45 protein-coding genes, 1 tRNA gene and 1 pseudogene (1 of these 47 running past the window's edge) are annotated in these 44,564 nt (G+C 65.3%); 23 read left to right on the top strand and 24 right to left on the bottom strand.

From position 1 onward, the window contains the following. Nucleotides 1–1,144 carry the 5' portion of an Asp-tRNA(Asn)/Glu-tRNA(Gln) amidotransferase subunit GatB gene (gene gatB / locus ACM9HJ_RS14545; RefSeq protein WP_416572457.1) on the bottom strand. It extends 311 nt beyond the left edge of the window, so 1,144 of the gene's 1,455 nt are visible here — the first part of the coding sequence; the start codon lies at nucleotides 1,142–1,144; the stop codon falls past the left edge of the window. A gap of 93 nt (nucleotides 1,145–1,237) precedes the next feature. Further along, a complete protein-coding gene (locus ACM9HJ_RS14550; RefSeq protein WP_416572458.1) occupies nucleotides 1,238–2,152 on the bottom strand; it encodes an SMP-30/gluconolactonase/LRE family protein in 915 nt (304 codons plus the stop codon). A gap of 223 nt (nucleotides 2,153–2,375) precedes the next feature. Between ACM9HJ_RS14550 and hisG the strand changes: the two genes are divergently transcribed. The 11 genes from hisG to ACM9HJ_RS14605 all read left to right on the top strand — a co-directional run bounded on the left by hisG (nucleotide 2,376) and on the right by ACM9HJ_RS14605 (nucleotide 9,753). Next, nucleotides 2,376–3,047: an ATP phosphoribosyltransferase gene (hisG, locus tag ACM9HJ_RS14555; RefSeq protein ID WP_416572508.1), complete on the top strand. Its 672-nt coding sequence runs from the start codon at nucleotides 2,376–2,378 to the stop codon at nucleotides 3,045–3,047. Then, nucleotides 3,037–4,326: a histidinol dehydrogenase gene (gene hisD, locus ACM9HJ_RS14560; RefSeq protein WP_416572459.1), complete on the top strand. Its 1,290-nt coding sequence runs from the start codon at nucleotides 3,037–3,039 to the stop codon at nucleotides 4,324–4,326. Before hisG ends, hisD begins: the two co-directional genes overlap by 11 nt. A gap of 67 nt (nucleotides 4,327–4,393) precedes the next feature. Next, complete coding sequence (locus ACM9HJ_RS14565; RefSeq protein ID WP_416572460.1) at nucleotides 4,394–4,876, top strand: UPF0262 family protein; 483 nt, start codon at nucleotides 4,394–4,396, stop codon at nucleotides 4,874–4,876. Between the two features lie 13 nt (nucleotides 4,877–4,889). Further along, entirely contained in the window at nucleotides 4,890–5,330 is a 441-nt protein-coding gene (locus tag ACM9HJ_RS14570) for an arsenate reductase ArsC (protein ID WP_416572461.1), read from the top strand. A 139-nt stretch (nucleotides 5,331–5,469) separates the two neighbouring features. Then, on the top strand, nucleotides 5,470–5,688 hold the full coding sequence (infA, locus tag ACM9HJ_RS14575; RefSeq protein WP_028097283.1) for a translation initiation factor IF-1: 219 nt from the start codon (nucleotides 5,470–5,472) through the stop codon (nucleotides 5,686–5,688). 16 nt (nucleotides 5,689–5,704) lie between these two features. Further along, complete coding sequence (locus ACM9HJ_RS14580) at nucleotides 5,705–6,358, top strand: Maf family protein (protein WP_416572462.1); 654 nt, start codon at nucleotides 5,705–5,707, stop codon at nucleotides 6,356–6,358. Beyond that, nucleotides 6,358–7,509 (top strand): ribonuclease E/G, encoded by a 1,152-nt coding sequence (locus tag ACM9HJ_RS14585; protein WP_416572463.1) that lies wholly within the window; start codon nucleotides 6,358–6,360, stop codon nucleotides 7,507–7,509. The genes ACM9HJ_RS14580 and ACM9HJ_RS14585 overlap by 1 nt, the downstream gene beginning before the upstream one ends. Before the next feature lie 13 nt (nucleotides 7,510–7,522). Then, nucleotides 7,523–7,723, top strand: coding sequence for a DNA gyrase inhibitor YacG (locus tag ACM9HJ_RS14590; RefSeq protein ID WP_416572464.1), 201 nt, complete (start codon nucleotides 7,523–7,525; stop codon nucleotides 7,721–7,723). A gap of 115 nt (nucleotides 7,724–7,838) precedes the next feature. After that, nucleotides 7,839–7,914 (top strand) — tRNA-Phe (locus ACM9HJ_RS14595). A 188-nt stretch (nucleotides 7,915–8,102) separates the two neighbouring features. Beyond that, a complete protein-coding gene (locus tag ACM9HJ_RS14600; RefSeq protein WP_416572465.1) occupies nucleotides 8,103–9,332 on the top strand; it encodes a tetratricopeptide repeat protein in 1,230 nt (409 codons plus the stop codon). Nucleotides 9,333–9,351: 19 nt separating this feature from the next. Further along, a complete protein-coding gene (locus ACM9HJ_RS14605; protein WP_416572466.1) occupies nucleotides 9,352–9,753 on the top strand; it encodes a GFA family protein in 402 nt (133 codons plus the stop codon). Between the two features lie 109 nt (nucleotides 9,754–9,862). Here the strand turns inward: ACM9HJ_RS14605 and ACM9HJ_RS14610 are convergent, their stop codons facing one another. The 3 genes from ACM9HJ_RS14610 to ACM9HJ_RS14620 form a co-directional block, all read right to left on the bottom strand. Continuing rightward, nucleotides 9,863–10,759 (bottom strand): DMT family transporter, encoded by an 897-nt coding sequence (locus ACM9HJ_RS14610; RefSeq protein ID WP_416572467.1) that lies wholly within the window; start codon nucleotides 10,757–10,759, stop codon nucleotides 9,863–9,865. Between the two features lie 100 nt (nucleotides 10,760–10,859). Continuing rightward, nucleotides 10,860–11,222, bottom strand: a complete 363-nt coding sequence (locus tag ACM9HJ_RS14615; protein ID WP_416572468.1) for a VOC family protein — start codon at nucleotides 11,220–11,222, stop codon at nucleotides 10,860–10,862. 18 nt (nucleotides 11,223–11,240) lie between these two features. Further along, on the bottom strand, nucleotides 11,241–12,167 hold the full coding sequence (locus tag ACM9HJ_RS14620) for a threonine ammonia-lyase (RefSeq protein ID WP_416572469.1): 927 nt from the start codon (nucleotides 12,165–12,167) through the stop codon (nucleotides 11,241–11,243). Nucleotides 12,168–12,268: 101 nt separating this feature from the next. Here ACM9HJ_RS14620 and ACM9HJ_RS14625 point away from each other — a divergent pair, with 101 nt between their 5' ends. Next, the gene (locus tag ACM9HJ_RS14625) at nucleotides 12,269–12,739 is read left to right on the top strand and encodes an Lrp/AsnC family transcriptional regulator (RefSeq protein WP_416572470.1); all 471 of its coding nucleotides are present in this window, start codon (nucleotides 12,269–12,271) and stop codon (nucleotides 12,737–12,739) included. On the opposite strand, the gene ACM9HJ_RS14630 is transcribed toward ACM9HJ_RS14625, so the two are convergent. After that, nucleotides 12,740–13,630 (bottom strand): hypothetical protein, encoded by an 891-nt coding sequence (locus ACM9HJ_RS14630; protein ID WP_416572471.1) that lies wholly within the window; start codon nucleotides 13,628–13,630, stop codon nucleotides 12,740–12,742. It abuts the gene before it with no gap. A gap of 177 nt (nucleotides 13,631–13,807) precedes the next feature. On the opposite strand from ACM9HJ_RS14630, the gene ACM9HJ_RS14635 reads away from it, so the two are divergent. Further along, the gene (locus tag ACM9HJ_RS14635; RefSeq protein WP_416572472.1) at nucleotides 13,808–14,506 is read left to right on the top strand and encodes an ArsR/SmtB family transcription factor; all 699 of its coding nucleotides are present in this window, start codon (nucleotides 13,808–13,810) and stop codon (nucleotides 14,504–14,506) included. A gap of 14 nt (nucleotides 14,507–14,520) precedes the next feature. Continuing rightward, nucleotides 14,521–14,823, top strand: a complete 303-nt coding sequence (locus ACM9HJ_RS14640) for an antibiotic biosynthesis monooxygenase family protein (RefSeq protein WP_416572473.1) — start codon at nucleotides 14,521–14,523, stop codon at nucleotides 14,821–14,823. On the opposite strand, the gene ACM9HJ_RS14645 is transcribed toward ACM9HJ_RS14640, so the two are convergent. The 4 genes from ACM9HJ_RS14645 to ACM9HJ_RS14660 all read right to left on the bottom strand — a co-directional run bounded on the left by ACM9HJ_RS14645 (nucleotide 14,808) and on the right by ACM9HJ_RS14660 (nucleotide 18,038). Next, on the bottom strand, nucleotides 14,808–15,245 hold the full coding sequence (locus tag ACM9HJ_RS14645) for a hypothetical protein (protein ID WP_416572474.1): 438 nt from the start codon (nucleotides 15,243–15,245) through the stop codon (nucleotides 14,808–14,810). The genes ACM9HJ_RS14640 and ACM9HJ_RS14645 overlap by 16 nt on opposite strands. Nucleotides 15,246–15,248: 3 nt before the next feature. Further along, nucleotides 15,249–15,584, bottom strand: coding sequence for a DUF883 family protein (locus ACM9HJ_RS14650; RefSeq protein ID WP_416572475.1), 336 nt, complete (start codon nucleotides 15,582–15,584; stop codon nucleotides 15,249–15,251). Nucleotides 15,585–15,674: 90 nt separating this feature from the next. Then, on the bottom strand, nucleotides 15,675–16,865 hold the full coding sequence (locus tag ACM9HJ_RS14655; RefSeq protein WP_416572476.1) for an MFS transporter: 1,191 nt from the start codon (nucleotides 16,863–16,865) through the stop codon (nucleotides 15,675–15,677). A 267-nt stretch (nucleotides 16,866–17,132) separates the two neighbouring features. Continuing rightward, nucleotides 17,133–18,038 carry an AraC family transcriptional regulator gene (locus ACM9HJ_RS14660; protein WP_416572477.1) on the bottom strand — a complete coding sequence of 302 codons (906 nt, stop codon included), beginning with the start codon at nucleotides 18,036–18,038 and terminating at the stop codon, nucleotides 17,133–17,135. 106 nt (nucleotides 18,039–18,144) lie between these two features. Here ACM9HJ_RS14660 and ACM9HJ_RS14665 point away from each other — a divergent pair, with 106 nt between their 5' ends. Continuing rightward, the gene (locus tag ACM9HJ_RS14665) at nucleotides 18,145–19,041 is read left to right on the top strand and encodes an SDR family oxidoreductase (RefSeq protein WP_416572478.1); all 897 of its coding nucleotides are present in this window, start codon (nucleotides 18,145–18,147) and stop codon (nucleotides 19,039–19,041) included. Here the strand turns inward: ACM9HJ_RS14665 and ACM9HJ_RS14670 are convergent. Then, nucleotides 19,026–20,480: an amidohydrolase family protein gene (locus ACM9HJ_RS14670; RefSeq protein WP_416572479.1), complete on the bottom strand. Its 1,455-nt coding sequence runs from the start codon at nucleotides 20,478–20,480 to the stop codon at nucleotides 19,026–19,028. The two genes, ACM9HJ_RS14665 and ACM9HJ_RS14670, sit on opposite strands and share 16 nt — an antisense overlap. 104 nt (nucleotides 20,481–20,584) lie before the next feature. Between ACM9HJ_RS14670 and ACM9HJ_RS14675 the strand changes: the two genes are divergently transcribed. From ACM9HJ_RS14675 to ACM9HJ_RS14695, 5 genes and pseudogenes are all read left to right on the top strand, one after another. Beyond that, the gene (locus ACM9HJ_RS14675; protein ID WP_416572480.1) at nucleotides 20,585–21,457 is read left to right on the top strand and encodes a LysR family transcriptional regulator; all 873 of its coding nucleotides are present in this window, start codon (nucleotides 20,585–20,587) and stop codon (nucleotides 21,455–21,457) included. A gap of 56 nt (nucleotides 21,458–21,513) precedes the next feature. Next, nucleotides 21,514–22,056, top strand: coding sequence for an RrF2 family transcriptional regulator (locus ACM9HJ_RS14680; protein ID WP_416572481.1), 543 nt, complete (start codon nucleotides 21,514–21,516; stop codon nucleotides 22,054–22,056). 125 nt (nucleotides 22,057–22,181) lie between these two features. After that, nucleotides 22,182–23,390: an NAD(P)/FAD-dependent oxidoreductase gene (locus ACM9HJ_RS14685; RefSeq protein ID WP_416572482.1), complete on the top strand. Its 1,209-nt coding sequence runs from the start codon at nucleotides 22,182–22,184 to the stop codon at nucleotides 23,388–23,390. A gap of 148 nt (nucleotides 23,391–23,538) precedes the next feature. Further along, on the top strand, nucleotides 23,539–25,119 hold the full coding sequence (guaA, locus tag ACM9HJ_RS14690) for a glutamine-hydrolyzing GMP synthase (protein WP_416572483.1): 1,581 nt from the start codon (nucleotides 23,539–23,541) through the stop codon (nucleotides 25,117–25,119). Nucleotides 25,120–25,435: 316 nt separating this feature from the next. Next, nucleotides 25,436–26,275 (top strand): annotated as a pseudogene (locus tag ACM9HJ_RS14695) (tyrosine-type recombinase/integrase); the annotation flags it as partial. Nucleotides 26,276–26,325: 50 nt separating this feature from the next. On the opposite strand, the gene ACM9HJ_RS14700 reads toward ACM9HJ_RS14695, so the two are convergent. From ACM9HJ_RS14700 to ACM9HJ_RS14720, 5 genes are all read right to left on the bottom strand, one after another. Next, entirely contained in the window at nucleotides 26,326–27,165 is an 840-nt protein-coding gene (locus ACM9HJ_RS14700) for a DUF3883 domain-containing protein (protein ID WP_416572484.1), read from the bottom strand. Nucleotides 27,166–27,207: 42 nt separating this feature from the next. Further along, nucleotides 27,208–27,633 (bottom strand): type II toxin-antitoxin system VapC family toxin, encoded by a 426-nt coding sequence (locus ACM9HJ_RS14705; protein WP_416572485.1) that lies wholly within the window; start codon nucleotides 27,631–27,633, stop codon nucleotides 27,208–27,210. After that, entirely contained in the window at nucleotides 27,633–27,875 is a 243-nt protein-coding gene (locus ACM9HJ_RS14710) for a type II toxin-antitoxin system Phd/YefM family antitoxin (protein WP_416572486.1), read from the bottom strand. Before ACM9HJ_RS14710 ends, ACM9HJ_RS14705 begins: the two co-directional genes overlap by 1 nt. Before the next feature lie 118 nt (nucleotides 27,876–27,993). Continuing rightward, nucleotides 27,994–28,680, bottom strand: a complete 687-nt coding sequence (locus tag ACM9HJ_RS14715) for a siderophore-interacting protein (protein ID WP_416572487.1) — start codon at nucleotides 28,678–28,680, stop codon at nucleotides 27,994–27,996. A gap of 59 nt (nucleotides 28,681–28,739) precedes the next feature. Beyond that, nucleotides 28,740–29,435, bottom strand: coding sequence for an O-methyltransferase (locus ACM9HJ_RS14720; RefSeq protein ID WP_416572488.1), 696 nt, complete (start codon nucleotides 29,433–29,435; stop codon nucleotides 28,740–28,742). Between the two features lie 147 nt (nucleotides 29,436–29,582). Between ACM9HJ_RS14720 and ACM9HJ_RS14725 the strand changes: the two genes are divergently transcribed. Next, nucleotides 29,583–30,401 carry an AraC family transcriptional regulator gene (locus ACM9HJ_RS14725; RefSeq protein WP_416572489.1) on the top strand — a complete coding sequence of 273 codons (819 nt, stop codon included), beginning with the start codon at nucleotides 29,583–29,585 and terminating at the stop codon, nucleotides 30,399–30,401. A gap of 349 nt (nucleotides 30,402–30,750) precedes the next feature. Here the strand turns inward: ACM9HJ_RS14725 and ACM9HJ_RS14730 are convergent, their stop codons facing one another. From ACM9HJ_RS14730 to ACM9HJ_RS14745, 4 genes are all read right to left on the bottom strand, one after another. Beyond that, entirely contained in the window at nucleotides 30,751–32,874 is a 2,124-nt protein-coding gene (locus tag ACM9HJ_RS14730) for an EAL domain-containing protein (RefSeq protein ID WP_416572490.1), read from the bottom strand. Beyond that, nucleotides 32,871–33,314, bottom strand: a complete 444-nt coding sequence (locus ACM9HJ_RS14735) for a response regulator (RefSeq protein WP_416572491.1) — start codon at nucleotides 33,312–33,314, stop codon at nucleotides 32,871–32,873. The genes ACM9HJ_RS14730 and ACM9HJ_RS14735 overlap by 4 nt, the downstream gene beginning before the upstream one ends. Further along, nucleotides 33,307–34,818, bottom strand: a complete 1,512-nt coding sequence (locus tag ACM9HJ_RS14740) for a sensor histidine kinase (protein ID WP_416572492.1) — start codon at nucleotides 34,816–34,818, stop codon at nucleotides 33,307–33,309. Before ACM9HJ_RS14740 ends, ACM9HJ_RS14735 begins: the two co-directional genes overlap by 8 nt. Before the next feature lie 318 nt (nucleotides 34,819–35,136). Further along, the gene (locus ACM9HJ_RS14745) at nucleotides 35,137–36,486 is read right to left on the bottom strand and encodes a hypothetical protein (RefSeq protein WP_416572493.1); all 1,350 of its coding nucleotides are present in this window, start codon (nucleotides 36,484–36,486) and stop codon (nucleotides 35,137–35,139) included. 522 nt (nucleotides 36,487–37,008) lie between these two features. Here ACM9HJ_RS14745 and ACM9HJ_RS14750 point away from each other — a divergent pair. Continuing rightward, the gene (locus ACM9HJ_RS14750; RefSeq protein WP_416572494.1) at nucleotides 37,009–38,490 is read left to right on the top strand and encodes a methyl-accepting chemotaxis protein; all 1,482 of its coding nucleotides are present in this window, start codon (nucleotides 37,009–37,011) and stop codon (nucleotides 38,488–38,490) included. A 141-nt stretch (nucleotides 38,491–38,631) separates the two neighbouring features. Here ACM9HJ_RS14750 and ACM9HJ_RS14755 read toward each other — a convergent pair whose 3' ends face one another. Both ACM9HJ_RS14755 and ACM9HJ_RS14760 read right to left on the bottom strand, forming a co-directional pair. Then, complete coding sequence (locus tag ACM9HJ_RS14755) at nucleotides 38,632–39,234, bottom strand: NADPH-dependent F420 reductase (RefSeq protein WP_416572495.1); 603 nt, start codon at nucleotides 39,232–39,234, stop codon at nucleotides 38,632–38,634. 29 nt (nucleotides 39,235–39,263) lie between these two features. Further along, nucleotides 39,264–40,016, bottom strand: coding sequence for an SDR family oxidoreductase (locus tag ACM9HJ_RS14760; protein WP_416572496.1), 753 nt, complete (start codon nucleotides 40,014–40,016; stop codon nucleotides 39,264–39,266). Between the two features lie 144 nt (nucleotides 40,017–40,160). On the opposite strand from ACM9HJ_RS14760, the gene ACM9HJ_RS14765 reads away from it, so the two are divergent. Next, entirely contained in the window at nucleotides 40,161–41,096 is a 936-nt protein-coding gene (locus ACM9HJ_RS14765) for a LysR substrate-binding domain-containing protein (protein WP_416572497.1), read from the top strand. A 534-nt stretch (nucleotides 41,097–41,630) separates the two neighbouring features. Here the strand turns inward: ACM9HJ_RS14765 and ACM9HJ_RS14770 are convergent. Together ACM9HJ_RS14770 and ACM9HJ_RS14775 are read right to left on the bottom strand one after the other, a co-directional pair. Then, nucleotides 41,631–43,313 (bottom strand): methyl-accepting chemotaxis protein, encoded by a 1,683-nt coding sequence (locus tag ACM9HJ_RS14770; protein ID WP_416572498.1) that lies wholly within the window; start codon nucleotides 43,311–43,313, stop codon nucleotides 41,631–41,633. Nucleotides 43,314–43,451: 138 nt separating this feature from the next. Next, on the bottom strand, nucleotides 43,452–43,913 hold the full coding sequence (locus tag ACM9HJ_RS14775; protein ID WP_416572499.1) for a cache domain-containing protein: 462 nt from the start codon (nucleotides 43,911–43,913) through the stop codon (nucleotides 43,452–43,454). Between the last annotated feature and the right edge of the window lie 651 nt (nucleotides 43,914–44,564).

The raw sequence follows: 44,564 nt of genomic DNA on the forward strand, positions 1-44,564 counted from the left end.
ACCCACCCAGATCGGCGGTGGAGATCGGCGATTCGGTGATGTCCTTGCCGGTCTTGTTCAAGGCACCCAACAGGTCGCCGATGACCAGATTGGCGGCGGCCTTCGGATCGCGGCCCTTGGCCACTTCCTCATAGAAATCGCCACGCGCCTTTTCCGCCACCAGCACGCCGGCATCGTACACCGGCAGCTTGTACTGCTCCATGAACCGCGCCTTCTTGTCGTCGGGCAGTTCCGGCAGGCTGGCCTTGATCTGATCGACCAGTTCCTGCTCGATCACCAGCGGCAGCAGATCGGGATCGGGGAAATACCGGTAATCATGCGCCTCTTCCTTGCTGCGCATGGAGCGGGTGACGCCCTTGGCCGTGTCCCACAGGCGGGTTTCCTGCACGACCACGCCGCCTTCCTCGATCAGCTCGATCTGGCGCTGGGCCTCATACTCGATCACCGCATGCATGAAGCGCATGGAATTGACGTTCTTGGTCTCCGTGCGCGTGCCCAGCGGGCCGCCCGGACGGCGCACCGACACGTTGATGTCGCAGCGCATGGAGCCTTCATCCATGTTGCCGTCGCAGGTTTCCAGATAGCGGACGATGGTGCGCAGCTTACGCACATAGGCCACCGCCTCTTCCGGGCTGCGCATGTCGGGCTTGGACACGATCTCCATCAGCGCCACGCCGGCCCGGTTCAGATCGACATAGGTCTTGGACGGATGCTGGTCATGCATCGACTTGCCGGCATCCATTTCCAGATGCAGCCGCTCGATCCCGACCTCGCGCGTCACGCCGTCGGCCAGATCCAGGATGATCGTGCCCTCGCCCACGATGGGCTGCTTGAACTGGCTGATCTGATATCCCGAGGGCAGATCGGCATAGAAATAGTTCTTGCGGTCGAAGACGCTGCGCAGGTTGATCTGCGCCTTCAGGCCCAGGCCGGTCTTGACCGCCTGCTGCACGCAGAACTCGTTGATCACGGGCAGCATGCCGGGGAAGCCGGCATCGACGAAGCTGACTTGGCTGTTGGGGGCCGCACCGAAGGCCGTGGCGGCCCCGCTGAACAGCTTGGCATTGGAGATGACCTGGGCATGGACCTCCAGCCCGATCACCACTTCCCATTCACCCGTCTCGCCCTGAATCCGGTAAGCCATCGTCTCTGCACTCTGTGATAACGGAAAGACCAGGGGCTTTTCATGGCCGGATTCGGCCCAAAGGGCAAGGGGCTTGGACGATGTGCCGCCCCCTCAGAACCGCTTCGCCCCCCGCACCGGCAGCATCACGGCATAAAGCCCGCCGGTGGCACACATATAGAGTCTGTTGCCGCGCGCGCCACCGAATTCCAGATTAGCCACCCGTTCCGGGACCAGCACCCTGGCGACCAGCTCTCCATCGGGGTGGTAGCAATGCACCCCGTCCGCCTCTCCCATCCAGAGATGGCCCCCTTCGTCGCAGCGCAGGCCATCGAAGCCCGCCTGTTCCGACACAGCGAACACATCGCCACCCGACAGGGATTTGCCCTCAACAGTGAAGGCCCGCACATGGCAGGGACCGTCGGGCGAATGGGTGCGGCCGGTATCCACGACATAGAGGGTCTGCTCATCGGGGGAAAAACAGATGCCATTGGGCTTCACGAAATCATCGGCCACCATTTCCACCGCCCCCGTGACGGGATCGATGCGGTAGACATTGCTGGCACCGATCTCGCTCTCGGCCTTGTAGCCTTCATAATCGCTGTCGATGCCATAGGTCGGGTCGGTGAACCAGACGGAGCCGTCGGATTTCACCACCACATCATTGGGGCTGTTGAAGCGCTTGCCTTGCCAGCGGTCGGCCAGAACCGTGATCGAGCCATCATGTTCAGTGCGCACTACCCGCCGCCCACCATGTTCACAGGTAACCAGCCGCCCCTGCCGGTCGATGGTATTGCCATTGCTGTAGCCGGACGGCCGACGGAACTCCGCCACCCCGCCCGTCGCCTCGTCATAGCGCAGCATGCGTTCATTGGGGATGTCGGACCAGACCAGCGTGCGGTGGGCGGGGAAATAGGCCGGCCCTTCCGCCCAGCGGCAATCGCCATAAAGCTTTTCCACCTTGGCGCTGCGGCGCAGAACGGCGCGGGCGCGGATGGGATCGTGGATGATGAAATCGGCGTCGGACATGGGCGCTCCGGATCAGGCGGCGAGAGTGTCGCCCCCTTTATACAAGAGGTGTCCGGGAAATTTTCGACCAAATCCACGCCGGCCAAGCTCAGGTCCGAACAGCCCCCGCACCCCGATTGAAGCTTCACGCAACCCGGCCCTTCGCAGCGGCGGGTGGACGGGTGCGCCCGGGCATGCCATGAAAGCGGCCTGTCGCAACCCCACCTGGAGCGTCCAGGACATGATGTCGCCTGCCGCCAATGACCTGCTGGTACTGGCCCTGCCCAAGGGTCGGATTCTGGATGAGGTGAGGCCGCTGCTGCACCATGTGGGGATCGAGCCTGAAGCCGATTTCGACAATCCGAAATCCCGCGCCCTGAAGTTCGACACCAACCTGCCCAACGTGAAGATCATCCGCGTGCGCAGCTTCGATGTCGCCACCTTCGTGGCCTTCGGCGCCGCCCATCTGGGTGTCTGCGGCAGCGACGTGCTGATGGAATTCGATTATCCGGAGATCTACACGCCGCTGGATTTGGGCATCGGCAAGTGCCGGATCGCCGTGGCGGAGCCGGTGGACCTGTCGGAAAAGGACGATCCCTCGCGCTGGTCGCATGTGCGCGTGGCCACCAAATACCCGGACATCACCCGCCGTCATTTCGCCGCACGCGGCGTGCAGGCCGAATGCATCAAGCTGAACGGCGCGATGGAACTGGCCCCCAACCTGGACCTGTGCTCGCGCATCGTCGATCTGGTCTCCACCGGCGTGACGCTGAAGGCCAATGGCCTGGTGGAGATCGAGCATATCGCCGACATCTCCTCCCGCCTCATCGTCAACCGGGCTTCCTTCAAGACGCGCCATGGCGAAATCCAGGGCTGGATCGACCGTTTCAATGAGGCCATCGGCAATGCCGGTTAAATTCTCCACCCGCGACGGCGATTTCGAAGCCCGCTTCCAGGAACTGCTGGGGGCCAAGCGCGAGGTTCAGGAGGACCTGAACAACGCCGTCACCGCCATCCTGAACGATGTGAAGGCACGCGGCGACGCGGCCGTGCTTGAGTACACCAAGCGCTGGGACCGGCTGGACCTGACCGCCGCCGGTATAGCCTTCACCCAGGATGAGATCGACGATGCCGTGGCGCAGTGCGATGCCGCCACGCTGGACGCGCTGAAGCTGGCCGCCGACCGGATCGAGGCGTTCCACCGCAAGCAGTCGATTGAATCCTCCTTCTACACCGACCCGGCCGGTGTGCGGCTGGGTGCCCGCTGGACGCCGGTCGGCGCCGTCGGCCTCTATGTGCCAGGCGGCACCGCGTCGTACCCCTCATCCGTGCTGATGAATGCCATCCCGGCCAAGGTGGCCGGCGTGCCGCGCATCGCCATGGTGGTGCCCACGCCCGACGGGGTGATCAATCCGCTGGTCCTGGCCGCCGCCAAGCTGGCCGGCGTCACCGAGATTTATCGCATCGGCGGGGCGCAGGCGGTCGGCGCGCTCGCCTTCGGCACCGCGACGATCAAGCCGGTGGACAAGATCACCGGCCCCGGCAACGCCTTCGTCGCCGCTGCCAAGCGGCAGGTGTTCGGCACGGTCGGCATCGACATGATCGCCGGCCCGTCGGAGATTCTGGTCGTCGCCGATGGGCAGAACGACCCCGCCTGGATCGCCGCCGACCTGCTGTCCCAGGCTGAGCACGATACCAGCGCGCAGAGCATCCTGATCACCGACGACGCGGCCTTCGCCGATGCCGTATCCGCCGCCGTGGATACGCATCTGGCCAATCTGCCTCGCGCGGAAATCGCCGGCACCTCCTGGCGCGACCATGGCGCCATCATCCTGGTCGATGACCTGAACCAGGCCGTGCCCCTGGTCGATCGCCTGGCGCCGGAGCATCTGGAACTGGCCGTGGCCGATCCCGATGCCCTGGCCGCCAAGGTCCGCAATGCCGGCGCCATCTTCCTGGGCCGCCACACGCCCGAAGCCATCGGCGATTATGTCGCGGGTCCCAACCATGTGCTGCCCACGGCCCGGTCGGCGCGTTTCTCCAGCGGCCTGAACGTGCTGGATTTCATGAAGCGCACCACGCTTGTCGGCTGCACGCCGGAAAGCCTGGCCCGCATCGGTCCCGCCGCCGTGGCCCTGGCCAATTCCGAAGGGCTGGGTGCCCACGCCCTGTCGGTTGCCATCCGGCTCGCGTGATCCGGCTTGCCAAGCGCATGGCTGGGCAGGCAGGTTAATAAAAACTGAACGCCACCACCGGGGAGGGATGATGAACGCGCCGCACCACCGCATCGTCCATGTGGAATTGGTGGAGAAGAACGTCATCCGCCGCAACATGGAGGTGGAGCATGAGCGCGCCGTCGCCCTGTTCGACCTTCTGGACGAGAACCGCTTCGCCCTGGTCGAAACGCCGGATGTTGGCCCCTTCCGCCTGTTCCTGTCGACCGAGGATAACCGTCTGGTCTTCGATGTAAGGCGTGAGGATGACGAGGTGCTGACCCGCATCACCCTGCCGCTGACCCCGTTCCGTACCATCGTGCGGGACTATTTCATGATCTGCGACAGCTATTACAAGGCCATCAAGACGGCGTCGCCCTCCCAGATCGAAGCCATCGACATGGGTCGGCGCGGGCTGCACAACGAGGGATCGGAACTGCTGCGCGAGCGGCTGGCCGGCAAGGCCGAAATGGATCTGAACACGGCCCGGCGCCTGTTCACGCTCATCTGCGTGCTCCATATCCGGAACTGACGGTCGCGGCGAGATGGCAGAGACCAACCCGACCCGGATCTCCAGCGTATTGTTCGCCTGCACCTACAATTCTATCCGCTCCCCCATGGCCGAAGGGCTGCTGAAGAAGCTGATGGGCAAGCAGGTCTATGTCGACAGCGCCGGCGTGCGCGAGGGAGAGATTGACCCCTTCGTGACGACCGTGATGGCCGAACTGGGCGTAGACATGTCGCGCCACAAGGCAAAAACGTTCGAGCAGCTGGAGGATGACAGTTTCGATCTGGTCATCTCCCTGTCGCCGGAGGCACAGCACCGGGCTGTGGAAATGACCCGCACCACGGCCTGCGACGTGGAATTCTGGAACACGTTCGACCCGACCCTGGTGGAGGGCAGCCGCGAGGCACGACTCGATGCCTATCGCCAGGTACGCGACACGCTGATGAAGCGGCTGAAGCAGCGCTTCGGGATGGAGTGAGCCGGACCGGGTGAGTTTCCAGACTGGCCAAGCCATGCCCAGCGCGAACAACGTCCTTGCTTTGCGCTGAAAACACTTGACCCGAACCCCTGCGGCGCTCACCTATGTGCGCGTTTTACCCTCCCGAAATCAGGAAAACATGGCCAAGGAAGATCTGATCGAGTTTTCCGGCACGGTGACTGAACTGCTGCCTAACGCGATGTTCCGCGTGAAACTCGACAACGAACATGAAGTGCTCGCCCATACCTCGGGCAAGATGCGCAAGAACCGCATCCGCGTGCTGGCTGGCGACCGCGTCAATGTCGAAATGACGCCGTACGACCTGACCAAGGGTCGGATCACCTTCCGCTTCAAGTGAGCGGCAGGGCTTGATCATGATTACGCGCGCGGCGGCGACGCCCGAGACATCCGGCATCATCCGTCCGCGCCTGATCCTCGCCTCCGGTTCTCCCCGGCGGCGGGAATTGCTGGCCCAGATCGGGCTGGTGCCGGACGCCATCGATCCGGCCGATATCGACGAGACACCCCACAAGGACGAGTTGCCCAACGCCCATGCCCAGCGCCTGTCGCGGGAAAAGGCCGGGATCGTGGTCGCGCGCCATGCGGGTGCCATCGTGCTCGCTGCCGACACGGTAGTGGGGCTGGGCCGTCGCATCCTGCCCAAGGCCGACGATGCCGACACGGCCCGCCGCTGCCTGGACTTGCTCCAGGGCCGCCGCCACCGCGTCTATACGGGCGTGGCGCTGATCGGCACCGACGGCAAGGCCTGGAGCCGTGTGGTCGAAAGCCAGGTGATCTTCCGCACGCTGTCGCGTGACGAGATCGACCAGTACATCGCCACCGGCGACTGGAAGGGCAAGGCCGGCGGCTATGCCATCCAGGGGCTGGCCAGCCTGTTCGTGCGCCAGCTTTCCGGCAGCTACAGCAATGTCGTGGGCCTGCCCCTGACGGAAGTGGCGGGCGTGCTGCGCGCCGCCGGGATCGACGCGCTGGCGCTGGCCGCCGCCCAAGCCGCGACCGGGGGCTGATGCGCCGGCGGCTGCTGATCGACCGGCGCGGGCCCTTGCAGCGCTGCGCCATGCTGTCCGACGGCGTCCTGACCGACCTTGCCATCGACCATGACGACCGCCCCGTCTGGCAGGGCGCCATCGTCCAGGGCCGCGTAACGCGTGTCATGACCGGCCTGGACGCCGCCTTCGTGGAATTCGGTGACAGCGTACCGGGTTTCCTTTCCGCCTCCGATGTGCGCCCCCTGCGCCGCGACGCGCGCATCGGCCAACTCCTGCGCACAGGACAGATGGTCACGGCCCAGGTGAAGGCCGACGCCCATGACGGCAAGGGGGCGGTCCTTACCATGGACCTGTCCCTGCCCGGCCGTTTCCTCGTCCACAACCCGCACGGCGACGGCATCCATATCTCCAAGCGTCTGGGCAAGGGGCCGGAGGTGACGGCCTTGCGCCAGCGCCTGTCCAGCACCCTGCCCAACCAGGGCGGCTGGATCGTGCGGGCCGAGGCGCTGCATGCCGACCCCGCCCTGGTCCTGGACGAGGCGGAGGGGCTGCTGGCCGACGCGCACCACGCCCGCATGGCGGCAGGCGCCCCCTCCCCCATGACCCTGCTGCCCCCGCCCGACGCCGTGCGCCGCGCCTTCGTGGAACTGCCCCGCGACGGGTTGGCAGAGATCGTGGTGGAGGGGCCGGACATGCTGGCGGCGGTGAAGGCCGCCGCCATGGCCCTGGCGCCCGACCTGCTGCCCTTGATCGCTCCGCATAAGGGCGCACGCCCCCTATTCGACCAGGGGGACTTGGACAGCGCCATCACCGCCCTGGCCGACCGCCGGGTCGATCTGGGCCAGGGCGGCTCCCTGGTCATCGACCGGACGGAAGCCCTGACCGTCATCGACGTGAACGGGGGTGAACGGGGCAACCCGCTGGCCACCAACCTGGATGCCTGCCTGGAGATCGCCCGGCAACTGCGCCTGCGCAATGTCGGTGGCATCGTGGTGGTGGATTTCGTCAACATGGCGCGGGCCGGCGACCGTGAGGCGGTGATCCAGCGCCTGTCATCGGCGGTTTCCGATGACCCCGTGGCCACCCATGTCTATGGCATGTCGCGCCTGGGTTTGGTGGAGGTCACCCGCGCCCGCCGCGGCCCGCCGCTGGCCGACCTGCTGCTGTAAGGAAGTTCCCACGATGAGTGATGACCCGATCGACCTGTCCGCCGCCCGCCGTCCGAAGAAGGCGGCAGGCTGCCCCATCTGCGGCCGCGCACCGGTAATGGATTTCCGTCCCTTCTGTTCCAAGCGCTGCAGCGATGTCGACCTGTCACGCTGGCTGGGAGAGGTTTATCGCGTACCGGTGGAGGATGCGCCGGGCGAGGATGAACCGGGCTGAAAATTTTTGCGATCGCCGCAATTCAATGCTTTACAGCCCCGGATGCCTTGTCTATAAGGCGCTCCACACCGGCAGCGGACACCGAAAACGCTCTGGTGAGTACGAAGTAAGATGTGCCCAGGTAGCTCAGTCGGTAGAGCAGGGGATTGAAAATCCCCGTGTCGGCGGTTCGATTCCGTCCCTGGGCACCACCTTCGACTATAAACCCTTCCATCTATATCTGCACTTCCGCGCTCAAGTCTTTGAACAGACTTGACCATCCGTGCATCGGCACCGTTTTGCCGAAATCGGCAAACCATCACCTTCCAATATTCGGTTGAAACTGATCCCGCGGATGCTGAAAAAGGGCTGTCCGCGATGCGCTTCAGCCGGAGGAAAGATGTCCGCCCGTTTGCCCACCCTGCGCCGGTGCCTGCTGCCCATGGCCGTCCTTGCCGCCCTGCTGGCCATGCCAGCGGCGGCGGAGCTGGCCGTCAGCCGGGAGGTCGGGCTGCCCTTGCAGGCGGCGCGTCAGGCGCTGGACGGCAAGCGTTATGATGTGGCGCTGAAGGAGGTGGACAAGGCCCGTGCCGTCGCCACAATCACGGCGCAGGAGAAATGGGCGGTGGAACAGATGCGCGCCGCCATCTACAAGGCGCAGGGCCGTTTCGATCTGGCCGCCACCGCGTTCGAGGCGGCGATCACCCTGGTGCCATTGTCGGAAGCCGATCAGGCCGGCGCGCTGGAGACGCTGGCGCAGCTCTGGTACCGTTCCGGCGATTATGGCAAGTCCGTCGCCTTCGGGGAAAAGGCGATGGCCGCCGGAAGGCGCAGCGACGGGTTCCGGCACATGGTGGCGGAGGCCTATTATCGCAGCAAGGAGCCGGCCAAGGCCGCCAAGCTACTGCATGCCTGGGCCGACGACCTGCGCAAGGCCGGCCGCAGCCTGTCATCGGAGGCCCAGCAGCTGCTGGCCGCATCGGAGTTCATGTCGGGCAACAATGAAGGCTATATCAAGGCCCTGCGCCAGCAATTGCAGGTGGAGAGCACGCGGGAGAACTGGCAGCGCCTGCTCGACGCCATGGCAAAGGGCAAGCCGGTCCCGGAACGGCTGGACCTGGACTGGGCCCGGCTGAAGCTGGCGGTCAACGCCTATGACAATCCGGACTCGCTGACCGAGATGGCGCAGCGCGCCATGGTGGAGGAATTGCCGGCCGAGGCGGCGGCGGCCCTGGACCAGGGCTGGGCGTCGGGACTGCTGGGCAAGCCGGGCCCCAAGCTGGAACGCCAGCAGCGCCTGCGCGAATACGCCACCACACAGCTTGCCGCGCAGAAACAGGGGCTTGAGGAACGGCAGCGTCAGGTGCTGGCCGGCAAGGATGCCAATACCATCGCCAAGCTGGGCATGGTATATGCCTCCTTGGGGCAGCCGGACCAGGCCATCGCCCTGTTGCAGCAGGCGCTGAAGGGCAAGCTGATATCGCCGGCGGCGGTTCGGCTGCGGCTGGGCATGCTGCAATACCGGGCCGGACAGAACCAGGCGGCCGCACAGACCATGGCGGCATTGCCGGCAGGCAGTGACGAGGCAAGGCTGGGCGGTGTCTGGGGGCTGATCTACCTGCAGCGATGATACTTCCAGGGAGGCGGACATGACGGAACGGATGGCATCATGCGGTTGCGGACAGTTGCGCGTGACCTGCACCGGTGAACCGGTGCGCATTTCCATCTGCCATTGCCTTGAATGCCAGAAGCGCACCGGTAGCGTTTTCGGCACGCAGGCGCGGTTTCCCCGGGCACAGGTGACGATCGAGGGCAGCACGACGCCGTGGGTACGGTTCGGGGACAGCGGCCAGTCGGCCACCTTTCATTTCTGCCCGGTGTGCGGCTCCACGGTTTACTGGGAACCCAGCGCGATGCCGGATTTCATCAGCGTGGCGGTGGGCGCGTTCGCCGATCCGCAATTCCCGCCGCCCTTCGTCTCCGTCTATGAGGAGCGCATGCATCCCTGGGCGCCGGCGGCAAACGATCTGCCGATGGAGCATATGGGTTGAAGCGGTTTTCGCTGAGCGAAAATCGCTCCGGCGGCGACTGCCGCCGCGCCGCACGTGCGGCGTGAAGCCAAGCCGCGGATGCGGCGCCGGCGTTTGAGGAACACAAAAGTCAGGCTTTGCGGCTGCGCCCCGGCATGGTCATGGCCACAACGGCCGCCACCACGCAGACCAGCCCGACCAGGGCCGTGGGCGCCAGGCTTTCGCCCAGGAACAGCATGCCCAGCCCCACGCCGATCGGCACACGCAGATAGGCCTGCGACGTGGTGCCAATCGAACCCAGCGTCTGCATCAGCCGGAAATAGATGGTGAACGCGATGGCCGTGCAGAACACGGACAGGCAGATCAGCGCACCGATGGAATGCAGCGAGGGAGACAGCGTCCAGGGACGATCGACCACCAGACTGACCGGCAGCAATATCACCGCGCCGCAGATCATCGACCCCGCCGCCGGCACGATGGGCGTGAGGCCCTTGAAATTCTTCCCATAGATCGCGGCCCCGGCATAGGAGATGGTGGCAGCGACGATGGCCAGCTGTGCGCCCAGCTGGTCACCCAGGCCGTTCAGCGCCTCCATCCCGATGATCAGGCAGATGCCCAGCAGCCCGGCCGCCACACCGAACATCTTGCGCATCGTCACCGGCTCATGCCGGGTGATCAGGGCCGTCAGCAGGAAGGTGAAGATCGGCGTGGTGGAATTCAGGATGGCGGCCAGGCCGGCATCCGTCTCCTGCTCCCCCCAGGCGACCAGGGTGAAGGGCACGACGCTGTTCATCACCGCCTGGAAGGTGAATTGCCGCCAGACCTTGGGGTCGCGTGGCAGCCGCACCCCCTGCCACGCCATCACTGCCAGCAGGATCGACCCGGCGATCAGGGTGCGCACGGCGATCAGGGTGACGGGCGGAATGGTCTCCACCCCCACCTTGATGAAGGTATAGGACGAGCCCCAAAGCGTGGCCAGCACCAGCAGCAGCGCCAGTTCCTTGATCATCAACGGTCGTTCGCCCATCACCCAGCCCATCCGGCATCCATCGGTGCCCTTTCAATAGCAGAGGCCAAGTCGCCGCGCTTCGGCCGCTACCGAACTATTGGCATGCGTTTGAAAGGTCCTATTCCGGCTTGTGGCAGACGAATTCCACCAGCCGTCCGTCGGGATCGCGCAGGAAACCGGCATAATAGTTGGGATGCACATGCGCCATCAGGCTGGGGGCGCGATCCAGGGCCAGTCCCGCCTGCACCCCCACCGCATAGATGCGGTCCACCATGGCGCGGTCTGGGCTGTTGAAGGCGTAATGCACGTCGCGGGCGGGCACTTCGCCAAGTGCCAGAAAGAAATCCAGGGTTTTGCCGTCACCGAAACCCTTCACCGCCCCATCCACCTCCAGCCGGTAGCCCAGCGGCGCCAGCAGGGTGGCGTAGAAATGCAGGCTGGCCGGCAGGTCGGCGGTCTTCAGTTCGATATGGTCGATCATGCTATCCTCACATTCCCATCAGTTTCGTGTATTGCCGCCACAGAGCGGGATCAGGATGCGGCGCCCGCCCCAGGCGGCGGGATCGGCCAGCAATGCCGCCAACCCGGCGGCACCCGCCGGTTCCACCACCAGCCCCAGATGCTGTTGCAGCAGGTCCATGGCACGGATGATGGCCTGGTCCGGCACCATCACGGCGCCGTCCAGGACGCGGCGCAGACTGTCCACGGCATATTGGATGGGCACGCGTACGGCGATGCCGTCGGCGATGGTGTCCGCCCCTTCCCGCCCCGTGACGGGCCAGCCACGCACGGCATGGGCCATGACCGGTGCACCGGCCGCCGCCACGGCCAGCATGCGGGTATCGGGGGCCGCATGCCTGACCCAGGTCCCCATGCCCGACGCCAGCGCGCCATTGCCCAGCGGCGCCAGCACCAGATCGATATCCGGCACGGCCGCCATCGCCTCCAGCGCGATGGTGCCCGCCCCCTCGGCGATCAGCACCTCCGCCCCGTCCACGACTAGATGATGGCCCTCCCGCTCGGCGAACCGCCCCGCCTCCTCTTTCGCCACGTCGAAATCGGCGCCATGCAGATGCACCTCGGCACCAAGCGCCCGCATGGCGTCGATCTTCTTCGGCACGGCGGTTTCGGCCGCGAAGACGGTCAGGCGGTGTCCATGGGTACGCGCGGCCCAGGCCAGGCCCTGGCCGAAATTGCCCGCCGATCCGCAAACCAGCGGGCGGTCATCGCTGCCCAGCCCGGCCACGAAATTGGCGGTGCCACGGCCCTTGAAGCTGCGGATGGGGTTGGCGGTTTCATCCTTGAACCAGATGCTGGCACCAAACAGCCGGTCCAGGCCGGGGGATTGTCTGATCGGGGAGCCGCGGAACGCCGGATCGATCCGATCAAGGGCGGCCTCTATGCCGCCCGGTGTGGGGTATCGCATGCAGGGATTTTAGCGTCGCCGGGCGCGTGTTTTCGGCGAACTGGGCTGGCTTCACGCTTTTCTCCCGCATTTCATGCTGTCATCCTGCCCGGATCATGCGCATGACCGATCTCGACCCTTTCGATCGCAAATTGCTGGCCCTGGTGCAGAAGGATGCCGACCAGACGGCCGATGTCCTGGCCGAAAAGGTCGGCTTGTCCGCATCGGCCGTGTCACGCCGGTTGAAGCGGCTGAAGGCCGACGGGGTGATCACCGCCACCGTTTCCCTGGTCGATCCAGCCAAGGTCGGACGGCCCACCTTCTTCATCGCCGGGCTGGAGATCGAACGCGAACGGCCGGAGATGCTGGCCCGCCTGCGCCACTGGCTGGCGGGGGAGGATCAGGTGCAGGAGGTGTTCTATGTCACCGGCGGCACGGATTTCATCCTGGTCATCGCCGCCCCGGACGTGGAGGCCTATGACATGCTGATGGGACGGCTGATGGAGGACAACCCCACCGTCCGCCGCTTCACCACCAATGTGGCGCTGGGCATTTCCAAGCGCGGGCTGGCCGTGCCGATCCCGACGGAATGATCAGGCGCGGATATCGATGGACGCCGGCGGCGGTGGCGTGAGGGTCGGAAGCGACACGCCGGGCGGGCCGAACGCGTCGGCCATGGCGCGGTCGCCCTCCTCCATATCCTGGCTGGCCCGTTCCATCTCCGCCTTGGTGCCGGGCGAACCGTCCTTGCGGGCCAGGTTCTTCATCTGCTGATGGATGGCGCGCAACTGGTCCATCATCGTGCGCAGTTCCGCCTCTTCCCGCGCCTCCCCGGCCCGGGCGGAACCGTCGCGGATGATGGCGTCGCGCTGGGCCTGGATATCGGCGTTGGACATGGTGCCGGCGGCTTGCTCCTGCCCAGCCGGCGTCTGTTCATCCGCCACTGCCTCTCCGCCCTGGTTGGCGGTCTGGTTGGCCTGCTGTGCCACGGCCTGGGCTTCGGCACTGGCCGTCGCCGCCTCACCGGAACCGCTGGCGGCCACCTGGGCAGTACCCGTCGCGCTCGTGCTGTCACCGCCACTGGCATCCTTGGCGGCCTGGCCCAATTCCTTGGCCACCGTCGCCGCCTCCTTGGCGATGCGGGCGGCGGCCTTCTTGTCGCCGCTGGCGGCGGCCAGCTGGGCCTGGAGCTTCAGCATTTTCAGCTTCTGCTTGGCCTCCTCCTTCTTGCGGGCTGCGGCTTCCTTGGCATCTTCACCACCGCTGGCCAGCTTCTGGGCCAGACTGTCGGCATCCTTCTTTTGCGCCTCCAGCCGGGCGCGCGTATCGGGATCAATGAAATCCTGGATGCCCGTAGGCTTGGGCGCGGGCCCACTATTGGCAGCATCCTTCTTCAGGTCCTGCCAGATGCCTTGCGCCTTCGATTGCAACTGCCGGGCCGAAACGGCGAAGACGCCGCTGGCCGAACCCAGGACCGACACCATGATCCACCCCATGTCCGCCGCTGGATCGAAGCCCGCCCCTGCCCCAACCCTGCCCCCAACTCTGATAGATCAAATTTTATCCATGCCGGCCCGGTCCCGCAACCATGATTCGGTGCAGGCCGAAGCATCGGGACAGGGCCTGCCCTATGCTAGGCTGCGATGGTTCAGGGAGGGAACATGGTCAGCACCTCGGATTTCGCGGAGATCGCGACGCTTGCCGGTGACCCGGCGCGGGCCTGCATGCTCCACGCGCTGATGGATGGCCGCGCCCTGACGGCGGCGGAACTGGCGCGGGCGGCGGGGATCACGGCACAGACGGCCAGCGGGCATCTGTCGCGGCTGGTGGCGTCCGGCCTGCTGCGCGTGGAGCCGCAGGGGCGGCATCGCTATCACCGGCTGGCATCCCCCGCCGTGGCGCGAATGATGGAAAGCATCATGCAGGTGGCGGCCGACCGCACACCCCCACCCCGCCCCGTGCGCACCGGTCCCCGCGACAAGGCGTTGGCCGATGCCCGCACCTGTTACGACCATCTGGCCGGAAGATTGGGCGTGGCTCTGGCCGACGCCATGGTGGCGGGCGGTCATGTTGAACTCGCGGAAGAGGCAGGGCTGATCACGGCGCGGGGGCGGGATTTCCTGGTCGGGCTGGGCCTGAACCTGCCCAATACCGGCACCGCCCGCGCCTTCTGCCGCCCCTGCCTGGACTGGAGCGAACGGCGGCCACATCTGGCCGGCGCCCTGGGACGGGCACTCTGTCACCATGCTTTCGACCAGGGCTGGGTACGGCGGGTGGAAGGCAGCCGTGCCGTCAGCGTCACGCCGGCCGGCACCATGGCCCTGCGCCGGCATTTCGCCGTCGATTTGGCTGGTTTCTGAAGGGGGGCACCGACATGATCGCCGTGTTTTTCGAGGTGGAACCGGCCGAGGGCGGGTTGCAGCTCTATCTGGACCATGCCGCCCTGCTGCGACCGCAGTTGGAAGCCATCCCCGGTTTCATCTCCGTCGAACGGTTCCAGAGCCTGACCAATCCCGGCAAATATCTGTCCCTGTCCTTTTTCCAGGATGAGGACGCCGTAGCCCGCTGGCGCACGCACGAAGGCCACGCCCGCGCTCAGGAAGCGGGACGTGGCGGGCTGTTCAGCCAATATCGCATTCGGGTGGCGGGGGTGATCCGGGACTATGCAGGCCCCTGATCCTTCTCTTCCTGCTTGTCCGGCATCAGGATCATGAAGGCGATGATCCCGGCGGCCACCATCATGAAGGTGCCAGGGGAACGCAGCAGGACCGGCACCAGGGCGGTGACGCCCAGACGGATCAGTTCCGCCACGGCATCCTGCTCCTTGCGCTTCTTCTCCGCGCGATGCCAGGCGGCCATCAGGCCCAGGATGATGGGAATGGGCAGCATGATGGCACCGGCCACCGCCAGCAGGGCGGGGCCGATGCCAATCAGGCTGGATAACCAGACGACGCTCCCGGCGACGACCAGGGCGAAACCGGTCAGGCCCAGGAAGGCCATGGCGGCATAGAGGATACCGTCGCGGCCCACCTGTCGCGCTGCTGCGCCGATGTCCCGCGTGACCAATGGCATCAACAGCGGGACAAGCCGGTCCAGCATCTGTTAACGCCGGGCCAGCAGGGCCAGCGCGAAGCCGGCAACCACGGCGATACCCAGCGATTGCAGCGGGCGCTCACGCACGCCGCCTTCCACCTTCTTCTCCAGCGACACCAGTTCCTCGCGCAGGTTCTGGATGGCGGTCACCGACGCATCCTTGACGTTCGACGCCATTTCGCCGACACGCGCCTTGTAACCGTCGGCCTTTTCCGAACCGGCAGCAGCGACGGTGGAAGCCAGGGACGTCAGATCGGCGCGCAACTGCTTCAGCTGCGCCTCAATGTCACCCGCAGCAGCGGCACCGTTGCCGGACTTGATCGTATCCGATTGCACCGAAGCCATGGACGTTCTCCTTCCAATTCAGGTTGCTACACTGCGAGGTAACACCTGGATCGACAGGAAGGTTCCGCCGCTCCGACAACAGTTGATTGATCAGCTACAAGCCTGTGGTTCCAGCGTTTCCCGCTGCTTGTCGTCCATAATCGCCACGACCCAGATGGCGAAACCGCCCAAGGCCAGCCCCGCCCCCACCCAGCCAGTGGACGCCCAGCCATGGCCGGCGGCAATCGCCAGCCCGCCCAGCCAGGGGCCCAGGGCATTGGCGAAGTTGAAGGCGCTGTGGTTGAGTGCCGCCGCCAGGGTCTGCGCATCCTTGGCCACATCCATCAGCCGGGTCTGCAGCGCCGACCCCAGCGCCCCACCGCAGCCGATCATGAACACCGCCACCATGAGGGCCCAGACATTGCCCACGGTAAAGGTGAAGAGCAGCAGCGACGCGGCACTCCACAGCAGGATACCGCCCACCGACGGCATCAGCGCCCGGTCGGCTGCCCAGCCGCCGACCAGCGTACCCACTGTCATGCCGACACCGAACACGGCCAGCGCCAGCGGCACCGTGGCCGGGGCCACGCCCGTCACCTCAAGCATGGTGGAAGCAAGATAGGTGTAGACGCAGAACATGCCGCCGAAACCGATCGCCCCGATGCCCAGCGTCAGCCAGACCTGCCGCTGGGCCAGCGCGGACAGTTCCCGCAACGGGCTGGCCCCCGGCACCGGCCGGTCCTTGGGCGCGTACAGCACCAGCAACGTGACGGTCAGCAGACCCAGCACACCGACCAGCGCGAAGCCCCAGCGCCAGCCCACCAGCTGCCCGATGGCATTGGCCAGCGGCACGCCGATGATGGTGGCGATGGTCAGGCCCAGCATGACGCGGGAAACCGCCTGGGCCCGCTTGTTATGCGGCACCAAGCTGGTGGCCACCAATGCTGCCACACCGAAATAGGCGCCATGCGGCAGGCCCGACAGGAAGCGGAAAACCAGCATCCATTCGTAAGACGGCACCAGGGCCGACGCCGTGTTGGCCACGGCGAACAGGCCCATCAGTGCGATCAGCAGGGTCCGGCGCGACAGCTTGGCCGCCAGCACGGCGATGACGGGGGCACCCACCACCACGCCCAGCGCATAGGCGCTGATCACATGGCCGGCGGTGGGCTCGTCAATGCCCAGGCCGGGGGCGAAATAGGGCAACAGGCTCATCACCGCGAATTCGGTGGTGCCGATGGCAAAGCCACCCATGGCAAGCGCGAACAGCACAAGGCCGGGGCGGACGGTTGAAGCGGACATGGGGCTTGGTTCCGGATCTACGGAAGCGGCGCATATGGCACCGCACAATCATCCCTTATGTGAGCACTCAATACCTTGATGGGCAACGCCGTTACCGTTACCGCAGCGCAGTATAAAATGCATAGCTGAATGAAATGTTGGCTTTCAACGCGTTCCCTCAAGCGCCGGGCGCCCGCATCCGCGGGCTTTGGCTAACGCGCGCATGGGCGCGCGGGCGCTCAATGCGCCAACCAGGACGCGACGAGTTCCACTCATCACATCCTGGTATCAACCAATCGCCATCCGCGCATAATCGCGCGGCGGACAGCCCAGTACCCGCTTGAAGGCGGTGCTGAACGCACTTTCCGACTGGTACCCCACCGACAGCGCGATTGCCGACACCGGCTCCCGCCCCGTCAGCAGCCGGTCACCGGCCAGCAGCATGCGCCAGCGCGTCAGATATTCCATGGGGGCCGCCCCCACCAGGGTCTTGAACCGCTCGGCAAAGCTGGACCGGGACATGCCGGCATGGCGGGCCAGATCCTGCAAGGTCCAGGCGCGCGCCGGATCGGCATGCAGGGCACCGATCGCCGCCCCCACCTGCTGGTTGGACAGGGCGAACAGCCAGCCGGTCCCCTGCCCCGGCCCCATCGCCAGATGCAGGCGCAGCGCCTGGACCAGCATCATATGGGCTAGATGGCGCAGCACCAGGAAGGCACCGGGCCGGTCCTCCCGCAGCTCCGCCATCATCCGTTCCATGGCCCAGCGCAAATCCGGCGCCTCTTTCAGATGCACGATGGGCGGCAGCATGCCCAACAGGATGTTGCCATGCCGCCCTTCCAGCGAAAAACGGCTGGAGACGCAGAAGAACCCTGTCGCCTCCCCCAGCTTCAGGATGCCGCCCCGCCTTGCCGCCGGAAATATCTCTTCCGCCCGCAGCGCCGGCAGGCCGGGGCCGCTGGCCATGCGGAAGGGCCGGCCCGATGGCAGCAGAAAGCAATCCCCCTGCTCAAGCTGCACCGGATCATCCACCCCGTCCACCCACAGCAGGCAACGGCCGGCAACGATCGCGCCGGTCTTGATATTGTCCTGCTGATCGGGGAATTGCACCGCCCAGTCGCCCCCGGCCTCGAACCCCGCCGACAGCAGGTTGCGCGGCTTCAGCAGCGACAGGATGTCGGAAAGCGGGTCCATGCCGGGCGCCTTTCGGACGAATACGAAGATATTACGGATTTCATAGCATGGATCGTCCGACAAGTCCGCTCCATCATGGGCGGACCATCAAAGGAAGGGTGATCCTATGCATGTCTTCGTCACCGGCGCCACGGGCTTCATCGGCAGCGCCATCGTCAAGGAACTGATCGCCACCGGCCATAGCGTCACCGGTCTGGTGCGCAGCAACGCCAATGCCCGTATCCTGGCGCAAACGGGTGCCAAGCCGCACCGGGGCGATCTGGACGACCTGGATAGCCTGCGTCGCGGCGCGGAAGGGGCCGATGGCGTCATCCACACCGCCTTCAACCATGATTTCAGCACCTATCGCGACAATTGCGCGGCGGACCGGGGCATCATCGCCGCTTTGGGGTCGGTGCTGGCGGGCAGCAATCGGCCGCTGCTGGTCACATCCGGCATCGGCATCCTGCCGGCGGGATCGCTGCTGACGGAGGATGTGCTGCCGGCCACGGGTGCGGCCGCCCATCCCCGTGCCGCGTCGGAACAGGCGGCGGTGGCGCTGCTGGACCAGGGCGTCAATGCCGGCATCGTCCGCCTGCCGCCCAGCGTGCATGGCGCCGGCGATCATGGTTTCGTGCCGCACCTGATCGCCACCGCAAAGCGCACGGGCGTGGCGGCCTATATCGGTGACGGTGCCAACCGCTGGCCCGCCGTACACCGGTTCGATGCGGCGCGGCTCTACCGGCTGGCGCTGGAGAATGCCGTGCCCGGTGCCCGCTGGCATGGGGTGGCGGAGGAAGGGGTGGGTTTCCGCGACATCGCCGCCCTGATCGCCCGCCGTCTGGACCTGCCCCTGGTATCCACCGGCGGGGCGGCAGCGGCCGCGCATTTCGGCTGGATGTCCGGCTTCGCCGCCATGGATGTGCCGTCCTCATCGGCACAGACGCGGGCGAAGCTGGGCTGGCAGCCCGTGGAAACCGGGCTGCTGGCGGATATGGAGGGGTCGGATTACTTCGCTGCCTGATCCTTGTCCCACGCCGCCACCTTGGCGCGGGCCTGATCCATCATCCTGTCCAGGGCTGCGCGGTCCTGCACCTGACCGCGCAGCACGACGGTGTGGATGGAGCGGGTGGCGGCGATATCCTCCAGCGGGTTGCCCTCCAGCAGCACCAGATCCGCCGCCTTGCCCACCGCCACGGAACCATACCGATCCAGCTTGCCGAACCAGGCCGGGCCGGCGCGGGTGACGCTGGCCAGCGCCTGGGCCGGGGTCAGGCCATAGCGGACATAGAGTGCCAGTTCGTCATGCAGACCGATGCCGGGATAATTGAAGGAATTCAGGAACCCGGCATCGGTGCCGCCGATGATGGTGACCCCGGCCTTCTGCAACAGCGGCAGGACGGATGCCGTCACCTCGAACTGTTCATGACGGGCTTGCACTTGTTCCGGCGTGGCCTTGGCCGCGCGCTGCACCCGCCATTCATAGGTCTTGCGCAGGCCGGGGCCGATATAGGCCAGATAGGGATCGTTGGCATGATCCTCCCGGTCCAGATAGGCGATGACACGCGATCCGTTCAGGGTCGGCGTCACGAACACGCCCTTTTCCGCCAGATGGCGGAAACCCTGCAGGGCGAAGGCGGGGTCATAGCCCTGGTCCAGCCGCCGGTTCGCCTCCGCCCGGTCGATACGGCCGGCAGCATAGTCGGCGGCAATGGCGGCTTCGTCCTTCACCCCGGCATTCAGCGCATAATCCAGATGCTCGACGGAACTGAGGCCGGCATCCACCGCCTGCCCCAGGGTCAGGGCCATGGGGATGTGGCCCGACGTGTTCAGGCCGGCGGCACGCGCCTGACGCACGGCATAAAGGAACAATTCCGGCTTCAGGGTGCTGTCGGTGATCTTCACGAAATCGACCTTCAGGCCCTTCAGCTTGGCGATGGCCTGATCCACCTCGGCTTCCGACCCGGTTTCCAGCGTCCCCTTCCAGACCGGCTTGACGCCTTCGATCTTGGGACCGGAGGTCAGCAGGGTGGGGCCGAACAGCTTGCCCTCGGCAATCTGCTGCCGCCAGGCCAGCACGTCATAGGCAAGGTCGCCGGCGCAGTCGCGCACCGTGGTGATCCCATGGGCCACATAGAGCGGCAACAGCGCCTGGTTCTCCGCGATCAGGTCCGGCCCGCCGCCGAAATGCACATGCATGTCCCACAGGCCGGGGATCAGGAAGCGGTTGCCGGCATCCAGGCTGCGCGCCGCGTTCCATGCCGCAGCCGTCTCCGCATCCGGGCCTACGGCCAGGATACGGTCGTCCGCCGTCACCACCGCCTGATCTGGGATCAGCAGACCCTTTTCCACATCCACGATGGTGGCATGGCGGATGACGAGGTCGGCCTTGCGCTGCTCCGCCGCCGGTGCTGCGGGCGCCAGGGCAAGCAGGGTGATCAGGGCGGCGAACAGCTTCTTCATGGCACGACAACTCCGGCGGGGGGCGGTGCCCAGCCTATCTGCCGCTTTGATCATGCGCAAATTGGATATATGGATAAAGATCATTCACATTCTTGATGATTCCCATGCTCGACCCACGGCTTCTGCTCGCCTTCGTCACCATCGCCGACCAGGGCAGCTTCACCGCCGCCGCCGACCGGCTGCACATGACGCAATCGACGATCAGCCAGCAACTGGGCCGGCTGGAACAGGCTGTGGGCCATCCGCTGATCGACCGCGCCGCCCGGCCCGTGCGCCCCACCCCGGCGGGTGAGCGGCTGCTGGGCCATGCGCGGCGCATCCTGTCCTTGCAGCGGGAGGCGGAAACGCTGCTGTCCGATCCGGTGGGTACCGCCATATTGCGCATCGGCCTGCCAGAAGATATCGCGACGGGGCCGATGATGCGGGTCTTCGCATCCTTCGCGGCCCGGCACCGGGAAATACGGCTGGACGTGACCACCGGCCTGTCGCGAGAGATCGCGCGGCGTTACCGCAGCGGGGAATTCGACATCGCCATCGTCAAGGAAGCGGCCGCCGAACCCGACCATCGCGCCAGCTTCCCCGAACCGCTGGCCTGGTTCCAGGCTTCTGAGGCGCCGGGCGACTGGCCTGACCCGATCCCCCTGGTCGCCTTCCCCACCGGCGGGCTCTATCGCGAGGCGATGTTCGACGCGATCGAGGGGGCGCATCGCCGCTGGTACATCGCCTTCACCGGCAGCAGCCTGCATAGCGTCCTGGTGGCGGTGGCCGCCGGCATGGGCCTGTCGCTGCTGCCCGTCGCCGCCACGACGGGCCACGCGGTGCGTCCCTGCGCCGGACTGCCGCCCGTCCCCGCCATGGCCGTATCGCTCTATGCCTGGGAAAAGGCCGGGCCCATCGCCGATCTGGCAGCGGCGATGGAGGGGGTGCTGGTGGCACGCACGGGCGGTCTGGAAATCGCCAAAAATAACACAGACTAACTTTATCCGTGTTTTTCCACTTGACGCTTAAAACGCGGATCGATACAGTCCGCGTTATGGCACACATCACCACAAGCGTTGAGTACGGCATCCACGGTTTGCTTTGGCTGATCGGAAACGAGGATGCGGCCCTGTCCAGCCGCGACCTTGCCGAACTTCAGGGCATCTCGCCCAGCTTCCTGGCCAAGATCTTCCAGAAACTGGAAAAGGCCGGGATCGTCACGGCGAGCGAGGGGGTCAGGGGCGGCTATCGTCTGGCCCGCCCGCCCGGCGACATATCGTTCCTGCAGATCGTGGACGCGATCGAAGGGGACAAGCCGCTGTTCGATTGCCAGGAGGTCCGCGGCCGCTGTGCGGTTTTCCACAATGCGCCTCCCGGCTGGGCGACATCCGGCGTCTGCGCCGTGCATGCCGCCATGCTGCAGGCGGAAAAGGCGATGCGCGACAGTCTGGCGACGCAGACCCTGGGCGGTGTGGCCCAGCGTTTCGGGGCCAAGGCACCGCAGGAATTCTTCACCGACATCCAGTCCTGGATCGGTGACCGCATGAAGGATCGCACGGCGCGCGGCGGCAGACCCGCCCGCGACGAACAGGATTGAGTTTCCCACCAGAACCATAACCCGACGGACGGCATCCACCGCCCGTAACGCCCTCCCCTTGTCCATCCATTTCCGACCCGCCAAGCGGCGGGAACGGCACCCCATGCCTTGAGAGGACCTTCAAAATGACCAAGCAGATCATCATCGCCGGTTCCGGTTTTGCCGGCCTCTGGGCCGCCCTGTCCGCCGCCCGTGCCGTGTCGTTGGCCGGCAAAGGGGATGAGGTGGCGATCACCATCATCTCCCCTACCCCCAATCTGGTCATCCGCCCCCGCCTGTATGAGGCGGTGCTGGAAAACATGGCGCCCGACATCTCCGCCCTGCTGACGGCCGTGGGCGTCACCCATCTGGCCGGTCTGGTGGAAAGCATCGACGCCGATGCCAAACAGCTGGGCGTGACGCTGGCGGATGGCGGGCAACGCACCCTTTCCTATGACCGGTTCGTGCTGGCCACGGGCAGCCGCCTGTTCAGCCCGGACATTCCCGGCCTGAAGCAGCACGCCTTCAATGTCGATACGCTGGACGGCGCCCAGGTGCTGAATACGCATCTGAAGGCGCTGGCCACAAGGCCCGACAGCCCGGCGCGTAACACGGTGGTGGTCGCCGGCGGCGGCTTCACCGGGCTGGAGACTGCAACGGAAATGCCCTCGCGTCTGCGCGCCATCCTGGGCGATCAGGCCAATGTCCGCACCATCATCGTCGATACGGCACGGGAGATCGGGTCGGAATTCGGCGTCGGTCCCCTGCCGGTGATCCGCGAGGCGCTGGACGAAGTCGGGGTGGAAACCCGCGCCGGCCTGCGCGTCACCGCCGTGCGGCCCGATGGCGTGACCCTGTCGAACGGGGAGCATATCCTGGCGCATACCGTGATCTGGACGGCCGGCATGCGGGCCCATCCGCTGGCGGCCCAGGTACCGGGCGAGCATGACAATCTGGGCCGCGTCGTGGGCGACCCCTTCCTGCGTGCACCCGGCACCGACGGCATCTTCGTTACCGGCGACACGGTGAAGGCCGTTACCGACGATATCGGCAATTTCGCCCCGATGACCTGTCAGCACGGGCTGAGCCTGGGCCGCGTCGCCGGCCACAATGCGGCGGCGGAACTGGTGGGCCTGCCCATCCATCCCTACAGCCATCCCAAATATGTCACCTGCCTGGATCTGGGCCCCTGGGGCGCCCTGTACACCGAAGGCTGGGACCGGCAGGTGCGCTACACGCGCGAAGAGGGCAAGAAGATCAAGCAGGAGATCAATACGATCTGGATCTACCCGCCCGCCCCCGACCGTGACGCCGTGTTCGCCGTCGCCAATCCCGACTATGTGATCGTCCCGTGAGACCAAAGGACGTGGGGTGGTACTGTCCGCCCCACGTCCGATCCGGTCCTGTCGCCGCAAGGGTCAGCCTTGCGGATGCACAGCTTGTCGCGGCGGGCCGGGTTGGTTAGGTTGCGCGGCATTCTCCGCTCCTGCCAGGAAATGCGCCATGGCCGCCGTCGCCTCCACCGCCCCCGCCGCCCATCCCGACCGCGTCCTGATCCTGGATTTCGGATCGCAGGTGACGCAGCTGATCGCACGCCGCGTGCGCGAGGCCGGCATCTATTGCGAAATCATCCCATACAGCGCCGATGAGACCCGCATCCGCGCCTTCGCGCCCAAGGCCATCATCCTGTCCGGCGGCCCGGCCAGCGTGACGGAGGAAGGCTCCCCCCGCGCCAACGACGCGGTCTGGACCCTGGGCGTTCCGGTCTTCGGCATCTGCTATGGCCAGCAGACCATGTGCGAACAGCTGGGCGGCAAGGTGGAACCGGGGGACACCCGCGAATTCGGCCGCGCCTTCGTCGATGTCAAGGATGACTGCGCCCTGTTCGAAGGCGTCTGGTCCATCGGCGCGCGCGAGCAGGTGTGGATGAGCCATGGCGACCGCGTGACGAAGCTGCCCGAAGGCTTCCGCATCGTCGCCACCTCCGAAGGTGCCCCCTACGCCATCATCGCCGACGATGCCCGCCGCTTCTATGCCGTGCAGTTCCATCCGGAGGTGGTGCACACCCCGCACGGTGCAGCCCTGATCCAGAACTTCCTGTTCAAGGTTGCCGGCCTGAAGGGCGACTGGACCATGGCCGCCTTCCGCCAGGAAGCCGTGGCCCGCATCCGTGAGCAGGTAGGCAATTCCAAAGTGATCTGCGGCCTGTCGGGCGGTGTCGACAGCTCCGTCGCCGCCGTGCTGATCCATGAGGCCATCGGCTCGCAGCTCACCTGCATCTTCGTCGATACCGGCCTGATGCGTACGGGCGAGGCTGAACAGGTGGTGACCCTGTTCCGCGACCATTACAACATCCCGCTAGTGCATGTGGATGCGTCGGAGATGTTCCTGGGCCAGTTGGACGGCGTGTCCGACCCGGAACAGAAGCGCAAGATCATCGGCCGCCTGTTCATCGAAGTGTTCGATGGCGAGGCCGCGAAGATCGGCGGTGCGGAATTCCTGGCCCAGGGCACGCTCTATCCCGACGTGATCGAATCCGTGTCCTTCACCGGCGGCCCGTCGGTGACCATCAAGTCGCACCATAATGTCGGCGGCCTGCCCGACCGCATGAAACTGAAGCTGGTCGAGCCGCTGCGCGAACTGTTCAAGGACGAGGTCCGGGCGCTCGGCCGTGAGCTTGGCCTGCCGCACAGCTTCGTCGGCCGTCACCCGTTCCCGGGTCCGGGTCTGGCCATCCGCGTGCCGGGTGAGATCACCCGGGAAAAGCTGGACATCCTGCGCCAGGCCGACGCCGTCTATCTGGACGCGATCCGCAAGGCCGGCCTGTATGACGAGATCTGGCAAGCCTTCGCCGTGCTGCTGCCGGTGCGCACTGTCGGCGTGATGGGCGACGGCCGTACCTATGACTACGCCTGCGCGCTGCGCGCCGTCACCTCGGTGGACGGCATGACGGCGGACTATTACCCGTTCGAACACAGCTTCCTGGGTCATGTCGCCACCCGCATCATCAACGAGGTGCGGGGCATCAACCGGGTGACCTACGACATCACGTCCAAGCCGCCCGGCACGATCGAGTGGGAATGATTCAGGCCCACCCAGGGATATCCAAAACCACGCTACAGCACGACATAAGTAGCTGATATCACATAAAAAGTTAAACGCCCCATATCAGGCCCCATCGCCCCCCAGCGGTGGGGCCTGTCGTTATGGGGTGACGGGACCCGTTTTTGGTCTTGGGCTTGGTTTTCACCCACTCACCGGCCGAAAAACTCCAGCATGGCCAAAAAAGCCGTTCAACTAATTGTAATATAAAGATTTTTCTGGTTCTTTGACGGTATCGGTTTTGACGGTATTATTGAGCCCCGAAAAAGGCGTTTTCGATCATCAACGAGGCCATCCCCTGCTGACCGATGTGGCTCTCAAGCGATTGAAACCAAAAGATAAACTGTACAAGGTGACGGACCGTGACGGCATGTATGTTGCGGTGTCCACGACGGGCCATATCAGCTTCCGTTACGATTACCGCCTGCATGGGCGGCGGGAGTGCCTGCTGATCGGCCATTACGGTCCCGACGGCATCACGCTGGCCCAGGCGCGCGAGCGCTGCCTCGCCGCCCGCCGGCAGGTACAGGAGGGCGTTTCCCCCGCCTATGAGAAGAAGCGCGAAAAGCACCGCAAGGCCATCGGCAGCACCTTCGGCACGGTCAGCGCCCTGTGGCTGAAGGAGGGGCGTATGGCGGACAGCACCCGCTCCATGCGCAAGTCCATCATCGACCGGGACATTGTGCCCGCCTGGAAGAACCGGAAGCTGACGGAGGTGACGCCGGAGGACCTGCGCCAGCTCTGCGCCAAGGTGAAGGCGCGCGGCGCCCCGGCGACCGCCGTCCAGATCCGCGACATCGTCAAGCAGATCTACGCCTTCGCCATCCTGCAGGGCGAGAAGGTGCCGAACCCGGCGAACGAGGTGCCGCCGGCCTCCATCGCCACCTTCCAGCCCAAGGACCGGTCGCTGTCGCCCAGCGAGATCCGGATCATGCTCCAGCAGATGGAACTGGTGCCGACCCTGCCGACCATCCGCCTCGGGCTGCGGCTGATCCTGCTCACCATGGTGCGCAAGGGCGAGCTGATGGACGCCGTCTGGGACGAGGTGGATTTCGAGGACGCCGTCTGGTCGATCCCCAAGGAGCGGATGAAGCGCGCGAAGGCACACAATGTCTATCTGTCGCAGCAGTCGCTGGACCGCCACAATGCAAAACACGGATATCTATTAGGCGCGGCCATTATTGATCCTCAAAGAAAGCTCGCCTGATAGCTCGTCGCCATCAGCGATACATGCGCCTCCAGCGGCGGCCGCAGCTCGAAGGCCCGCGGTTCTCGCGTGAAGTTCCACAGGCGTACCAGCCGCCATTCCTCACGGTGAGCCTCGGCAACAGCCAATTCATTGCGCGTGATGTGGAAGGGCGTACGTTCCCAGCCGTTGGTCGTCTTCACCTCGATCAGCCGATCACTGCCATCGGTGTCGAAGCTCCGGATGTCGTAGCCGGCGCCATCACCGTCGACCTGGGACACCCAGCGGATGCGTTCCGCGAGGTCGGTCCGGCCGGCCGAGAGCAGGCTGGCGCGCTCATGGGCGAGGATGCGCTCCTCACCGGCGCGGCCCAGCGACCGGTTGCGGGCATCACGGCCGGCGACATCGTATTTCCGGGCGATGACGGTCATCTGCTCAAGCTCGTCGGGCGGCGGCGCGTTGCTGTGCGTCGGCGGCGGGCCGATCCACAGCATCGCGTCTTCGCGGAATGCCGATGCCGAAGCGCCTGTTTCCGACTTGGCTGCCGGCGCGAGCCAGGCGGGATGGCGATCCAGCCACCGCACGACCGCGTCGACGAGTGAAGCCTGGAAATTGAAGGCTGGCTTGTAGCCGGGGATCCAATCCTCGCCGAGGCCCTTGAGTACTGCGCTGATGTTCTGGTGCTTGTACTCGATCGAACCGCGCGGTCGGCCGATCACCGCTTGTAGGAGGCGATTATGCTCGGCCTTGCTGTAGGGGCGCCCGGCGATGTCGTCGGCCAGCATCGCGAAATAGTCCGCGACGATGGCGTCATTCTGCCCATCGGTCCAATCACCGGCCATCGGCACTCCAAGTATGGTCGGCGGGGCGAAAGAGGGCTTCGTTCATGGAAGCAACCGTGTCGGCACGCCCAGCAGAGGGCCGGCTTCGGCCAGCCGCTGGTCGAGCGTATGGACGGTGGCCCCATGCTCCGACGCCGTCGCGAGATGGAGCGCATCGCCGGCGCGGAGCCCCAGCGCATGCTGGTCGGCGAACCTCGCGGCCGCCCGGAAGTGCCCACCCGTCACCGGCAGGACGGTGAAGCTCTCGGCGACCAGCTTGTTGAACATGGCGAGCGCTGCCGCGCGCTGTTCCAGGTTGATCTGCCCGGTCCGCAGCTTGATCGACAGGGCCGACGACGTCTCGGTGAGGGTCCAGTCGCTAACGAGAAGCCGCGCCGGGTCCTGTTCCGCCAGCCACCGCTGCACGCGCGGCGTCAGGGCTTCGTTGGAGAGGGCCGCGACGATCAGCGAGGTGTCGAGATAAAGCATCAGTAGCGATCGCCATCCCGCATGGAGCGGACCAGATCGCCGGCACTCACGGCTTGCGCGGGCATGGCCGCCGTCAGGGATTGGAGCAGGTCGGCATCGATCGGCTTGCGTGGCTCGGCCACAGCGGTGAGCCGTGCGACCGGCTTGCCACGCCGGGTGATGTCGATCGATGCCCCCGCTTCAACGCGGTCGACCAGTTCGCTCAGATGGGCCTTGGCGTCCGCCAGACTGATCGTGTCCATGTTGCGCTCCTGACTATGTAGATGGTCATATAGCGCATCGACTCCGGGCATTCCAGCGGAGGCTTGCTGATCAGCGCCAGCCGGATAGCAAATGGGTGGTGCACAGATGATGCCGAGTTCAATCGAGACCGGTCTTGCCGGGCGCCCAATAGGCCTTGGCGGCGATGCGTGCCGAGGGAACGGCATGCCGTTTCAGGGCCTGCCGGAGCCGCTGCACGGTGCCGGCCTTGCCGGTCAGCACGAAGGAGGTGCCGGCGGCGGCAAGCGCGGGCAGCGCCGCTTCCATGGCTTCAAGATGCGCATCGTCTGCCCGCCTCGCAAACAGGCGGGCTGGGCCGAGCCCGAGCCGTGCCACGACCTGGCGGGCGCCGTCCACATCCCCGACCTCGAAATGGCACGCGACGGGCCGGACCGGATCCTCATTGGCCAGCGCATGGGCGAGCCCGATGGCGGTTTCGTCGCCGAAGACGGCCAGCCGTCCGGACAGGCCGCGCACGTCCAGCGACGGGCGGGGGCCAAACAGGTCGCACATGTCACCGGGCCGGACACCGCGCACCCAGGCGCTTCCCGGCCCGTCGCCATGCGCATAGGCCAGGATGTCGGTTCGTCCCGCTGCGGCGTCCCACCGGATCGGGGTGTAGGTCCGCGCCATGAAGGCGGAGCCCATCGCGATCTGTATCTTCTGCCCCGCGGTCCAGGTGACGCCGGCCAGTTCCGGGCCTTCCAGCGTGATCAGGCGGAAAGCATCGGCCAGTTGTTCCACCGCGACGACCGTCGCGCGCCTCATCAGCAGGCGCACCAGCATCCGGCTCAACCGCCCCTGCTGCTGGGGCGCAGGGCGCTCGGGCACACCCGTCACAGACATCACAGGACCCTCACGGTGAATTCGTTGCCGCGCCCCTCATCGAGCGGAAGCGGTTGCGAGAGATAGCCGTTGGCGGGATCGCGGACATAGTCCAGGTATCCCGGCTCGAAGGCATTCTCCCCCAGCACGATGGCGCCTGGCCGCAGCCATGGCTCGACCCGCTTCAGGACCGGCAGGTAGAGGGCGAAGGCGCCGTCATTCAGCAGCAGGTCGACATCCCCCCCGACATCGGCCAATGTCTGCAGCGCGTCGCCCTCGCGGATCTCCACCAGGTGGCCGAGACCGGCCGCCGCGAGGTTGGCCCGCGCCCGCGCCACCTTGGCGGGCTCCAGTTCGGAGCCGATGAGATGCCCGCCGCCATTGTCGCGCAAGGCGGCGGCGAGATAGAGGGTCGATATCCCCATCGACGTGCCGAACTCCACGATCCGCGTCGCCCGGCAGGCCCGCGCGGTCATGTAGAGGAACCGGCCATAGGTCGGCGACACGCTGAGGAACCGATCGGCATGGCCATGGTAGATTGCCCGGTAATTCTCCCGTTCCTCGGCGATCATTGTCGCGGCCGCCTGTTCCAGCGTCGTACCCGAGGCCTGCATGTCCGCCATGATCGCCCCGAAAAGCGCCCGGTCCGCCGCTTCGGCTTCCTGGTGCAGCCTGTCCAGAAGCGGACCAACCGGTCCCGTGGTCAGTGTGTTCATCGCTTTTCCCTTCCATTTGACCGAGGCCGGCCTCGACCACATCGCCGGGAGAGGATAAGGAAAGAGGACCGTGGCGTCATTTCGAAGCCTGGACAGAATATTATCGAATCCCGCCAATCCGTTCAGGTTTCTGGAGACGACGGACCCATGCCCATCTTCAGCGATGTCGCGCCCAATGATTTCGAATGGGTCGAGCCGGATGACCTGCCCCGGCCGGTGGTGGCCTTCGGCATCGACAAGGCCAGTCTCGGCGACATCGAACTGGATTCCCACCGTCACGCCAAGGCGCAGATCATGATGGTGCAGCGCGGCGGTGCGCTCAGTTGCGAGGTGGAGGGCGGGCTATGGATCGTGCCGCCGCGCAACGCCCTCTGGATCCCCGGCGGGGCGCTGCACGCCATCAGGATGACGGGGGCGATCGAAGGCTACAACGCCTTCATCGATCCGGCCATCGACGCGCGCCTGCCCACGACCTGCTGCGTTGTGTCGGTGACGCCCCTGCTGCGCGAGTTGCTAATCCGCGCCGCACACCTGCCGGCCCTCTATGAGGAGGATGGCGTCAATACGCGCCTGATGGCGGTGCTGCTGGACGAGATCGCGGCAGCGAAGGTGGAGGATTTGCATCTGCCCATGCCCGCGGACCCGCGTCTGCGCCGCATCGCCGAGTTGATGATGGCCATGCCGGCGGATCGGGGAACGTCGGATGCCTGGGCGAAACGGGCGGGCCTCAGCGAACGGACCCTGGCGCGGCTGATCCACCGGGAGACGGGCATGAGCTTCGGTCGCTGGCGCCAGCAGCTGGGCGTCGTGCTGGCCGTGAAATGGCTGGCTGGCGGCACCTCGATTCAGCAGGTCGCCGCCGACCTCGGCTATGAGAGCGTGCCCAGCTTCGTCACCATGTTCCGCAAGGCGCTGGGCACGTCGCCCGGCCGCTACATGGCAGAGCGACATGGGGGCCGGGTTTGAAGGCGAGGTGGCAGCCAGATGCTCAGAGGGAGAGCGGCGGGTAGGTTTGGTGCTGTTCCATCGGGCTCCTGCATGTTCTAATTTCCGCTAAGCGCCCCTTTGTCGTCGTTCACAGGGGGGAGATGGCATCTGGAAGCAGACAAAGCAAAACATAGGCTGGTTGAGGTTCCGCGACGACAGTTTGGCTCGGATCAGGCGGCGGTTGCCTTTTGTGCCTCCTCGTGAGCCTATCATTCTCAGGGGAGCCACTCGCTTTCCCGCGAGCAGAAGACCGACAGCTTACAACATCCCAATCGATCGGCCCTGCTTTCACAGATATGGTGGCTCCTGCGGGATCGCCCGCCCCCCATCACCCCAGCAACCGACCCTGGCGTAGCAGCAGTTCCATCGCCGCTGCCGGCACCGGCTTGCTGAACAGGTAGCCCTGCAGGGCGTCGCATTGATAGGCGCGCAGATAGATCAGTTCCTCCTGCGTTTCCACCCCTTCTGCCACCACCTGCTTGTGCATGGCGTGCGACATGGCGACGATGGCCTGGACAAGGGCCGCATGCTCGGCGGCCTTGGTCATCTGGCTGATAAAGAACCGGTCCACCTTCACCGTGTCGATGGGCAGTTCCGACAGGCGGCTGAACACCGAATGTTCCATGCCGAAATCATCCAGGGCGAAGCTGACGCCCAGGCTGGCCAGATCCGTGATGTTGCGATGGACCAGGTCATCGTCGCGGATGATGGTGCTTTCCGTCAGTTCCAGCTTCAGCGCCGTGGGCGGCTGGCCGGTCTGGTCCAGCAGGGCCCGCACCCGGACACTGAAATCCGGGCGCATGAGCTGAATGCCCGAGACATTGACTGATATGGGAAAATCGCACAGCCCGGCGGCCCGCCACAGCGCCGTCTGCTTCAGCGCCTGGCGCAGCACCTCGTACCCCAGTTCCACGATCTGGCCACCCTGTTCGGCCGCCGGGATGAAATCCGCTGGCGGGATCAGGCCGCGCACCTCGTGCTGCCAGCGCACCAGCGCCTCGGCCCCAATGATGTGGTGGCGCACCGGATGCACCAATGGCTGATAGTATAGCGTAATCCGGTCATTGGTCAGGGCGGCGGCCAGCTCGGTCTGAATCCATTGGCGCTTCACTGCCCGTTCCGTCATCTCCGCGGCATAGTAGCGGAAGGGTCCGCGCGACGGCTTCACCTCGTGCAGGGCGGTGCTGGCATGTTGCAGCATCTCCGTCGCGTCGCTTGCATCGGCCGGATACAGGCTGACGCCCACATGGGCGCGGCGGGACATCTGCACGCCATCCACGGTGAAGGGCAGACTGAAGGCCGCCTGCAACTGCCATAATCGCTGGTCCAGGTCGGCCGGGGCGTCGGGCAGCAGCAGGCAGAAATAGGCGCCTTCGAACCTTGCCAGCACCTCGCCGGGTTCCAGAAGCTGGCGCAGACGATCCGCCACGGCGCGCACGAGGGCATCGGTGGCCGCCAGCCCCCATCCATCCTGGAAATCGGCAAATGCCTCCAGTCCCAGGCAGAGCAGGGCCACGCGTCGATCTTTCAGCGGTCTGGACAGGGTTTCGATCAGCAGGCGGGTGAAATGGGCCCGGTTGGGCAAATCGGTCACCGGATCGAAATAGGCGAGATGGTCGCGCACCGCCTCCGCCGCCTTCAGTTCCGTCACGTCCAACGCGATGCCATCCCATTGCACCGATCCATCGGACAGCTTTTCCGGCTGCGATTGCGACCGCAGCCAGCGGGTGCCGCCGGAGGCGGTGGACAGCCGGAATTCGACGATCATGGGTTCCAGCGTTAACGCCGAAAGAGCCATAGCATCCCGATAGGTCTTGCGATCATCGGGATGGATGGCGCGCAACAGCGTGGCACCGGACGCCATCACCAGTGGACTGGTGGCCGGGTCGCCCAGATCACCGGTATCGATGAAATCAGCCAGCAACTCCTTCTGCATGTACGTATAGCTGAGGCTCCCGTCGGTCCGCATATACCGGCGGAAGATGATGCCGGGGATATTCTTGGCGATGCCGCGCAGCACCATGTCGCTTTGCTGGCGGGCCTGTTCGATCACGCGGTTCTGGCGGCGGGTAGTGGCAGCGGCCAATTCGCGCTCGATGGCGGGGCGCAGCCGGGCGATGCGGTCCTTCAGCACCAGATCCGCGGCACCGGCATGCATGACGGCCACCGCCGACTCCTCCCCGATGGTCCCCGTCACCACGATCAGGGGCAGGTCCGGGTCATGCGCTTGGACCAGGAGGGTGACCTCCAGGGGTGAAAGCGACGGCATGGAATAATCGCACAGCACGATGTCGAAGGTCCGCTGGGCCAATGCCGCAGCGACGCCGTCCCGATTGTCGACATGGTGGGCTTCCACCTGCATGCCCCCCCGGCGCAGGCTTTCCATCAACCAGGCGGCGTCAAGCTCGCTGTCCTCCACCAGCAGGATACGAACAGGATCGGTCCCCCTCATGACCGATCCTCCGCGAATGGCTGGTTGATCAGCGTCCAATAAAGACCAAGCTGTGCCACCTTGGTGGAGAAGCGGCCGAAATCCACCGGCTTGCGGACATAGGAGTTCACACCCAGGCGATAGGAGCGGACGATATCCTCCTGCTCGTCCGAAGAGGTGAGGATGACCACGGGAATGTGATGGCTGCGCGGGTCGCTCTTCAAACGGCGCAGCACCTCCAGCCCGTCGATCTTGGGCAGCTTCAAATCCAGCAGGATCACCACGGGCGGCGGCGGGATGGGGGCGTCGGGGCCGGCATCGCCGAAGATATGGGCCAGCGCCTCCACCCCGTCATGGGCGATGTCGATGGGGTTGGTGACATGCGCCGACTTCAGGGCCCGCAGAATCAGGGCCTCGTCATCCGGATCGTCTTCCACGATCAGCAGCCGCCCGTCAGCCATGTGCCTCGTCCCCGCTATTGAGTGTGAAGGACACCAGCGTGCCCTTCCCCGGTTCGGACCGGATATTGATATTGCCACCATGCCGGCGGATGATCCGGGCCACGGTCGCCAGACCGATGCCCGTGCCCTCGAACTCATGCGTGGCATGCAGCCGCTGGAACGGAGAGAACAGCTTGTCCGCATAGGCCATGTCGAACCCGACGCCATTGTCCGACACCTGGTAAATCACCTGCCCCCCCTGCCGCGCGCCGGTGAAACCGATGATGGGGGCGGCCGTGCGGTTGGTGAATTTCCAGGCATTGCCCAACAGATTGTCCAGCACCACCCGCATCAGCCGTGGATCGGCCACGTCCAGCAGATCGGGCGTGATCACCACCTGGACCGGGCGATGCGGATCATGCTGACGCAACTCCTCCACCACATTATCGGCGATGGCGGACAGATCCACGGCGACAGGGGTGATGCCGCTGCGGGTGACGCGCGACAGTTTCAGCAGGTCGTCGATCAGTTGCCCCATGCGCACGGCGCCCCGCCGGACGCGGGCCAGATAATCCTTTCCCCGGTCATCCAGGATATCGTCGTAATCCTCCAGCAGCGCCTGGCTGAACCCGTCCATGCTGCGCAAGGGCGCCCGCAGATCATGCGAAACGGAGTAGGCAAAGGCTTCCAACTCCTGATTGACCACCTCAAGGTCGCGGGTGCGCGCCTCCAACCGGTCATTCATGCGCTGCAGCCGCTGCACCCGGTCGGAAATATCGACGATGGCCGACAGGACCATCGGTCCCTCATCCATGGTGATGGGGTTCAAACCGATTTCCACGGGAAACTCGCTGCCATCCTTGCGGCGCGCAAACAGGTCGCGGCCAGCCCCCATGGGGCGCGAACCATGGCCATGACGGAAGAACCCGCCGCGCAGGTCCGGATGGGCGGCGCGGTGCCGGTCGGGCACCAGTATTTCCACCGGGCTGCCCAGCAGTTCGGATCGGTCATAGCCGAACAGCCGCTCCACCTGGGCATTGACCATGACAATCCGGCCGTCGCCATTGATCATCACCATGGCGTTGGGTGCGGCCTCCACCACTTGGCGGAACCGCTCTGCCGACTGCCGGCGCAGGGACAGATCGACGATGGCCGACAGGACCATCGGCCCGTCGGACGTATGGATGGGGTTCAGGCCGATCTCCACGGGAAATTCCGTCCCGTCGCGGCGCAGGGCGTACAGGTCACGGCCAACACCCATGGGGCGGGGGCTGGGATCCCCGGTGAAGGCGGTGCGCAAGGCCGGGTGATGCCCCCGGAACCGCGCCGGCACCAGCATCTCGATGAGTTGGCCCAGCATCTCCACCCGGTCATAGCCGAAAACCCGCTCGGCCTGACCATTGACCATGACGATGCGCCCCTGGCCATTGATCATCACCATGGCGTTGGGCGCAGCCTCGACCACCAACCGGAACGGCTCGTCCGATGGGTTGCCAGTAATGCCAATCTGCGGGGTATCCTGCACCAGCCGGCCTCCACCATCCTGATGGCAACGCACCAACGCTGTCCTGCCATATTACCAGATGATCAGTTTAGTCGATAAATCATTCAGGAACCGACAATCCTTTGGTTGATATGACGTTCTTGGTAGATTGTGATTCCCGTGCCACATGCGCCTGATGATTGCGGTCGCAAATCGATTTAAGCTGACTGGTCCGGAACATCAGCATGCAAAGGGGCGGGCCCGAGGATGATAATATTGAGGCCAGCCGCCAACCGGCCGCCTTGCAATCCGCTTGGGCGATACCGTTCCTCTGCGGCTCTGCTGGCATGAGATTGGCACTCAACGCTGGAAATCGGCCAGCGATCGACGAACGGCGTGTTCGGGCACCTCGGTCCAACCTCCGATCAGGTCTCCTGACAGGAAGCTGATGCCCGCCTCCTCGCACAGGGCCTCCATGGCCATGTTGTCGACACCTTCGACAGAGGTCAGCAACCGGTTCTTGGCGGCGATGGCACCAAAGCGCAGCAGGTCGGCGCGATAGCGGTCGGCCGAGCAGCCGGGCGGCAGCAACACGCATGCCACCTTCACGCCGGCAGCACCCAGGGTGGGCAGGTCGTTGCTGCCAGGGTCCACCACGGCCATGATGGTGCGACCATAGGGACGCAGGGTGCTCACCATTTCGGCCAGACGGCCCGTAGGCACACCCGCCGGCACCCCGCAAAGGTGAAAGGTCATGAAACTGCGCATATGCGTCGGGATGTCCTGCAGGACGTTCACCAGTTCGCGGCGGCGCCCCAGAACCGCCAGGCTCTCGAAATGAATCGGCAATGAAAGGAAAAAGCGGAACCGGTTCTCGTAAAGCTCTGCAGCTTCGCTCACCGCCTCCTGGATCAGATGCATGTCCATGCCCAGGATCTGCTGCGGATCCTCGGGGTCCTGCAGCCCGTCATAACCCCAGAGCGGGCAACGCCCGGCCCGCATCCGGCCTGAGCGGGCGATAAAGACAGACAGGACCTGTTGCTTGACGTCCCACACCGGACGATAGCGCACCTCTATCGGGCCCGCATCTTCGGTGCGGCGGGTGCGGATGCCGATGGGACGGTCGAGGCTGGCGCTGGCCTCCGCCACCCCCTGTGTCAAATGCATCGAGGCATTGTCCAGCATCTGCTTCAGGCTGGCGGGTACCAGCATGACCTCCGACCCGATCTCATGCATGGCGGTGCGCACCATAATGCTGGCGGTATCAGCCTCCCCCAGCAGCATGATCTGCAATTCCTCCACCACCTTGGCACAGATCAGGCGTGCCTGTTCGGGCCCCAGTTGGGCGAAGACGACCACATAAACTTCGCCCTCATGGCGGAACCACGTATCGTGAGGACCGAGATAGCTTTCAAGCAGCTTTGCTGTGAGCAGGTGCACCCTGTCAGCCACCGTCCCCCACCGTCCACCCAGCCGCGCCCGGAGGCTTTCCAACCCCACCAGATGGAGGCTACCGGCCTGGGCAGGGTCCCGGCGGGAGAAAATGCGCCGCAACGCCTCGGCGGCGTTCTGGTCAGCCTGCGGCGGTGCGGTGACTTCAGGTTGCTCGGCGGCTGGGGTGGGTGCGTTGCGCGGAGAACCGCTGCTGGCGCGACCGGGAGCGGGCTCGTCGTGCAATGCCGCCAGCATCTTCTTGAAGAGCCCGAACATGGAACCGCCCTCCTGGTTTTATTGACCAAGGAATCCTACATCCGCATAGCCGGGCGCGGGCCTGTCCAAAGGGTTACATAACCCTTTGCTAATGAGCTGCGGTACCCTTGAAGTTGCCTTTCGTGTGAACCGGATTGCGGTTGGTTTAAGCGACCCGCCGAAGCCGACTGTGACGGCGCGCGACGGAGCCGGTCCCTGACAATGGCAGTATGCGGTTCATTGACGTGCTGACGCGAATGACCGAGAGGGCGGAACAGGATGGGACGGCAGCCCGTCAGGCCGCGCAACAACCCTTGATGCACAGAAGCGAGCACCCCGGGATATGAAATGCCGGAGGTGTTGCGGGCGTGAAGTCGCCAGCAATTCCGAAAGCGAACCGATAGTTCATGTATCCACTTGGACACTATGCAGATGGATATCGGTATCGATTTGTCACAGATCGTGATCTGAGATTATTCTTCGATCTGCCACTTGGTTTCTACGGCATGGCAGTCAGCATATAAAGGTATGGGGAGGACCAACATGATGTTCGGCTTTCTGAAGCAGCATGACGACAAGGGTCAAATCCTCACCGCCCTGGACAAGTCCCAGGCCGTGATCTCTTTCAATCCCGACGGGACGGTCCTGGATGCCAATCAGAACTTCCTGAATGTCATGGGCTATTCGCTGGCGGAAGTCCGTGGGCAGCATCACGGCATGTTCGTGGAGCCGGCGGAACGCGACAGTGCGGACTATGCCGCATTCTGGCAGGCGCTGCGCCGGGGCGAGTACCAGGCCCGGCAGTTCAAGCGCCTCGGCAAGGGCGGCAAGGTGGTCTGGATCGAAGCCTCCTACAACCCGATCCTGGGGGCGAACGGTCAGGTGGTGAAGGTGGTGAAATATGCGACGGACATCACACAGAAAGCCCTGGAACACGCCAACCTGTCCGGTCAGGTCAGCGCCATCCGGAAATCCCAGGCCGTCATCGAATTCACGCTCGATGGCACGATCCTGTGGGCCAATGACAATTTCCTGAAGACCCTGGGCTACACGCTGGATGAGATCAAGGGCAGCCATCACAGCATGTTCGTGGAGCCGGCGGAACGCAACAGTCCGGATTATGCCGCCTTCTGGCAGGCGCTGCGCCGGGGCGAATATCAGGCCCGGCAGTTCAAGCGCCTCGGCAAGGGCGGCAAGGTGGTCTGGATCGAAGCCTCCTACAACCCGATCCTGGACCCCGGTGGCCAGCCGGTGATGGTGGTCAAATATGCCACCGACATTACCGGGCAGATGAATACGCTGGCCGACCTTAAAACCCTGATCGACCGGAATTTCGGGGAGATCGACCACGCCGTCGATCATTCCACCCAGGAAGCCGCCAGCGCCAGCAGCGCCGCCGAGCAGACATCGGCCGCCGTGCAGATGATGGCGTCGAGTGCCGAGGAACTAGCCGCCTCGATCAGCGAAATCTCGCAGAGCATGGATCAGTCGCGCGGCGCCACGGACAGCGCGGTGGAGATCACCAGCCGGGCGGATCAGGCCGCCCAACGCCTGGACGAGGTTGCCCGGTCGATGGAGGGTGTCGTGGATGCTATCCGCGCCATCGCCGGCCAGATCAACCTGCTGGCCCTGAACGCCACCATCGAGGCGGCACGCGCCGGCGATGCCGGACGCGGCTTTGCCGTCGTCGCCACCGAGGTCAAGAACCTCGCCAACCAGTCGGCCAACGCGACCCAGAAAATCTCCGCCGAAATCGCGGGTATCCAGGGGCTGTCCACCGACATGGTCGTTGCCCTCCGGGAGATCCGCGCTGCTGTCGGCAATGTCCGGGAATATGTCTCCACCACCGCTGCGGCCGTCGAGGAGCAAAGTGCCGTCACGCGTGACATGTCCTCCAACATGCAGACGACCGCCGCCGCCGTGGAAACCGTCACCCGCAATCTCACGGCCATTAACCACTCAATCGGCAAGGTCACCGGTGCCGTCACTACCACAAAGGAAGCCGCCCGCGTCCTGGCTCGGTAGTTCGCTCAGGATCGGCCCGGCCGGAACCAGGAATGACCCGCCGCAGCCTCCGCGCGCCTCAGCAATCGCGGAGCATATTCAACATACCGATAGCGGTCGTGGCGTAGCCCAATGCGACCGGCCTTACCGCTGACTATGTAGTCAGCCGAACCGCACGAGGTTGAGGGCCGGCAGGGGGCCGCCGGGAAACTGCGCCAGCCGGGCACCCACGGCAAGCGGCCCCAGATCGATGCCGCAGAAGCCCAGGCGGTCGATCAGCGACCCCACCACCGCCTTGGCCGGTGCATGGTCGCCCGAATGGAACAGGACGCGCCGCCCGCCCTCGGCCTGCGGATCACCGGACAGGAGGTGCGGCTGGAGATGGTTGAACGCCTTCACCACCCAGGCCCCGGGCACCAGTTCGGCAAAGACTTCCGTCGAGCTGCGGCCATGCAGTTCCGCCGGCTTGAACAGCGGCGCCTCGATGGGGTTGTTGGCGTCGATGACGATACGCCCCGCGAAATCCGGCAGTCCGGAGAGCGCCGCCGGCAGCTTCGACCAGTTGACGGCGACCAGGACGATGTCCTTGGCCGCCGCTTCCTCCCGCGTGCCCCCACGGATACTGGGACCGAGGGCGACGACGATTTCCTTCAGGCTGTCGGGACCGCGGCTGTTGGCGATGGTGGCCTCAATACCCTGGCGGGCAAGGGCGGTGGCGAAGGCGCGGCCGATCTGGCCGGCGCCGATGATGCCGATGCTGGACATAGCAATATTCCTTGGCTTGGGGGGATGGATCAGGCGGTCAGGCCGCCATCGGCGACGATCTCGGCACCGGTGACGAAGGCGGCCTCCGGGCTGGCCAGGAAGGCGACGACGCTGGCGATCTCATGCGGCTGGCCATAGCGGCCGATGGCGATGCCGGGGCCGACGATGCCGGCCACCGGCCCGTCCGCCGGGTTCATGTCCGTGTCGGTCGGGCCCGGATGCACCGTATTAACGGTGATGCCCTTCGGCCCCAGGTCGCGCACCAGGCTGCGGTTGAAGCCGGTGATCGCCCCCTTGGTCAGCGTATAGAGCGAGGCGGTGGGGAACGCCGCATAGCGGGTCATGGAGGAGCCGATATGGATGATGCGCCCGCCCGATTTCATGTGGTGCGCCGCCTCCTGCGTGGCGACGAACACGCCCGTCACGTTGACGGCGATCATCCGCTCGTACGTCTCGAAGGCGATCTCCTCGATAGGGCCGCCCAGGCCCAGGCCGGCATTGTTGACCAGGATGTCGATGGCGCCGAAACGCTCCACGACCTGCGCCACGGCGGCGCGAACGGCGGCGGGATCACCGGCATCAGCGGCGATGGCGATGGCCTTGCCACCGGCGGCCACGATATCGGCCACCACCTGCTCGGCCTTGGCCGGGGACGCGCTGTAGGTGATGGCAACGGCGGCACCGTCGGCGGCCAGGCGACGGGCAATGGCCGCACCGATGGAGCGGGAGCCGCCGGTGACGAGAGCGGCCTTGCCGGCCAGGGGGCGATGTTGGTTGGTCATGACATTTTCCTCATGATCTGGAGGGTGTATCCGGCCGGACCGGCATTGGCGGCCCGGTGTTGAGGTGAGAATGCCGCTTTCACTCCCCCTTGATTAGCCGGCATTGAATTGCTTCACTCTCAAGCAATCATTGGGAATGGTGTCATGGAAACCCTGGCCAACCTGGAATCCTTCGTGCGCAGTGCGGAGGGCGGCAGCTTCGCGGAAGCCGCGCGCCGTCTGTCGCTGACCCCGGCAGCCATCAGCCGCAACGTGGCGATGCTGGAGCGGAACCTGGGCGTGCGCCTGTTCCACCGCTCCACCCGCCGCCTGACCCTGACGGAGGCCGGTGAGCGGTTCCTGCATGCCATCGGCACCAATCTGGACGCGCTGCAGGTCGCCATCGCCGGGGTGGCAGCCGATAATAGCGAGCCGCACGGTATCTTGAAGGTGAGCATGAGCCCGACCTTCGGCATGGCCTACATCCTGCCGCTGCTGCCCGGCTTCATGGCGCGATATCCCCGCATCCGGCCGGAATGGCATTTCGAGAACCGGCAGGTGGATCTGGTGGCGGAAGGCTACGATGCGGCCATCGGCGGCGCCGTTGAACTGTCGCCCGGTATCGTGTCGCGTACCCTGGCCCCGGCGCACATCATCGCCGTCGCCGCCCCCTCCTACATGGCTGGACGAGCGACGCCGGCGGAGCCGCGAGACCTTGCCGGTCTTGACGGGATTGCCATGCGATCATTGCGGACAGGCCGCACGCGGGTCTGGACCCTGCGCGACGCCCACGGCCAGGAACAGGCGGCGCCATTGGCCGAAACCATCATCGTCAATGATCCGGCCGCTATGCGGGAGACGGCGATAATGGGTCTGGGCATCACCATGCTGGCCGTGCCCGACGCCTTGCCCGCACTGGACAGCGGAACACTGGTCCGCCTGCTGCCCGACTGGTATGCCGACGCGGGCGGCATCAATCTCTATTACTCGACCCGCATCCTATTGCCCGCCAAGACCCGTGCTTTCGTCGATCATGTCGTCAGCGCATTTGCGCGTGAAAGGCTGACAGAGCGGTTTGCCGGGAACGGGCCGACAGAATAACCGACCTGCGGCTGCCCAAGGCGGGGATAGTACTTTGGTGAATACTCGCCGCCCTGCTGGGCTTCCAACCCAACGAGGAATTGATGGACCAGGCCCCACCCGCGCCCCTGGTGACGGCATTGCCGCAGCACTGCCAGGCGGCGACATATCTGTTGGGTTCGAAGATGCGCTTCCCGCGATGATCGTGGACTGATGTTCCGCCACCGCAGTTTGGAAGCCCCGCACCGCATTCCCTATCCTCCCCATCCGGACGGCTGGGGCACCGGCTCGGGCGCGGGAAGCAACCGGGAAGCGTGGGAACAGGCTTCCGCCCGATAGGGGCGAACCGCGCCACTGCCTTATCCACCGCCAGGTGCCCTTGGCTGGCGGGAAAAGCGCCTGAGCGCATTCCGAGCAATCGCAAGTTTCTACAAGTCGCTGAATCATCCTGCACGGCGCGCGGCGACTTGACGTATATCGGGGCCAAGCGTGCGTGACGAACCGGTCCCGGGGGGCGGCAGGTCGCCCTGGGGCGCCCGTCGCCGAGCGGTCCGGTCAGGCTGTGCGGACCTGCGCCAGGAACTGCTGGATACGTTGGCTGAGGGCGGTCGACCGCCGTGTCAGATGGCCAGAAGCATCATTGACCTGCTGCGAGGCCTCCTTGGTGTCCGTCGCCCCGCGCAGAACCTTGGCCACGCGGTCGTTGGCCTGACGTGTGCTCAAGGTCGCCTGCTGCACATTCTGCACGATGCCCTGGGTCATCTGCGCCTGCTGTTCCACGGCACCGGCGATGGCCACGCTGGACTGGCGCATGGACAGGATGGTTTCGGAGATGGCCCGCAGCGCGCTGACGGCGTCATGGGTCGCCGTCTGGATGGCGTCCACCTGGGCACCGATCTCCGCCGTCGCCTCGGCAGTCTGGCGGGCCAGGGTCTTGACCTCACCGGCAACGACGGCGAAGCCCTTGCCGGACTCCCCGGCGCGCGCCGCCTCAATGGTAGCGTTCAATGCCAGCAGGTTCGTCTGGCCCGCTATATCGCTGATCAGCCCGACGACGGCCCCGATGCGGTCTGCGGCATTGGCAAGCCCCTTCACCAGCGAGTCGGTCCTTTCGGCCTCCTCCACGGCATGCTGGGCCACGGCGCTTGACTGGGCCACCCGGTCCCCGATCTCGCTGATGCAGGCCGAAAGCTGTTCGGCCGCATGGGCGACGCTGGCGACCTCGTCGGACGTCGTGGAGATGGCCGTGGCCATGACCGCCGCTGCCTCCCGCGTGGCGTCGGCGACGCCCGACATGGTGACGGCGGTATCCCGAAGCTGCTGCACGGCGCTCATCGTGTCGTCAAGCGACCGAGACGCCCCATCGTCAAACGCCAGGGTGAGATCGCCGATGCGACCGGCCCGCACCTGCTCCGCCTCGGCCTTGCTGCGCTGTTCGTCCTGCAGGCGCCGGCGTTCCGCGTCATGTTCGACCAGCACGCGCAACGCCGTGGCAAGCCTGCCGAGTTCGTCGCGGCGGGACAGCAGTGCGTCGGGCACCCTGGTCTCCACCTCACCACCGATCAGACGGTGGGTCACGTCGGCCAGCATGATCAGGGGACGGGCCACCCGCCGTGCGACGAAGCCATAGACGAAGGTCACGACGGCCCCCAGGGCGACGACGCCGACAGCCACCAGCAGGTAGGTCAGCAGGATGGCTTCACTGACCTGATCGCGGACATGGTCCAGCGTCATGCCCTGCCGTTCTTCGATATGATTCAGCACCTGCTCCAGCTCGCTGCCGCTGCGCTCCAGCCCGCCAATGAAGGCCAATGTCGTCGAGACGTCGCCATCGATGATGTCGATCAGATCGCGGCTCTTGCTGACATATTTCTTCAGCAGCTTGTCGAGGCTCTCCCGCTCGGCGGCCAGGCCATTGTCGATGGCGATCTCCACCAAGCGGGGCACATCGGCCTCCAGCTTGTCGGTCATGGCCAGCAGGCCCGTCTTGACCGCCTGGACCTTGGAGCCGGATGCCTCCGTCGCCGCCAGCGCCACCAGATGGTACAGCGCCTTGCGCTGTTCCGTCAGTCGGGCGCTGAAAGCCTGCATGTCCGCGTTGTCGGTGAAGACCGGTCCCAACGCCTGGCGTACCTGGCCCTCGACGTCCTTGACGGCATGGATCTGCACGACCCCGATGCCTAGCATCGTGGCGGCCAGCAGGATGAAATAGACGGCTATTCTCTTGGCGACGGGCATGGCCAGTACCTCCAGAGCGCAAATCTTCTGGGAACAGTGCCTGCGCAGGCAGCCTGGAAGGACGACGGCTCGGCCTTCCAGGCCGCCACAGCACCCGGCATCTCTACCGGGGCGTCGCGCTTGCGGCGATCGGCGTTACTACTTGTAGACCCCACCACATACGGCGAGATCCTGCTCGACCTGGCAGTACATCTGCTTCGGCTCGACCTTCTTGTTGACCGGATTGGTGAATTTGTAATCCTGCCAGAAGCTCTTGTTGGTCTTGGCCAGTTCCATGCGTTCCCGGATATAGAGCTTGCCGTCGATATCCTCGGCATCGCTGAGGTCCTTGCCGATAAGCTTCGCGTTGGCCCCATGGGCCAGGCAGCGACCGGTCAGGTCATAGACCACCACATACAGATCGCGATCGACAAATGCCCCCTCGCGATTGCCGAAATCCGCGAATGCCTTGTCGCGGCCGGCCTCATTCAGGTGGACCACGGCCCGTTTGACCATGGCGATGGCCTCGTCCCGGTTCGCCCGGTCAGGATCGGCATGGGCAGGTAGGCCGGCCTGCATGGCGGCAACGGTTAAGAAGGCGATGAGATGGTGTGCGCGCATTTGCTTTCCTCCCGCAGGTTCAACCTCAACCACGGGTAAAGCATGCGCGCGACGATCCAACTTTGGTCCCGATCAACGGGATATATAAGCTTCTGGTCATAGCGGTTGAACCGGCGTGATTTCTCGGCAATAGGTGATGACATCATGTGGCCGGATTACACACTCCATACCGGCGGCCATGTGATCAGCGGCCGTGACGGTGCCCACCGGTGAAGCATCCTTCGGTTCCGTGCCTGCCGGGTGGCAGGGGGCGAGATGCTTCTCTGGCGGCGGCTGGCCGCCATCATCACGGTCATCTTCCTGGGCGCCTATAGAAGGTGACGCGGCGAGGCGGGAATGTCCGGAATCCACTATCCGAGCGCGAAAACCCGCCCGTCCGCCTCCGGCCCCATACAGGCCCAATATTGACACCGCCCTGCGGACCTTGAGGCCGTCTTCAGCGAAATGGTTGGCAATTGAGCTGGAGGTCGACTTGGCTGGCAAATGGCGTCAGGAAGGTCGCCGATCAGCGAGGCTGTCCTTGAACTTTCAATTCGGGTCGCCCGCAGGGGATGCCGGCCAGACGCGGGCGGCCAATTCAATATACGCTATCCCGTATCCACCCCCAGCATCTTGATGAAGTTGCGCTTGGCCTTGAACCGTCCACGCAGC

Source organism: Niveispirillum sp. KHB5.9, from assembly GCF_048066115.1.
Taxonomy (GTDB): Bacteria; Pseudomonadota; Alphaproteobacteria; order Azospirillales; family Azospirillaceae; genus Niveispirillum.

Bases quoted from the DNA above. Each gene is read 5' to 3' on its own strand.
- ACM9HJ_RS14550 (WP_416572458.1), bottom strand. From the start codon at position 2,152: ATGTCCGACGCCGATTTCATCATCCACGATCCCATCCGCGCCCGCGCC.
- hisG (WP_416572508.1), top strand. From the start codon at position 2,376: ATGTCGCCTGCCGCCAATGACCTGCTGGTACTGGCCCTGCCCAAGGGT.
- hisD (WP_416572459.1), top strand. From the start codon at position 3,037: ATGCCGGTTAAATTCTCCACCCGCGACGGCGATTTCGAAGCCCGCTTC.
- ACM9HJ_RS14565 (WP_416572460.1), top strand. From the start codon at position 4,394: ATGATGAACGCGCCGCACCACCGCATCGTCCATGTGGAATTGGTGGAG.
- ACM9HJ_RS14570 (WP_416572461.1), top strand. From the start codon at position 4,890: ATGGCAGAGACCAACCCGACCCGGATCTCCAGCGTATTGTTCGCCTGC.
- infA (WP_028097283.1), top strand. From the start codon at position 5,470: ATGGCCAAGGAAGATCTGATCGAGTTTTCCGGCACGGTGACTGAACTG.
- ACM9HJ_RS14580 (WP_416572462.1), top strand. From the start codon at position 5,705: ATGATTACGCGCGCGGCGGCGACGCCCGAGACATCCGGCATCATCCGT.
- ACM9HJ_RS14585 (WP_416572463.1), top strand. From the start codon at position 6,358: ATGCGCCGGCGGCTGCTGATCGACCGGCGCGGGCCCTTGCAGCGCTGC.
- ACM9HJ_RS14590 (WP_416572464.1), top strand. From the start codon at position 7,523: ATGAGTGATGACCCGATCGACCTGTCCGCCGCCCGCCGTCCGAAGAAG.
- ACM9HJ_RS14600 (WP_416572465.1), top strand. From the start codon at position 8,103: ATGTCCGCCCGTTTGCCCACCCTGCGCCGGTGCCTGCTGCCCATGGCC.
- ACM9HJ_RS14605 (WP_416572466.1), top strand. From the start codon at position 9,352: ATGACGGAACGGATGGCATCATGCGGTTGCGGACAGTTGCGCGTGACC.
- ACM9HJ_RS14610 (WP_416572467.1), bottom strand. From the start codon at position 10,759: ATGGGCGAACGACCGTTGATGATCAAGGAACTGGCGCTGCTGCTGGTG.
- ACM9HJ_RS14615 (WP_416572468.1), bottom strand. From the start codon at position 11,222: ATGATCGACCATATCGAACTGAAGACCGCCGACCTGCCGGCCAGCCTG.
- ACM9HJ_RS14620 (WP_416572469.1), bottom strand. From the start codon at position 12,167: ATGCGATACCCCACACCGGGCGGCATAGAGGCCGCCCTTGATCGGATC.
- ACM9HJ_RS14625 (WP_416572470.1), top strand. From the start codon at position 12,269: ATGACCGATCTCGACCCTTTCGATCGCAAATTGCTGGCCCTGGTGCAG.
- ACM9HJ_RS14630 (WP_416572471.1), bottom strand. From the start codon at position 13,630: ATGGTGTCGGTCCTGGGTTCGGCCAGCGGCGTCTTCGCCGTTTCGGCC.
- ACM9HJ_RS14635 (WP_416572472.1), top strand. From the start codon at position 13,808: ATGGTCAGCACCTCGGATTTCGCGGAGATCGCGACGCTTGCCGGTGAC.
- ACM9HJ_RS14640 (WP_416572473.1), top strand. From the start codon at position 14,521: ATGATCGCCGTGTTTTTCGAGGTGGAACCGGCCGAGGGCGGGTTGCAG.
- ACM9HJ_RS14645 (WP_416572474.1), bottom strand. From the start codon at position 15,245: ATGCTGGACCGGCTTGTCCCGCTGTTGATGCCATTGGTCACGCGGGAC.
- ACM9HJ_RS14650 (WP_416572475.1), bottom strand. From the start codon at position 15,584: ATGGCTTCGGTGCAATCGGATACGATCAAGTCCGGCAACGGTGCCGCT.
- ACM9HJ_RS14655 (WP_416572476.1), bottom strand. From the start codon at position 16,865: ATGTCCGCTTCAACCGTCCGCCCCGGCCTTGTGCTGTTCGCGCTTGCC.
- ACM9HJ_RS14660 (WP_416572477.1), bottom strand. From the start codon at position 18,038: ATGGACCCGCTTTCCGACATCCTGTCGCTGCTGAAGCCGCGCAACCTG.
- ACM9HJ_RS14665 (WP_416572478.1), top strand. From the start codon at position 18,145: ATGCATGTCTTCGTCACCGGCGCCACGGGCTTCATCGGCAGCGCCATC.
- ACM9HJ_RS14670 (WP_416572479.1), bottom strand. From the start codon at position 20,480: ATGAAGAAGCTGTTCGCCGCCCTGATCACCCTGCTTGCCCTGGCGCCC.
- ACM9HJ_RS14675 (WP_416572480.1), top strand. From the start codon at position 20,585: ATGCTCGACCCACGGCTTCTGCTCGCCTTCGTCACCATCGCCGACCAG.
- ACM9HJ_RS14680 (WP_416572481.1), top strand. From the start codon at position 21,514: ATGGCACACATCACCACAAGCGTTGAGTACGGCATCCACGGTTTGCTT.
- ACM9HJ_RS14685 (WP_416572482.1), top strand. From the start codon at position 22,182: ATGACCAAGCAGATCATCATCGCCGGTTCCGGTTTTGCCGGCCTCTGG.
- guaA (WP_416572483.1), top strand. From the start codon at position 23,539: ATGGCCGCCGTCGCCTCCACCGCCCCCGCCGCCCATCCCGACCGCGTC.
- ACM9HJ_RS14700 (WP_416572484.1), bottom strand. From the start codon at position 27,165: ATGGCCGGTGATTGGACCGATGGGCAGAATGACGCCATCGTCGCGGAC.
- ACM9HJ_RS14705 (WP_416572485.1), bottom strand. From the start codon at position 27,633: ATGCTTTATCTCGACACCTCGCTGATCGTCGCGGCCCTCTCCAACGAA.
- ACM9HJ_RS14710 (WP_416572486.1), bottom strand. From the start codon at position 27,875: ATGGACACGATCAGTCTGGCGGACGCCAAGGCCCATCTGAGCGAACTG.
- ACM9HJ_RS14715 (WP_416572487.1), bottom strand. From the start codon at position 28,680: ATGCTGGTGCGCCTGCTGATGAGGCGCGCGACGGTCGTCGCGGTGGAA.
- ACM9HJ_RS14720 (WP_416572488.1), bottom strand. From the start codon at position 29,435: ATGAACACACTGACCACGGGACCGGTTGGTCCGCTTCTGGACAGGCTG.
- ACM9HJ_RS14725 (WP_416572489.1), top strand. From the start codon at position 29,583: ATGCCCATCTTCAGCGATGTCGCGCCCAATGATTTCGAATGGGTCGAG.
- ACM9HJ_RS14730 (WP_416572490.1), bottom strand. From the start codon at position 32,874: ATGAGGGGGACCGATCCTGTTCGTATCCTGCTGGTGGAGGACAGCGAG.
- ACM9HJ_RS14735 (WP_416572491.1), bottom strand. From the start codon at position 33,314: ATGGCTGACGGGCGGCTGCTGATCGTGGAAGACGATCCGGATGACGAG.
- ACM9HJ_RS14745 (WP_416572493.1), bottom strand. From the start codon at position 36,486: ATGTTCGGGCTCTTCAAGAAGATGCTGGCGGCATTGCACGACGAGCCC.
- ACM9HJ_RS14750 (WP_416572494.1), top strand. From the start codon at position 37,009: ATGATGTTCGGCTTTCTGAAGCAGCATGACGACAAGGGTCAAATCCTC.
- ACM9HJ_RS14755 (WP_416572495.1), bottom strand. From the start codon at position 39,234: ATGTCCAGCATCGGCATCATCGGCGCCGGCCAGATCGGCCGCGCCTTC.
- ACM9HJ_RS14760 (WP_416572496.1), bottom strand. From the start codon at position 40,016: ATGACCAACCAACATCGCCCCCTGGCCGGCAAGGCCGCTCTCGTCACC.
- ACM9HJ_RS14765 (WP_416572497.1), top strand. From the start codon at position 40,161: ATGGAAACCCTGGCCAACCTGGAATCCTTCGTGCGCAGTGCGGAGGGC.
- ACM9HJ_RS14770 (WP_416572498.1), bottom strand. From the start codon at position 43,313: ATGCCCGTCGCCAAGAGAATAGCCGTCTATTTCATCCTGCTGGCCGCC.
- ACM9HJ_RS14775 (WP_416572499.1), bottom strand. From the start codon at position 43,913: ATGCGCGCACACCATCTCATCGCCTTCTTAACCGTTGCCGCCATGCAG.